This window comes from Dorea sp. AGR2135 (genome assembly GCF_000420885.1).
Taxonomy (GTDB): domain Bacteria; phylum Bacillota; class Clostridia; order Lachnospirales; family Lachnospiraceae; genus Dorea; species Dorea formicigenerans.
Genome location: NZ_ATVU01000011.1, coordinates 57,672 through 101,285, shown reverse-complemented (window position 1 = coordinate 101,285; position 43,614 = coordinate 57,672). Strand labels below are relative to the sequence as shown.

Annotated in this window: 33 protein-coding genes (1 of these 33 cut by a window edge); 31 read left to right on the top strand and 2 right to left on the bottom strand. The window is 42.4% G+C overall.

Going from position 1 to position 43,614, the window contains the following annotated elements; genetic code table 11:
- The 15 genes from G593_RS0108870 to G593_RS0108795 all read left to right on the top strand — a co-directional run.
- Positions 1-208, top strand: a 208-nt coding sequence (locus G593_RS0108870; RefSeq protein WP_029731445.1) for a zinc ribbon domain-containing protein, incomplete at its 5' end; no start/stop codon positions are given.
- A gap of 82 nt (positions 209-290) precedes the next feature.
- Positions 291-575 (top strand): DUF3841 domain-containing protein, encoded by a 285-nt coding sequence (locus tag G593_RS18545; protein WP_029731444.1) that lies wholly within the window; start codon positions 291-293, stop codon positions 573-575.
- A 119-nt stretch (positions 576-694) separates the two neighbouring features.
- Positions 695-1,012 (top strand): DUF3841 domain-containing protein, encoded by a 318-nt coding sequence (locus G593_RS0108860; protein WP_442852371.1) that lies wholly within the window; start codon positions 695-697, stop codon positions 1,010-1,012.
- Between the two features lie 379 nt (positions 1,013-1,391).
- Complete coding sequence (locus G593_RS18540; RefSeq protein ID WP_049946474.1) at positions 1,392-11,258, top strand: type II secretion system protein; 9,867 nt, start codon at positions 1,392-1,394, stop codon at positions 11,256-11,258.
- A gap of 14 nt (positions 11,259-11,272) precedes the next feature.
- Positions 11,273-12,136 (top strand): hypothetical protein, encoded by an 864-nt coding sequence (locus G593_RS0108845; RefSeq protein WP_029731442.1) that lies wholly within the window; start codon positions 11,273-11,275, stop codon positions 12,134-12,136.
- Positions 12,123-12,554 carry a type II secretion system protein gene (locus tag G593_RS0108840; protein ID WP_029731441.1) on the top strand — a complete coding sequence of 144 codons (432 nt, stop codon included), beginning with the start codon at positions 12,123-12,125 and terminating at the stop codon, positions 12,552-12,554. The genes G593_RS0108845 and G593_RS0108840 overlap by 14 nt, the downstream gene beginning before the upstream one ends.
- Positions 12,551-13,348, top strand: a complete 798-nt coding sequence (locus tag G593_RS0108835) for a prepilin-type N-terminal cleavage/methylation domain-containing protein (protein ID WP_029731440.1) — start codon at positions 12,551-12,553, stop codon at positions 13,346-13,348. The genes G593_RS0108840 and G593_RS0108835 overlap by 4 nt, the downstream gene beginning before the upstream one ends.
- 85 nt (positions 13,349-13,433) lie before the next feature.
- On the top strand, positions 13,434-13,847 hold the full coding sequence (locus G593_RS0108830; RefSeq protein WP_005336182.1) for a prepilin-type N-terminal cleavage/methylation domain-containing protein: 414 nt from the start codon (positions 13,434-13,436) through the stop codon (positions 13,845-13,847).
- A gap of 20 nt (positions 13,848-13,867) precedes the next feature.
- A complete protein-coding gene (locus G593_RS0108825; protein ID WP_005336183.1) occupies positions 13,868-14,317 on the top strand; it encodes a hypothetical protein in 450 nt (149 codons plus the stop codon).
- 19 nt (positions 14,318-14,336) lie between these two features.
- Positions 14,337-15,119 carry a prepilin peptidase gene (locus G593_RS0108820; RefSeq protein WP_005336184.1) on the top strand — a complete coding sequence of 261 codons (783 nt, stop codon included), beginning with the start codon at positions 14,337-14,339 and terminating at the stop codon, positions 15,117-15,119.
- A gap of 74 nt (positions 15,120-15,193) precedes the next feature.
- Positions 15,194-16,387, top strand: coding sequence for a type II secretion system F family protein (locus G593_RS0108815; RefSeq protein WP_022278622.1), 1,194 nt, complete (start codon positions 15,194-15,196; stop codon positions 16,385-16,387).
- A 21-nt stretch (positions 16,388-16,408) separates the two neighbouring features.
- Positions 16,409-17,836 (top strand): hypothetical protein, encoded by a 1,428-nt coding sequence (locus G593_RS0108810; RefSeq protein WP_005336186.1) that lies wholly within the window; start codon positions 16,409-16,411, stop codon positions 17,834-17,836.
- A complete protein-coding gene (locus G593_RS0108805; protein WP_005336187.1) occupies positions 17,836-18,567 on the top strand; it encodes a hypothetical protein in 732 nt (243 codons plus the stop codon). Before G593_RS0108810 ends, G593_RS0108805 begins: the two co-directional genes overlap by 1 nt.
- A 2-nt stretch (positions 18,568-18,569) precedes the next feature.
- Entirely contained in the window at positions 18,570-20,246 is a 1,677-nt protein-coding gene (locus G593_RS0108800; RefSeq protein WP_029731438.1) for a GspE/PulE family protein, read from the top strand.
- A gap of 36 nt (positions 20,247-20,282) precedes the next feature.
- On the top strand, positions 20,283-21,353 hold the full coding sequence (locus G593_RS0108795) for a type IV pilus twitching motility protein PilT (RefSeq protein WP_005336192.1): 1,071 nt from the start codon (positions 20,283-20,285) through the stop codon (positions 21,351-21,353).
- A gap of 112 nt (positions 21,354-21,465) precedes the next feature.
- On the opposite strand, the gene G593_RS0108790 is transcribed toward G593_RS0108795, so the two are convergent.
- Together G593_RS0108790 and G593_RS0108785 are read right to left on the bottom strand one after the other, a co-directional pair.
- Positions 21,466-22,275, bottom strand: a complete 810-nt coding sequence (locus G593_RS0108790) for an ABC transporter permease (RefSeq protein WP_005336194.1) — start codon at positions 22,273-22,275, stop codon at positions 21,466-21,468.
- Entirely contained in the window at positions 22,268-23,035 is a 768-nt protein-coding gene (locus tag G593_RS0108785) for an ABC transporter ATP-binding protein (protein ID WP_005332946.1), read from the bottom strand. Before G593_RS0108785 ends, G593_RS0108790 begins: the two co-directional genes overlap by 8 nt.
- Before the next feature lie 204 nt (positions 23,036-23,239).
- On the opposite strand from G593_RS0108785, the gene G593_RS0108780 reads away from it, so the two are divergent.
- The 16 genes from G593_RS0108780 to cmk form a co-directional block, all read left to right on the top strand.
- Positions 23,240-23,848, top strand: a complete 609-nt coding sequence (locus G593_RS0108780) for an epoxyqueuosine reductase QueH (protein ID WP_005336198.1) — start codon at positions 23,240-23,242, stop codon at positions 23,846-23,848.
- A 75-nt stretch (positions 23,849-23,923) separates the two neighbouring features.
- The gene (gene argH / locus G593_RS0108775; RefSeq protein WP_029731437.1) at positions 23,924-25,303 is read left to right on the top strand and encodes an argininosuccinate lyase; all 1,380 of its coding nucleotides are present in this window, start codon (positions 23,924-23,926) and stop codon (positions 25,301-25,303) included.
- Between the two features lie 38 nt (positions 25,304-25,341).
- Positions 25,342-26,427 carry an aspartate-semialdehyde dehydrogenase gene (gene asd / locus G593_RS0108770; RefSeq protein WP_029731435.1) on the top strand — a complete coding sequence of 362 codons (1,086 nt, stop codon included), beginning with the start codon at positions 25,342-25,344 and terminating at the stop codon, positions 26,425-26,427.
- A gap of 112 nt (positions 26,428-26,539) precedes the next feature.
- Positions 26,540-28,645 carry a polyphosphate kinase 1 gene (ppk1, locus tag G593_RS0108765; RefSeq protein WP_022278617.1) on the top strand — a complete coding sequence of 702 codons (2,106 nt, stop codon included), beginning with the start codon at positions 26,540-26,542 and terminating at the stop codon, positions 28,643-28,645.
- 88 nt (positions 28,646-28,733) lie between these two features.
- A complete protein-coding gene (locus G593_RS0108760; protein WP_022278616.1) occupies positions 28,734-30,905 on the top strand; it encodes a DNA topoisomerase in 2,172 nt (723 codons plus the stop codon).
- A 31-nt stretch (positions 30,906-30,936) separates the two neighbouring features.
- Positions 30,937-31,605 (top strand): UDP-N-acetylglucosamine pyrophosphorylase, encoded by a 669-nt coding sequence (locus tag G593_RS0108755; RefSeq protein WP_005332919.1) that lies wholly within the window; start codon positions 30,937-30,939, stop codon positions 31,603-31,605.
- A 259-nt stretch (positions 31,606-31,864) separates the two neighbouring features.
- Positions 31,865-33,454, top strand: a complete 1,590-nt coding sequence (locus G593_RS0108750) for a sodium:solute symporter family protein (RefSeq protein WP_005336219.1) — start codon at positions 31,865-31,867, stop codon at positions 33,452-33,454.
- A gap of 173 nt (positions 33,455-33,627) precedes the next feature.
- Positions 33,628-35,616 carry a 2-isopropylmalate synthase gene (locus tag G593_RS0108745; protein ID WP_005336221.1) on the top strand — a complete coding sequence of 663 codons (1,989 nt, stop codon included), beginning with the start codon at positions 33,628-33,630 and terminating at the stop codon, positions 35,614-35,616.
- A 212-nt stretch (positions 35,617-35,828) separates the two neighbouring features.
- Positions 35,829-37,268, top strand: a complete 1,440-nt coding sequence (locus tag G593_RS0108740) for an acyl-CoA carboxylase subunit beta (RefSeq protein WP_029731434.1) — start codon at positions 35,829-35,831, stop codon at positions 37,266-37,268.
- Between the two features lie 14 nt (positions 37,269-37,282).
- Positions 37,283-38,053: an OadG family transporter subunit gene (locus G593_RS0108735; protein ID WP_005336225.1), complete on the top strand. Its 771-nt coding sequence runs from the start codon at positions 37,283-37,285 to the stop codon at positions 38,051-38,053.
- 23 nt (positions 38,054-38,076) lie between these two features.
- Positions 38,077-38,442, top strand: coding sequence for a biotin/lipoyl-containing protein (locus G593_RS0108730; RefSeq protein WP_029731432.1), 366 nt, complete (start codon positions 38,077-38,079; stop codon positions 38,440-38,442).
- Positions 38,443-38,476: 34 nt separating this feature from the next.
- Positions 38,477-39,628, top strand: coding sequence for a sodium ion-translocating decarboxylase subunit beta (locus G593_RS0108725; protein WP_029731431.1), 1,152 nt, complete (start codon positions 38,477-38,479; stop codon positions 39,626-39,628).
- A gap of 40 nt (positions 39,629-39,668) precedes the next feature.
- Positions 39,669-41,084, top strand: a complete 1,416-nt coding sequence (locus G593_RS0108720) for an oxaloacetate decarboxylase subunit alpha (protein ID WP_005336230.1) — start codon at positions 39,669-39,671, stop codon at positions 41,082-41,084.
- Positions 41,085-41,329: 245 nt separating this feature from the next.
- The gene (locus G593_RS0108715) at positions 41,330-42,232 is read left to right on the top strand and encodes a MurR/RpiR family transcriptional regulator (RefSeq protein ID WP_005336231.1); all 903 of its coding nucleotides are present in this window, start codon (positions 41,330-41,332) and stop codon (positions 42,230-42,232) included.
- Positions 42,233-42,250: 18 nt separating this feature from the next.
- Positions 42,251-43,495, top strand: coding sequence for an NAD(P)/FAD-dependent oxidoreductase (locus tag G593_RS0108710; RefSeq protein ID WP_005336233.1), 1,245 nt, complete (start codon positions 42,251-42,253; stop codon positions 43,493-43,495).
- A gap of 37 nt (positions 43,496-43,532) precedes the next feature.
- On the top strand, positions 43,533-43,614 hold the 5' end (the start) of the coding sequence (cmk, locus tag G593_RS0108705) for a (d)CMP kinase (protein ID WP_005336234.1). 575 nt of this gene lie beyond the right edge of the window; the window shows 82 of its 657 coding nt (coding positions 1-82); it begins with the start codon at positions 43,533-43,535; its stop codon lies beyond the right edge, outside the window.

Below are 43,614 nucleotides of genomic sequence, written 5' to 3'. Positions count from 1 at the left end.
TAAGGCAAAGTGGAATGGCAGGAAATATGTCAAAATAGACACATTCTATGCCAGTAGTCAGCTGTGTTCAGTCTGTGGATACCAAAATACAGAGACAAAAAATCTATCAGTAAGGGAATGGACATGTCCTGTCTGTGGAACAAATCATGACAGGGATATCAACGCAGCAAAAAATATACTGGAAGAAGGATTAAGACAAATAGCATAAAAATAACAATATAGGGCAGGGACTGCCCGAATTAACGCCTGTGGAGATAGTAGGTTACGAGGTCTGCGAAGCAGGAAGCCCATTGGCTTTAGACAATGGGGAGTTCACAGAACAGGCTCCGGTCGTGCTGGAAGCTTATGACTGGCTGGTGAAGCACGGACCGGACAGGGCGAATAAACCGGCAGACGTGGAGTATCCGGTATGGGTGTCATTTACCAACGAAGGAACAATGATGAACAGCGAAAATACAGTAATTTTAGAGTTGTCACTGGATCCTGCAATCATTACATCAGTTAATACGGCGTATGTTATTCAAAAGAAGAGTATGTACGAAAAAAATATAAGGAGTCTGCGAAGGTATTTATAAATGCATATGGCTGGTTTGTAAAGGAGGCGCAGCATATAGTTCCAAAACCAGAAGGAGCCGAGTATCCATACTGGGCATTCACAGATCTTTATAATGTGGATCAGACAGGAGATGGACATGTGCTGACGTTAGACGTGCCAATAGGAGAAGCAATCTTGTTCGATATGTTCGACTGGACGAAGATTATGCAGATGCATTATATCGGTGAAAATGAATCGGAAGAAGCAACATTTTCCGAAAAATTGAAAAATATGGGGATGAATGAATTTCAGATTATGACCAGTAATTTTTATCCGGAGCAGAAAGCAAGAATTCAGGAAAGCTGGAAACGTCTGTTTGGTCATCAGCAAGCAATCGAGGCGGGGGATAACAGTGGTGTTCACAGTGTGCAGGCAGGACTGTGGTGCATCAAAGATGAGTGGATTGTAAAAGAATAATCATTGTGAGTTTTCCAAAAATATGCTATAATTACAAAAAATGTCATAATTTGACAATTAGTGACGTATCGCTATATCATCTGGGAGATGACTCCACCTCTATAGGTGGTGAGAAACAAGCTTGTATCAGTGGGGGAGTCAATCCCCCAGCTGATATAGCCTCCGGCAGGGCGCACATTGTCCGGTGGACAATGGTTTTGCGCCGACCGAAACGGAGTGTAGACTTGCAGAGGTGCGCAGTAGAAGTATGTCATGCAATTGCATGACGCGCACCTCGCAGCAAGAATGCCGAGGCATTCTTGAATTTATGTAAGCAATTACTTAACGGATAAGTATAGAAAAATATTATAGCAATAAATATTGATATTGGATGATGAGTATGACTAATAAAAGGAAAAAAGGATTTACATTAGTAGAGCTGATGGTTGTCCTTGTGATTCTTGGGATTATAGCGGCAATTGCAGTACCATTATTTATAAATTATTGGAAAAAAGCAGAGTTTCGCAAAAACGAAGAAAATGCAAAGACAGTTTATCTGGCAGCAGAGTCAAGACTGACTTACTACAGATCTTCCGGACAGTGGGAACAATTTAAAAAAGAGATTCAGGATGCGGTAAAGGACACAGACAGCGAGATCGCACAGAAAGCTGTGTTCAAAGACAATAAGGATATCAGGCTGAATGGCCGCATTTATACAATTAAGCTGAACAAAAGCGCGGCAGATCAGACAAAAGAGAATAATCTGGTCTTGCGTTTGTTGGACGATTATACATATGATAAAGGATTCTTGGATGCCTCTATTTCGATCGAGATTGATATCGAGTCGGGAGAGGTCTATTCTGCGTTCTATGGATCTAGATGTAAAGGACTGAATTATAAGGCAGATGATGTTGATGGTTATTTGACCATGCAGAAGCGTGACTATGATAGCAGAAGTAAGAGACTGCTTGGTTACTATTCTACAGAAGATACCGTCAATACAGTCAATCTCGAGACGAAGCGTCTTCGTATTACAACGATCAATCTTGTAAACAGTGAAAAGTTATCTCTGGACTGGTCCAGTAACGTGGGTGCAGATCTTGGAGTAGATTATGAAGTGTCATTTTATAAAAATGATGATAATACAAAGTTATTTACCTTGAGAGTTTCACCGTTTGACATGGGACAGCAGGGCTGGAGTACAAATGCAAATTCTACGGCAGGTATGGCAACCTTAGAACTGACAAAAGCAGATGGAACAAAAGACACTTCAAATTGGATGTTCCCGGTGACATATAGTGATAACAAATATTCGGTTGTATTGGATGCTATGATGTCTGCAAAAGTACAGGCAGCTTTAGACGGCCAGACAAATGAAAGTGCAAAATCAGAATTAGAGAAGACCTCCAGTACAAGCATTACACGGCTTTCAACAATCGTAACAGCACTGTCAGAACCACAGAATATATATGCAAAAGTAAAAGCGACAGCTTATACAGGTTCTTCTAATATAAATATAAGCCAGGAGTACCGCGACAGTGAACAAGTATCTTCCAATGTGGCGAATACAATGTTCGGGGATAATACAAAAGGAAGTGACATACAGGTAGCAGCATTCCGCCATCTGTCCAATATGCGTTATTATGAGAAGAATCATGACAGCGCAACATTTACATTGACGAATAAGAATATGGACTGGGCATCTGTTGGAACCGGCCTTTATAATTTTAAAGCGGAAGCACAGCCGGATGGAACAAAAGTTGAGAAGCTTGCATGGCGCGAGAATACGAAGACAGAGACAGCGGGATTCCCGTCTATAAAAGAACTTCCAAAAGCTTATGCACTGACCGGAAAAGGCAGCCAGACACTCGTGTCGAATCTGCATCTGGATGAAGAATCTGTGGCAGACGATACGACAACAACCAATCTGAATGTTTCAAGATCAGAGTTCCTTGGTCTGTTTTGTGAGTTAAAAGGAACTGTGAAAGATGTTGTGTTCCGTGACCCGACGCTTATGATCGGTCAGAAAGGTGAGAATGACAGCGCAGGGAATTGTAAGTCACTCAAAGGAGTCGGAATCCTTGCGGGACGAAGCGAAGGCAAACTGACAGAGATTGCTGTTACAAGAACGAAACAAAACTCGAATACCGTTGAAACGAACGTGAAGGTAGATGTATCAAATGCAAATGTATCTGATAACAAGGACACACTCGGTGTTGGAATGTTAGTTGGAGTTCTGGCAAAATATGAAAACGGTACAATACAGACATTGAGTTCCGGAACTGTATCAAATCTTACAATTGAAGGAAAACTGGAAGCGGTTCTTCCAAGTTCTGTAAAACAGACAGATGCGTATGGAATTGGCGGAATTATCGGATATGCAAATCTGAATAATAAAAAAGGAACAATCCAAATCAACGGATGTACGAATGATGCAGATGTATCTGGCAATGTAAATACCGGAGGAATCGTAGGACGGCTGGATGGAACATTCCGTTATAATAATGGCACGAAGTATACAACATCAAAATTAAAACAGAAAGCAGATATTCTGAACTGCAATGACAATGGCTTAATCCTTTGTGACAATATCAGTACACAAAAAGCAGGTAGTACTATTGAGGGAAACTATTTTGGAGGCATTGTAGGCTACGGAAATCAGGCACTTGTATATAATGCGGTCAGTGCTTTGGGACGTTCTGGAAGTTTCCGCTATAGCAGCGATGATCAGAAAGAACTGCTTCAGGGCAGATATGTAGGCGGAATTGCTGGATATGGGGAACACACACTTCTTTCGAATTGTTCTACAGAGAAGAATGGTTATGTACTTGGAGATGAGTATGTAGGCGGAATTGCCGGCGGACTCGGCGGAGGTGTCCCGGATGCAATTCAGGCATCGACAGAAAGCGGTGCTTCTGTAACGGCCAATGCAAGTTATGTGATCGGTAACGGCTATGTTGGTGGAATCGTAGGAGAAAATTCTACGAATGTTACACTTAAGAATTGCATCAATCAAGGCGTTGCAGCAGGATACAAACAGTATGTCGGAGGAATTGTAGGATATAATCAGGCAGATTCTACAATTGCAGACTGCGCAAGCTATCTTTCTGACTATGATAATTCTGTTTACAATATGATCGTTCATAAATGGAAAGCGACAGCAAGCTTTGCCGGAGGAATTGCAGGATATAACGATGGAGCAATCACATTTTCCGATGAAAGCGAAGCAATTACTGTGAAATCCGTATCCAGTATTGTAGTAGGGCTGAATTATGTAGGAGGAATTGCAGGATTTAATGATGAAAATGCGACCATTGATATCCATTATACACTGATTGGCGGCCGTATCTATGCATACGGAAAATGTGCCGGCGGCGCATTTGGGCTGAATGCCTCTGCAAAAGTATTGAATCAGGAACTTACGATCAAACCACAGAGTATTCAGGGACAATATTTTGTTGGTGGTGTGATCGGTGCAAATGTTGTGAACCTGACACAGGATATGACTATGAGCCAGATGCGCACTGATAATATTCTTGGACGTATAACAGGAGAAGCGTTCTGTGGAGGAATTGTTGGCTATCAGAGAACTTATGCTGCCGGTCAGCTTGGAACAGCAGAGCTGAAAAATGTTGCACTTGAAATACTTCCTGGACTGGACTCTAATGGAGTGCCTGCTTACCCGAGAAATACGTTGGCAGTATCACAGAATCCAAACCAGTTGACCATCACGACGACGAACAATATTCCAATCCGTGCAGGGCTGTATGCCGGAGGAATCGTGGGCTATTGCGAGAAAGACAGCCATCTGCTTCTTAAGAACTGTACGAACAGTGGAGACATAGCACAGACAGCGTCTGTCTGGAAAAATGGTGTCGTATTAGGAAGCTATATTGAAAGTAACGAAATTGGCAGAACAAAATCAGAACTGCCATCTGGCGCAGACGGAGTGGACAGTGTGCGTATGCATTTTGCTGGAGGAATTATCAGCGTCAATCTGGAAAATCAGATTATTGACAGCTGCTTTAATACCGGAAATATGTCTGGATATGCTGGAACCGGTGGAGTAGTAGGATTAAACGCAGGTCTTGTATATCAGTGTCAATTACAGCAGCATTTTGGAAATACAGCGCTGAACTATATTGGTGGGATTGCCGGAATCAATGTTGGGGCAAAGAATCAGACAGAAAAAAGCTATAGTTCAGGATCAAACGTTGTTCAGTACACGGCGGGAACAATTCAGAATTGTACAACTGCACAGAACAAGACCGTATCTGGAAGCTCCAATGTCGGAGGTCTGGTCGGCTGGAATCTGAATGATGGAGTTCTGACAAAAAATACGAGCAATGCTAATATTTCTGCATCTGGGAAAGAAAATGTCGGCGGAATTGCTGGACGTAACAATGGAAATATTATAATTGAAAACAGCAGAAGCGTTATTACGCGAAGTGTATCAGCCGGAAATGCAACAGGTGTTGGCGGTCTGGCAGGTATGAATGAGGCGAACGGAACGATTCGGGTTACCGGAGACGGAGAAACGAATGGAGAAATCACTGCGGTAGACGCAGGTCTGTCTGTCAGTGGGTCTTCAAAAGTTGGAGGAATTGTCGGAATCAATCACGGTGTGGTTGGAGAGAATGGTACGGCAGCGTCACCAAAACACCTGGTATGTAAAGCGAAGAACGTCCGCGCATCACATGGTTTTGCCGGAGGAATTGCCGGAGAGACAAATGGAAATGTAATCTGTGCAGTCAACCGTTCAGCAGAAGTAATCGTTTATGAGGGAACGGCCGGAGGAATTACTGCTGTAAATACGAAAGGCAAGGCCATTCAAAACTGTACGAATTATGGAAAAGTAACAAGTAATCATGGTCATGCTTCCGGAATTGCGACAGAGAATGACGGAATGATCAAAGACTGTACCGTAAAAAGCAGTAAATTAACCGAAACAACAGAAATCTACAGCCGTGGCGGCAATGAAATTGGCGCGATTACTTCATTAAATAAAGAAAACGGAATTGTAGAAAACAGCAAAACAGAACGAAATGTGGTGTTGTCCGGAGATGCTTCTATTATAGGAGGATTGGTCGGAGCTAATGAAGGAATTGTCAGAATGGTTGATAGTTCGATCATTCCAAAGGTAGACAGCAGCAAGAGCAATCTGACAGTTGGCGGTGTGGTAGGAGAGAACCGCGAAAATGCAAATGTGACAGGTATTCAGGTGAAAGTAGGCGTGACAACGGACTCTTCTGCACTGATCGGCTTCAAAGATTACCAGTATCTTGGAGGTATTGTAGGGCAAAACAGCGGAACAGTAAGTGACGCAACATTTTCAGGAACAATTGAAGAAAAAAATGGTTCTGCCGGAAACTGTTATGGTGGAATTGCCGGAATCAATATGTCAGGTGCAGAATTAAAGTATTGCTGTGTTGGTAAGATTACGATGACGATCAACGGTGTCTATACTGCTACAAGTACAAGTACTGCAGCGCAGAAAGAGGCATTGGCAACACATGCCGGAGGAATTGTTGGTAAGAATGAAGAAAATGCGGTAATAGACGGCTGTACACTGGAAAATAATGCTGACAGCAAATTGACAGCAAAATACGGTATGCTTGGTGGAGTTGCCGGATTCAATAAAGGTAAGATAACGATGTCCGGAAGCAGTATCACACCTGATGTAATGAACGGTGCAGATACAACCGATGAGCTGGCGGCAAATGCAATCGGACAGGGCTTGAGTGCAGATGGTACTTATGTAAATACTAGAAGTGCAAGTACAATTGAAAATATGAAATATAATGGCGGGACAACGGTATCTGCCGGAAAATTAGAAATGTACATGCTTCATAACGGTAACATAGGAGGTATTACAGCCTATAACGGAACAGCCGGCCAGTTGAGTGAATGCGTATCCGGAAAATGGTTCTTAAATAACAAATCTGAGGCAATCGGAGTTGGTACTGGTGGAATCATTGGTATGAATGAGTCTCAAAAAGATCTGAGCAAACTGGTAAACGGTGCTTTTGTCGGCAGACAGATCGGAAGTGGAGACACGAACCGTTTTGCCGGAGGAATCATCGGAAATCAGAACAATGCTACCGGCAGCGACTGGCTGATTGAAAAATGTATCAATTATGGTACCATTTATTGCTACAACAGCCATTATTCCGGTGGCATTATGGGACAGTGGACCGGAACCGGAGGAACGATCCAGAATTGCCGTAATTATGGAAACCTTCAGACTACATTTGCCGCAAATTGGGTCGGAGCATCCGGCGGTATTGTAGCTCAGCTATACCATGCAAATGAAAATAACGAATATAACATTATCAGTTGTGAGAATTATGGAAGCATTTATAAGAGTGCGGGTTCAGGCGGAAGCGGAGCGAATGACAGTGCAGGAATTTTAGGAAATATTACGACATATCAGGTAAGTAATGTTTCGAATGCAAACCGCTTTACAGTCAGAATATTGGATTGTATGAACGGACCGGGAGTCAGCATTTATTCAAATTCTATGGCTTCAGGAATTTTCGGATTTCTTTCCTGCGATAATGCAAATAGTAATCCAATTATAAAATCTACACCAAATGTTAAAATGCAGATTGAACGATGCAGAAATTATGCGAGACATTTAATCGGAAACAGCTTCGTTGGAGGCATTTTTGGTGCACGTTATGATGGCTGGAGCAACAACACAATTGTGAATGATTGTTATTCACCTAGCTTTGGAAATCGAGATTATAATAAAACAGGAAATCCTATTTATTCGAATGGAATCGTCAGAGGAAGTCAAAACCCGACGTTCATGAGTGCAGAAAATAGAAAAAACAATTTCTTTTATGATGGAATAGGGGAGCGGACTAACAGAAAGCAAGATGGCTATCTGGGCGCAGATTTCACAATCGGAGTTAAGACTATTGAAGGAACAATTATAAAAGGATCTGATCGATCACAGAATATAGTGAGAGTTTCGGATAATAAGCTCAGTTTTGGCAAGATTATAGAGAATACTCAGATTATGAGAAAAGCAGATGACGGAGCATACGTTGTCACACAAATATACTCAGGAGTGAACTCGATCAACGGAGCAAATTGTTGTATAGATCAGGATGGATACATAAAAGACGGTTCAGGTACAAGAATTGGACAGGTGCTTTATTATGTAGGTAATGAGCAGTATCCAAATCATGATAATATTTATTATATTGGAGCAACCATCACAGATCCTTCCAAGAACTTACTTGCATATAATTCCCGTGAAAGTTATCGCCGTCTGGAAGGTGTAGAAAAGGAGAAAAATGAACTCCTTGCACCGGCTTTTGCTGAAGCAAAAGTGGAAACCGGTAAGATCACTGTAAAAGTCGTACCACAGACAATGGACCATGCACGAAATGGAAGCGAACTGTATGATAGCACGACAGCATGCGATCCATTCATGTATGAAGTGCGGGTGGCAAACGGAACGAATGAAAAGATTTACAAGATTTATTCCGAAAACGAAAGCTTTTCTATTTCAAAAGAAATAACAGGAAAGGTAAAGATTTCTGTTCGCGCAGTCAGTATGTTTGACGATGTGGAGCCTTCGAAGTGGTATGATCTGCCGGAACAAAGTATCAACAAAGTACTTCCGGATCCGGATGTAAGGATTGAACTTATTTCAAAACAGAATGCAGATAACAACCATGTTTACCGGTTTGTACTCAATAATCTGGATGAATACAATGCAACAGATGAAAATGGTAACGCTATTTATCCAAACTGGCAGGTGAAGATCAAGGTTGCAGGAATTGGTAATCTGACGCTGAATGCATCGAATCCGACAGGAACAATGAAAGTGGCACACAGAGAAGATGGGGCTTATACTTACCAGATGACAGCCCAGGCATCTACTACAAGTGGAACAACCATGGCAGAGTCGTCCAAAGAGATTTCCACAGCGACACAGCTCCCAGGATACAGACCGCCAATTACTTTGAAGGAATGGAATCCACAGTTGGTACAGAACGTAACGGTTACAGGAACAACACTGGATGACCTTTCGGTAAAAGTCGAGCTGGATGCCAAAAATCAGAAAATGAATACCCCGCCAATCTACCGTGCAGAGTTGATCGGTACGTGGAATGGTGAAGAAAACGTTGTATTTGCAAAAGAAGATATTCTGACCGTATCGGCCGGAAAAGCTTCTGCAACATTTACAAATCTGCCAGAGTACATAGGGCAGGCAAGTAACTTAAGAGTACGTATCTGGTATGCATCTTCTGGTCTTGGTCCGGTATATACTTATTACGATGTAGATGCCAGCCAGATTACAGAAGCAAATGTAAAAGAACTGACAGATGTGGATGAAAATGGAACTGCACAGTGGACGTACTCACACAGCACGATACTGGAAAACTATGCAGGATATTTTACAAATTATCAAAATGTAACATCTAAGCTTTGGGAGTGGCTTCCGGCACCTGTGCTTGAAGGAGCAGATCTGGATACATATCTGGAGCCGGTCATCGGAACCAATGGTGAGATGTTGTATACATTCACATGGGATTCAGATATAGCAGGCACTTCATCATCGGAATATCAGGTGTCTATGACGGGTGTTGACGTATCTGGCAGAGAAGTGAAGATCAATCTTGGTGATGCTTATACAGGAGGCAAGTCACTGACAGTTGATGGTACAGACTGGAATTACTCCAAGATAAAACTGAAAGTGACGCGTGTTGGAAATAATACGTCTGCAGTAAAACAGATTGGCCTTGCAACAACCGGAACTTACAATGTAAAACAAAGACTGGAACAGCCATCACAGTTGACAGCCGAGAATCCGGATACCAATGAATTGATCTACAGATTATCCTGGTCACAGATTACATCAGAGGAAGGCTGTAACGGATATCAGGCATATATACGTGTATATGATGACAAAGAAAAACTTGGTGAAGAGAAAGAACTGGGTACTCAGGTCACAACTGCGCAGAATGCCAGCGGTACATATAGCGAAGATGTGGATCTGGAAGCATATGCAGGTAAGCGTGTAGTCATTTACCTGAAAGCAAAAGCAGCTGCAGACAGTGCGTACCTTGACAGTGTGGCAGGTATTACAAATGAACTTGAAATACCGACCCGTTTGCCGAAACCGAAGGTTACATGGCAGACAAACTGGACACATCACGCGGACAACTATATTGCAGCAGAAGCATTTACAAATGGAGGAATGACCGTTACTCTTACACCGAATGATAATGCCAGCGTACCGCCGGGAGGCAGTGCATATCTGTTAAAGGCTTATGTCTATGACAGCGCGGCAAAAGCAAAAGCGGCAACACAGACAGACCCGGGAGATTATGTTCAGGCATATCCAATCGAAGGGTCAGTTGCACAGATGGAAGTGGCAGATCATAAGTATTCACATGATATGCAAGGACTGTCAATCCAATACGCCGGAAAATGGATTGTATTTTACGCAAGAATTTCATCTGGCGGCGGAAATATCAGTTCCGAGTGGACGAAGTCAGACAGCTACAGACTTCCGTATGTAAAACTTCAGTCACCACAGGTTGAGTCAAATGAAGCCGATACAGAGCTTACGGCAAATGTTTCAACAACACCGGAGGTTGCGGGAGAAGATAAGGTATGGACAGCGAAGCAGACGGTACTGAGCTGGAACAGTGTAGATTGTGCAGATATATTTACACTGAATCTGAATGGAACCATTAAAGATGCGTCAGCCCAGGGAGGTAAGACACAACTGGACAAAAAGGTCCGTATGATAGAAACTGCGGATGGAGTACAGGTTCAGGTATACCGTCTGGTTGAGGTTCAAAAAGAGATAAACGGTGAAATAAGGACTGTGGAAGAATGGCAGTGGGTAACAATTGACGAGAATGACACTGCAAGTCAGTATCCGGAAGGAACACCGGAGACAGAAATCCACCACGAATTCGACATTACCGACTACAGTGTGAAGATTACATCCGCATACAAAGCGGAAAATGGTTCCACACCGACTTACGAACTTACACTTTCAACAAAGCTTGATGTTGTGAAGAATGCAGATGGTACATACAGTTATACCTTGAAGCTTCCGGATGTGTCAGATGTCAAAGCAGAAGATGGAAATGTAGAACATACGAACTTTCATATTTCTAATAGCATGGTCTTTAAGGCAAATGTGACAGAGAATATTGAGGAAGATCAGATCCTTCAGAAGAGTGAGGCTTATGTGGAGTCTGATGAGACGAAGGTGGAGTGGAAGAACAACTAAAGGAGAAAGAATTTATGAAATGTAAAGGCTGGCAGCAATTGCGGGCAAATGCAAAAAACGGAATATCGATGGCACTTGTGCTTTGCGTATCTGCATTTTTTATTGCATTTGCTGCTGCCATCCTGTACACAGCAGGAATGCTGACTGCCCAGTCGAATCAGAGATTAAAAGAAGAACGATGCTATCAACTGGCAAAAAGTTATTCAGATGTGTTGAAAAATGAGCTGACAAAATATGACAAAAAGTATACAGATGATGGAAGCACGGTTGGAGATGGCACTTTTTATGCATTTGCAAATAAATTCCTTGATGATGAAAAATATCTAGAGTATAATTCTGACTATAAAGATAGCACAAAGTACAATTTTGTCGAAGATGGTTCGAATTTGTCTGATATATCTAGTTCTCCGTTGTCAGATAAAGGTTATGGCAACATTTCCGTGACGTTAAAAAAGGAACAGAACAGTGATGAAAATGTAGATAAAATTTTGAGTGGTGGTGAGATTACCGGCTCTTCAGGAGGAGATTATTCCAGTGCGATCAAGAACATTGAGAATACGACAGTCCGCCAGTACATATTTACGGTAGAAGTGACTGCATATTATGAAGATGCTGCTTACACATATCGTACAGAGTATACGAGAGCGGAGAAATATCCGGTCACATTTACACATAATGACAAAACAATTGTGTGGATAGAGAATGCCGGAGGCGGCGGTATATGGAAAGTCGGCAACAGTAGTGGAGGGGTGTATACAATTGAGGATAATACGCCAATCCATTACATGTATAACCGGACAGCATCGACCTCCTGTCGATTTGAAGAGAACATATATCAGGATAGTCAGGAAGGAGGAGATACAAGTGCGGCCAATTAAGAAATCAAGGGCGAATGCCGGCGAAACGTTGGTGGAAGTAGTAGCCAGTATCTTTATATTTCTGATATTAATGGGAATCTTACAGGGGGCAATTACTTATAGCAGTAATTCCCTGAAGAAAAATAAAGAAATTCGAAGTGACAATGCAAAAATCATGGAAGCATTGCAGAATACAGAAGTGACTTCCGTAGAGAACAATAAGAGTATTGATTTTAACGCGACAAACTCCGATATGTCGATCAAAGGAAATCATGTATTTTCAGTAGCAACGGATTTGAATAAAAAAATTGTGACTTATACGGATTCAAAAGGAGAAGAACAGACAATCACATTCTACCTTTATGGAAGTCCGGATGCAGACGCATCACAGAATGAGGAACAGGTACATACAACACCAGAGGGTGGTGGCAATTCGTGAAATTAACAGATAGAAGACAAGCTGGAAAAAGAAAAGAACAATTGTCACATGCGAAGAACCTTGTAAAAGACCGAAAAGGAACAACGCTTGTTGAGACAATGGTCACATTATTTCTCATCAGCATTCTGATGGCAATGGCGGCAAGCGCCTTAAGCTCCGCCTCCAGAATATTTGTCCGGATCCAGAAGACCCAGTATGCACAGTCTGTTTTAGATACAACTATGACGGAACTTCGGACGATCACAAAGGATGCGGCCGGGTATGTAAAATTATATGAAAGAACAACCGCGATGGAAGATAATTATGGTGGTTCAAAGGGGACAAATACAAAAGGAAATGCAATTGAATTCATGACTCCGGAAGGTTTTGTAGAATTAGTATCTGCTAATGGCTGCCCAGAGACAGAAATCCATATAGGCGATAAAGTCACAGGAACAGCAAATGCAGTTGAGACGGGGCAGTTACTGACCCGGTATTACTTTCGAAACAGTAACACCGGACAATATGCCTTTACTCAGGATGGAAAGCCCGTCGCAAGAGCCGTGGCAAATGTGTTCACAAAAGGCTTTTATATGGGCAATTACGTAGAGGTAGAATATTCGTATCCGGCGAAGGTATCGGATGGAAGCAAGATAAGCAGCATTACAGCAAAAGTGACTGTCTATTCGGAGTATGATAAAGCAACAAAAAGTTTAAAAAATGTGATGGCAACTGATACAGAAGTTCTGGAATTCCGCAATCCGATCACAGTAAAAGGAAATGCAGATTCCGCTATCACAGCAATTCATGAATAGATCATATTAATAATGGTATGAACGCTTGCACCGAGGCGTTTATATAGATTCTCAAAAGAAAAAAGCAATAAAGGAGACGAGAAAAATGTTTAAGAAATTAAAAGAGAAAAAAGGATTCACATTAGTAGAGCTGATCGTAGTATTAGTAATTCTGGCAATCCTTGCTGCACTGTTAATCCCAGCACTGACAAAGTATATTGATAAGGCAAAAGAAAAATCAATCACAGCAGAGACACGTCAGGTTGTAATGGCTGCACAGACACTTGTAGATGAAAAATGGGCTGGAGATCAGAAAACACCAATCACAATTGGTGAAAAGGGAACAGGAATTATTTCATACGATGATGTAAAAGATTTAGCAGAAGTAAAAGATGGAACTATTTCAGACGTAACAATTACAGGTGGAAAAATTACACAATTAATATTTACGCATGCAGGAAAGAAGTGTGTATATAATCCAGATGGATCACCAAAATATGCAGTTTCTGCGGATAAATAATTTTAGAAAGGCATGAACTCATGAGCCAACAACAGCAAGAATCAAAAGTTACTCAAATTAAATATCGTTGGATCAAGAGTTTACTTACGATCTTAATTATTATCCTGCTTGCAATAGTGACAGTGATACCCGGAGCGCTCCGACTTTTACATCGGGCAGACGCTCAAGTGGCTCTGGGGCATGCAAAATCGGTGCGGCTGGCGCTCCAGGTAACTGGACAGGAATGCTATGGCAGGAGTGGTACTTTTTTCGACGCTTCCCAGGAGGGAGGCGTCACTGAGAGTATCCGGACAGAAGTGCTTAACTTAAGCAAAGCACCGGGAGATTTCTGGGTGCTTCAGATGGCAGAGGACGGATATACTGTTGAAAAGTTCGTTTACCGGGAAGGTGATTACACCGTCTGGTACACATTAGATTCAAAATCATATACGGTCTACTATGAAGACTATATGGCTGGCAAAGAAGAATAAGACAGATGAGTAGAATAACATGTTAATTGTATTAGAAAGTATTTTATGGGTGATCCGGTTCTTTTTCGGAGCCTGTATCTTTAGTTTTTTGAATGTGGTGATTGACCGCTTGCCAAGAGGAGAGAGTGTGGTAAACGGAAGAAGTCATTGTACGAATTGTGGCAGAGTATTACATGCATGGGAACTGATCCCGTGTGTCAGCTACATCTTCCTGCGCGGACGATGTGCAGGTTGTAAAAGCCGCATTCCGGGAAGAGATTTCTTTGTGGAAGTGATTGGCGGCGCAGCATTTATTGGCTGTGGGATTCGTTATGGCTGTGGCAGTTTTGGATTGTTATCAATGCGTGGTACAGTCATGTTGATTTATTTTGGAATACTACTTGTGGCAGCCCTTATTGATTGGGATACCCAGATCATTTATGATAGATTTCACATTTTTATTTTGATATTAGCAATTGCAAATATATGGCTCGTTCCGGAGCATGGGCTTATGGACAGGCTGATCGGGGCGCTGATCATCTCTGTTCCGATGCTGCTTCTGGCACTTGTGATCCCGGGAGCATTTGGCGGCGGGGATATCAAATTAATGGCGGTTTCCGGAGCATTTCTTGGGACAGGACCGGTAGTGTGCGCCATGTTTTTCGGGCTGCTGACAGGAGGTGCTTACGGAGCATTTATGCTAAAGAGCAAGAAATTAGGAAAAAAAGATGTATTTGCATTCGGACCATTTCTTGCATTCGGACTGGCGCTGGCGGCATTATATGGAGACCAGATCGTTACATGGTATCTGCATTTTTTATAAAGAGAGTAACGGACAGTTACTAAAGAGATAAAAATCAGGTATAGATAAAATAGAAAGAAAGAGGAAGTTCGCACATGGCACGTTTTAAATACGTCGCAAAGGATATGAGTGGCAAGGTTCATAAGGGCACTGTGGAGGCTGCATCCGAGAATGCGCTGACGCAGCAGTTACGGGAAGAGAACCTCTATCTGGTTGAAGCGAAAGATTTAAATGGAGCAAAAAAGCATAAAAAGTTAAAAGCGAAGCAGCTTGCAGCCTTTTGCCGGGAACTGTCCACACTTCTGGCATCAGGTGTCACGCTTGTAAGAGCGCTCGACATCATTTCCGAGCAGGAAGGAATGAACAAAGACGAGCGGGATATTTATAAGGATGTGTTACAGGATTTAAAACGCGGTATCAGTCTGTCTGATGCCATGGAATCCAAGGAATGCTTTCCAGATCTGATGATCGGGATGATCCGTTCCGGTGAGGGAAGTGGTAACCTGGATCTGGTGACACAGAGATTATCGATTCAGTATGAGAAGGATTATAAGCTGACCCAGCAGGTGAAGTCAGCCATGATTTATCCATGTATTTTGCTGGTGCTCTGTGTTGCAATTGTGATTTTGATCGTAACCTTTATTCTGCCACAGTTTCAGAGTCTGTTTGATCAGATGGAAAGCCTTCCAATGATTACGAATATTTTGATCGCAGTTTCCAACTTTCTTGTTCAGAAATGGTACATTGCATTATTGGCTGTTGCAGTGATTATTGCACTGATTCGTATCATTGTCGGAATTCCGTCAGTGCGAAGAGGCGTAGACTGGCTGAAGGTTCATATGTGGGGCTTTGGTAAGTTGTTCAAAGTTGTTTATACGGCACGTTTTGCCAGAACACTGAGCAGCCTTTACTCCAGTGGTATGCCCCTTGTTTCAGCAGTTGGAGTGGCTGCAAAGACGATTGGAAATGGTTATGTAGAGTCGCAGTTTGACGAAGTTATCACAATGGTCCGCGGCGGGGTTCCGCTTTCACAGGGGCTGCGTGAAGTAGACGGATTGCTAAAAAAACTCTCCAGCACGATTCTGGTCGGAGAAGAAAGCGGACGTCTGGATGTGATGCTGGATTCCATTGCAGAGACATTGGAATCGGATGCAGAACAGGCTACAAAGCGGATGGTCACGCTTCTGGAGCCAATCTTGATTATATTTATGGCGCTGATCGTCGGCTGTATTATGATTGGAGTTATGCTTCCAATCTATCAGTCTTACTCAACGATCGAAAATGCGTAATTACGAAGGAGGAACTTACAGGTGAGCGATACTGTTATTGTTTTACAGGAAGAATGTATTTTGGCTGCAAGTGGAAAAGCAGGACGAAGACCAAAAATCAGCAGGACAGACATGATCCCGACCGAAGTTCATACAGACCCTTTTGAACAGTGGAAAAGGGCGCTTCTTGCATATAAGGCAAAGGAACATCCAGGTTCTGTAAAGCTTGTGCTTCCATCTAATTATTCATCCGCACGAATTTCACAGATTCCGTTTGCGACAGGTAAGCAGCTTGCAAAGATGGCAGAACATGTTGTTTCAGAGTCTGCAGCAGAAGGAATTGTAGATTATGGTATTACATATGCAGATAAAAAGCAGGGCGTGACCGTATGCTGTGCCAGCGTAGAAGAAAATATTTGTAACAGGCTTTTAACAATGTGTGAGGAGATAAATCTTCCGGTGCGTGCAATTACTGTGCCGATGGAAGCATACTTAAGAGGGCTGTCCCAGTTAAAGACTTATGCCAACAAGACGGCTATCTTCTTGTTTTTTGAGGACTCTGGTATGACCAGTATCCTGTATAAGAACGGAGTATATCTGTATTCTACAAGAAGCCGTATCTTCAGCGAGCGCGGGACGCTGGATTTTGGGACAGAGATTGTCCGGAACATTTCCGGTATCGTACAGTTTTACGCAACGACGACGTCTGGAATCCCGATTACAGACATTTATTATGCAGGCTGTATGGAGGATGATTTTGAAGTATGTCTCAATGGAATCCATATGATGAACCTTCAGGCGGCTTTGCTTCAGGTGGATGCGGTTTATGAAGCCCAGGGAAATCCAGAGGACTGGCTTGTGTGTGCCGGAGCATTGGTGGATGATAAGACGAAGCAGGTCAATCTCTATCAGAAATGGAAGAAGTCCGGCGGTATGGACAAAGTGGTGGAGAAAGAAAGCTTTGTAAAACATATCGTCCCACCGGTGATCACATTGGCTGTATGTATGGCGTTATTTGGAGCAGTATCTGTCTGGAATCTGCTTGAGAGGAAGAAGATTGATGACATCAATGACTGGATCAACGACAGTCAGATCCAGCAGCAATATCAAGAGGCAGATGAGGTCATGAAAGAGAGCGAGCGTTTAGTCGAGCAGAAACAGCAGGTGGAGCAGATGAAGCAGAATCTGGCAACTTATCCGGATCTGGATGCAGATATAATAGCCAGAATCGTGGATGTCAGCGGAAGCAACATGAATGTGGAAGTTAAGTCCATGGATGCAGAAACAGGACTTCTTACATTTCATGCGGTGAGCAGTGCAGTCATTGATATTCCGGGATATGTCAATAAACTAACGCAGACAGGATTATTTTCAAGTGTAGATTATAGCGGCTATCAGTATCAGGACGGCGAATACACGCTGGATCTGTCCTGTATACTAAAGGCTGTAGATGCAGGAGGTGACAAGTAATGAAGCTGGAAACAGAATTAAAACCAGGGGATATTGTATTATTAAAAGTGCTTGCCTGCATATTGATCTTATTTTTTACACTTCGCTTTCTTGTATTTCCGGGGTTGGAGAAGAACCAGGATCTGCAGAACGAGAAAGAACAAGTAGAGCAGACGAAGCAGGAGATGCAGGATACAATCAAACAAAAGAGTATTGTTGAGAAGAAAATCGTAAAGCAAAAAGCAGAGCTTGTGGATGCTTCTCAGGGATTTTATGGTCTGCTTGAGAATCAGCAGGTCGATGAACTGGTGACAGGAATTGCGTTAAAGCACAATTTAAAACCAGTGTATCTTAAAATCGAAGGAACCGAAGCAGGAGTACCGGCAGCTTATCAGACTGTCACACAGACGGACGAGTCCGGTGCCCAGACGGCAAAGTCTGCACAGGAGGAACTGGATGAGAACAATCAGGAGTCTTCGTCTGAGACAGATTATGAACCGGAAGTTGTCTTGCAGTATGTAAATACAACGACGGTATCCATGACTTTACAGGGAAATGAGCCGCAGATCCGGGAAATGTTAGATGATATTGCAAAAAATTATCCGGGCGTACAGGTGCGTTCCTTTGATATGAATGAAAATACTTATGTAGATTCCAGTCTGCAGCAGATTTCACAGAATAACTGCGAGTGTGTACTGGCTGTCTATACTTGCGGGCAGCTTGGTACTACTGCATCCGGAGAGGAGAACTAGAAGTGAGAACGAATCTGAGAATTGGAGAAATCCTGGAAGATAAAGGGTATGTCACCGCAGAGCAGATCGGACAGGCTCTTGCGTATCAAAAAGAGCATAGAGATAAACGAGTCGGCCAGATATTGATGGAGTTGGGATTTGTAACCGAGAATCAGGTATTAGAGGCATTGGCAGACAGACTACATCTTGAGATTGTAGATGTGGCGCAAATCCCAGTCAATCTTAAGGCAGTCGGAATGATCAATCGTGAGCTGGCAGAGAAGAATCTGATTCTTCCGGTCAGTGTAAAAGAGCATAGTATGGTTCTTGTGACCAATGATCCACTGAATTATTTTGCCCTGGAAGAAGTCAGACAGCAGACAGGCTGCCACCTTGAAATTCAACTCAGTGAGGAAGCACCATTAAAAAAAGCAGTATCTTATTATTATGCAGAGGTTCATGCAAGAAAAGCAGCAAAGCAGGCAAATGTAGGATTCTCAACAACCGATATAGATGAGCTGGAAATCGAAAATCTGGATAATCCGGATGAAGCACCGATCATTCAGCTTCTTAATAGCCTGATCGAGCGTGCAATTAAAGCGGAAGCCAGTGATATTCATATTGAACCATTTGAGCAGGAGACAAATGTGCGGATGCGTATTGATGGTGTGGTATCGGAATATGTTAAGATACAGAAAAATATTCACGGACCACTGATTGCCCGTATTAAGATTCTGGCAAATCTGGACATTGCAGAAAAGAGAATCCCACAGGATGGACATTTTCGGGTAGCACTTGGAGATGGACAACAAGTCAATATCCGTGTATCGGTACTTCCGACCGTATTTGGTGAGAAGGCAGTATTGCGTATTATGGCAGCAACGTCTCATCTGGATCATGCAGATCATTTTGGAATGGATGAGTACAGTTATAACCTGTTCAGACCGCTTCTGGATTATCCGAATGGAATCATTTATATTACAGGACCGACTGGAAGTGGAAAATCTACGACACTTTATATGATATTAGATTACCTGTCAGGCAGACAAGTGAACATTTCTACTATTGAAGACCCGGTGGAGAAGAATTTGTCTGGAATTAACCAGACACAGGTCAATCCGACAGCAGGACTTACATTTGATGTAGGACTTCGTGCCCTTATGCGTCAGGATCCGGATATTATCATGGTTGGCGAGACCCGTGACGGTGAGACTGCCGGAACGTCTGTCCGCGCTGCTATTACCGGACATATGGTGCTTAGTACACTTCATACTAACGATGCGGTGTCAAGTATTGTGAGACTGGAAGACATGGGAGTTGAGACTTATCTGGTCGCAAACTCTCTCGTAGGTCTGATCGCACAGCGTCTGCTCCGTAAAGTCTGCCAGAACTGTGCAAAAGAAGTAGAGACGACAGAGCAGGAGAGGATTCTTCTGGGAGAAGATGTGCGTACAGTCAAACGTGGTATGGGCTGCTCTCAGTGCAACCATACTGGATACAGGGGACGTATCGCAGTGCATGAGATCCTGGCAATTAACCAGGATATCCGAAGAATGATTATGGAGCATGAATCCGTGGAAAATATCACAAAATATGCAAGAGAATATCAGCATATGCGCACGCTGAAAGAAAGCGGACTGATTCTTGTAAAAGAAGGAGTCACGACACCGGAAGAATTGATGAAGATCAGCTATGAATAAATTGCAGAATAAGAAGATAGGATAGGGGAGAAGAATATGTTAGATCGAAGACAGATTCATACAGTGATCGATACGCTTATCAGGGAGGCAAGGATACGTTCGGTCTCCGATATTCATATTACAGAGGGGATGCATGTGTGGTACAGGATTCACGGGTGCCTGACACAGGCCAGGGACGTATTGAAGGAGTATGATATCCGTGAAGTACTTCTTGGAATGATGAATGAGAAGCAAAGAAAGCAGTTCGAAGATGGTCAGGATGTGGATTTTGCCTGGCAGACCACCGATGGCTGCCGCCAGCGAGTGAATATTTTCTGTGAACAGAAAAAAATCGCAGCAACGATCCGGCTGCTGAATCAACATATTCCGACTCTGGAAGAACTCAAAATTCCAACGACATTGTATCAGCTTTCCGAGGAGCCAAGAGGAATTATCCTTGTTACCGGACCGACAGGAAGTGGTAAATCAACAACTCTTGCAGCGGTCATTGAGGCTATGAATCAGAAGTATGACAGACATATTATTACGATCGAAGATCCAATTGAGTATGTCTACGAGTGCAAGAAATCTCTGATCCATCAAAGAGAGGTGGGTCAGGATGTGACGAATTTTGCTTCCGCACTTCGAAGTGCCCTGCGTGAAGACCCGGATGTGATTCTGGTAGGAGAAATGCGCGATTATGAGACAATCTCAGCAGCACTTCTTGCGGCAGAAACAGGACATCTTGTATTGTCTACACTTCATACGACAGGTGCAGCCCAGACGGTGGAGCGTATCATTGACGCCTGCCCGGCAGAAAGCCAGAACCAGGTGCGTATCCAGCTTGCCGGTACCTTAAAGGGAATCATAAGCCAGTGCCTGATTCCATGTGGAGGGGGTATGACCCGTGTACCTGCAACCGAATTCCTGACAGGTTCTGATGCCATCCTGAACCTGATACGTGAAGGAAAAACGCACCAGATTTCCGCTATGATGCAATCTTCAGCGGCGAGCGGGATGCATACACTGAATATGGATCTTTCCAGATTGATGCAACAGGGATATATTACAAGAGAAGAAGCAATGAAATTTACTAATAATAAAGCGGAGTTAACACAGTATATGTAAGTAAAACAAAAAACACGCTATTATGTATAGGACCGTCACAAGAGGTGATAGGTCCTTTTTTCATATAATAGGAAATTGCACATTCTTTGTTCTACAAAAAAGAATTGAGATATTAGTAATGCTTCCGGCACCAACGCTCAAGTAGATTGATGAGCGAATAGAGAAGTGTTGCCATGAGACAGAGAAGAAGGATACTCATAAGAAGCCAATCCATCTTAAAGACCTGGCTCGCGTAGATGATCAGATATCCAAGCCCTTCTCTGGCAGCCAGAAATTCACCGATGATCACGCCTACGAGGCAGAGTCCGATGTTGACTTTCATGTTACTGATGATTGCCGGAAGAGAAAAAGGAAGTACGACCTTTAGAAGCGCGTGCCTCCGATTTCCACCCAGTGTATAGATGAGTTTCAGTTTTCCTGGATCGACGGTCATAAAACTGGTGTATAAGTTCAGAATGCTTCCAAAGATTGCTACAGACATTCCGGCGACGATAATTGTTGTTTTTGTTGCTCCAAGCCAGACAATAAGAAGTGGTGCCAGTGCAGACTTCGGCAGACTGTTCAGTACTACCAGGTAAGGATCCAGGATCTCTGATAACCGTCTGCTGAACCAAAGAAGAATGGTAACCAGAATGCTGGTGGCAGTGACGAGCAGGAAGCTTAAGATTGTCTCGTATAGTGTGACATTGGTGTGCAGAAAAATGCTTTTATCCAGCACCATGCCCCAGAAACATAGTGCAATCTTTGACGGGCTGCTAAAGATGAAGGAGTCGATGATACCTAAATTTGCAGTGAATTCCCAAAGAAAGAGAAAACTGAAAAGAATCAGAATCCGGGAGATACCGACAATGCATTTGTGCTTCTTTTGCTGTTTCAGATAGTTGATCTGATTTTCAGAAAGTTCATTTAAAAATTCAGTCATCTGTATTCAGCTCCTTCCATATTAAGTTGAAGTAATGTTTGAATTCCGGGGAGTTCCGGCGGTTCAAAGGAGTATCCTGTTCCAAATCAAAAATGAGTGGAACAGTCTGACGTATATTAGCCGGGCGTCCGGAAAGGACAATGATCCGGTCGGCAAGGGAGATGGCTTCTGACAGGTCGTGTGTTACAAGAACGGCTGATTTTCCTTCCTGCCGGATGATCTGACCAATATCGTCCCCGACATTTAAGCGGGTCTGATAGTCCAATGCGGAAAATGGTTCATCCAACAGTAGGAGATCTGGATCCAGAACGAGCGTACGGATCAGGGCGGCCCGCTGGCGCATGCCGCCGGAAAGTTCCGAGGGCCTTGCATTTTCAAACTGTTTCAGCCCATAGATGTCTAAAAGATTATGTGCCTTTTCCCGGGTCCTTGCAGTCAGCATATGCTGAATTTCCAGTCCTAAAATAACATTATTGTAAATGGTCCGCCATTCGAAAAGTTCATCATGTTGTAACATATAGCCTACATTTGTAGTGCTTTCGTGAAGGTATTTCCCATTGATTTTAATGAAGCCTTTTTCCGGTATGAGAAGTCCGGCAATAATAGAAAGAAGCGTTGACTTTCCGCAACCCGAAGGTCCGACGATGGCAACGAATTCTCCTTTATTCAGGATAAAGGAGATGCCATTTATGGCAGGAGTTTCTCCGTCCGGATTGTGGTAAGCATAGTGAATATTCTTAAGTTCCAGTACTTGATCCATGGAAACCTCCGCAAATGATAATCCTATATCTTATCATATGTATCTTGAAAGAAAATGTGTGGTCAGTTTTATATCAAACGAAAAATGTATTTTTTGTGGTCATAAAATGGTTCATAAATGGTTCATAAATATGGATTTTCCCTTGTCATCTTGTTATGAAAAAGTTATAATTGCATGTGAGTACGCAAGATAGGAACGATGAGTATGAATTATCAAAAAGAATTAGACAAGTTATTGGATACGCTGACAAAAGAAGGGCGTGTTCCAAGGCTTCTGTTACACAGTTGCTGTGCTCCATGCAGCAGTTATGTGTTAGAGTATCTGAGCAATTATTTTGAAATCACAGTGTTCTACTATAATCCGAATATTTATCCGGAGACAGAGTATACGAAGCGGATTCTGGAACAACAGAAACTGATCGATGATATGAATTTCAAATATCCGGTCAGCTTTGTAGCGGGAGAATATGAGAAAGAGAAATTTTACGAGATGGCCAGGGGACTTGAGGAGGTCAAAGAAGGCGGCTCCCGGTGCATGAAATGTTATGAGCTGCGTCTCAGAGAGACTGCAGAGATTGCAAAAGCAGGAGAATATGACTATTTTACAACCACGCTTAGCATCAGTCCACTGAAGAATGCAGCAAAGCTCAATGAAATCGGGCAGAGTCTGGCAAAAGAATATGGTGTGGAATATTTGATTTCAGATTTTAAGAAGAAAAATGGTTACAAGCGTTCCACAGAACTGTCAAAAATTTATGGTTTGTACAGACAGGATTACTGTGGTTGTGAATTTTCCCAGAGACAACGAAAGTAAGACACTGTTGACTTTAGATAAAAATATGGTACACTTTTATACAGTACAGTATTAAATGACGGAAAGGAAGAGATTATGGCACAATTATGGGGAGGTCGTTTCACAAAAGAGACTGACCAGTTAGTATATAAGTTCAATGCATCTATCTCATTTGACCAGAGATTTTATGAGCAGGATATCAAAGGAAGTATGGCACATGTTACCATGCTTGCAAAGCAGGGAATCCTGACCGATGCAGAAAAAGAGACAATTATTACAGGACTTCAGGGGATTCTTGATGATGTGAAATCAGGAAAACTTAAGATTACTGATAAATATGAAGATATTCACAGTTTTGTTGAGGCAAACCTGATCGACCGTGTGGGAGATGCGGGTAAGAAGCTTCATACAGGGCGAAGCAGAAATGATCAGGTTGCACTGGATATGAAGCTTTATATCCGTGATGAAGTGCAGGAGACAGATGCACTGATCAAGGAGATGTTAGAGGCGATTCTTGAAATTATGGAGAATAACCTTGAGACATATATGCCGGGATTCACACATTTACAGAAAGCACAGCCAATCACACTGGCTCACCACATGGGTGCGTATTTTGAGATGTTCAAAAGGGATCATGAGCGTATGAAAGACATTTATACAAGAATGAATACATGTCCGCTTGGATCTGGAGCTCTTGCAGGAACGACTTACCCATTAGACCGTGCCTATACAGCAAAGCTTCTTGGATTTGACGGACCAACTATGAACAGTATGGATGGTGTTTCTGACAGAGATTATCTGATTGAGTATTTGTCAGCGCTTTCCATGATTATGATGCATCTGAGCCGTTTCTCAGAGGAAGTGATCATCTGGAATTCTAATGAATATAAGTTTGTTGAGATTGATGATGCTTATAGTACCGGAAGCAGTATTATGCCGCAGAAGAAGAATCCGGATATTGCAGAGCTTGTAAGAGGTAAGACTGGACGTGTCTATGCTGCACTGACCGGACTTCTTGTTACAATGAAAGGAATTCCGCTTGCATACAACAAAGACATGCAGGAAGATAAAGAACTTCCATTTGATGCAATCGATACAACAAAAGGATGCTTACAGTTATTTGCAGGCATGCTTCGTACGATGACATTTAAGAATGACCGCATGGAAGAGAGTGCAAAGCACGGATTTACAAATGCGACAGATGCAGCGGATTATCTTGTGAATCACGGAGTACCATTCAGAGACGCACACGGAATCGTAGGTCAGCTTGTACTTCTCTGCCTGGATAAGAAGATTCCGCTTGACGATCTTCCACTTGAGGAATATAAGAAGATTTCTCCGGTATTCGAGGAGGATATCTATGAGGCAATCAGCCTGAAGACTTGCGTGGAGAAGCGTAACACCACAGGTGCGCCGGGTGTGAAGCCGATGCAGGAAGCAGTAGACAGTTATAAGAAGTATATGGCAGAATATTAAGATACATAATCTGCAGGAAGATAGAAGGGAGAAAAACGATGAATCAGAAATTAAGAGTCGGAATATTAGGAGCAACAGGAATGGTTGGACAGCGCTTTATTGCACTTCTGGAGAACCACCCATGGTTCGAGGTTGTAACAGTTGCAGCCAGCCCGAGATCAGCAGGCAAGACATATGAAGAAGCAATCGGAGACCGCTGGAAAATGGATACACCGATGCCGGAAGGAGTTAAGAAACTGATCGTTGCGAATGTTAATGAAGTCGAGAAAGTAGCTTCTTCTGTAGACTTTGTATTTAGTGCAGTTGATATGACAAAAGACGAGATTCGCGCAATCGAGGAAGCGTATGCGAAGACAGAGACACCGGTTGTCTCCAATAACAGTGCACACCGCTGGACAAAAGATGTTCCGATGGTAGTGCCGGAGATTAACTCAGACCACTTTGAACTGATCAATGATCAGAGAAAACGTCTCGGCACAACTCGCGGATTTATTGCAGTAAAACCAAACTGCTCTATCCAGAGTTACACACCTTGCCTTGCAGCATGGAAAGAGTTCGGACCAAAAGAAGTTGTTGCTACAACATATCAGGCAATTTCCGGAGCAGGTAAAACATTCAAAGAGTGGCCGGAGATGGTAGAGAATATTATTCCATACATCGGTGGAGAGGAAGAAAAGAGCGAGCAGGAGCCGCTTCGTGTTCTTGGAACATATGAGAACGGACAGATCACACTTGCAGATGCTCCGAAGATTACATGCCAGTGTCTGCGTGTGCCGGTTCTGAACGGACATACAGCCGCAGTATTTATCAACTTTGAGAAGAAACCTACAAAAGAGCAGCTTATTGAGAAACTGGAAAGCTTCAAAGGATTTCCGCAGGAGGCAGGACTTCCAAGTGCACCAAAGCAGTTTGTCCGCTACATGGAAGAGGATAACCGTCCACAGGTAAGATTAGACGTAGACTATGAGAACGGAATGGGTGTATCCATCGGACGTCTCAGAGAAGATTCTATGTTCGACTTTAAGTTCGTAGGACTTTCACACAATACAGTCCGCGGAGCAGCAGGCGGAGCTGTACTCTGCGCAGAAGCACTGACGGCAAAAGGATATATTCAGGCAAAATAATTATAAAAACAGAAATGCAGCCAGTTATATAAAACAGAAACTGGCTGTATTTGTTTCTGAAAAATTATAAATATATTATAGAAAGCAGATATGAAAAAGGAGGACGAGGCTGATGAGTAAAGAGTTATTGAATTATACCCAGAACAGGGAGTTATCCTGGCTTAAGTTCAATCAAAGGGTACTGGAAGAGGCACAGGACGAGTCGGTGCCGCTTCTTGAAAGGATGAAATTCGTTGCAATTTTCACCAGCAATCTGGATGAATTCTTTATGATTCGTGTTGGAAGTCTTTATGATATGGTGCACACAGATGCCAAGGCAAAAGACAGCCGGTCCGGCATGACAGCGCAGGAGCAGATCCATGCAATCCTGACAGAAGTTGCACCTTTATATAAAGAGCGCGATAAGACTTATGCTGAGATTAAGAAAGAACTGCATCCGTATGGAGTGTGTGGACTTGATTATAAAGAATTGGAATCCCAGGAGAAGAAGTATGTAAAGTTTTATTTTAAAGATCAGATTCTTCCGATTCTTTCCCCGCAGATTGTGGATGCGAATCATCCATTTCCGCATCTTTTGAATAAAGAATTGTATGTAACGGCAAGTTTGAAGATGGATAACAAAAGTATGATGGGAATTGTTCCGGTTCCACAGTTCGTGTCGGACATTTTGTGCCTTCCGGGACATGATATCCGATACATTCGTATGGAAAAGGTCATCCTGGAGCATCTGAACCTGGTATTTCCGAAGTACGAAGTGTCGGAAGCGAATTATATCTGTGTAACGAGAAATGCTGATGTGTCTCCGGATGACGAGGCTTTGGAAGTGACGGATGATTTCCGGTATCTTATGCAGCAGACTATTCACAAACGCCGCCGTATGGCGGTAGTCAGACTGGAGACTGCAAATAAACTGTCTGAAGAGACACAGAAATATTTCTGTGAGAAGTTTGAGATTGAGCCGAATCAGATTTTTCGAACAAAGATGCCGATGAAATTAGATTACATTTTTGGTATCAGTGGGAATTTACCGGAAGCTATGAAACGCTCTCTGACTTATACGCCATTTTCGCCACAGAACAGTGGACATGTGGCAGCAGGTAATGTGATGCGCCAGATAAAGAAAAAAGATATCCTGTTATTCTATCCGTATGAGAGTATGGATCCGTTTTTGCGCCTTATAAAAGAAGCGTCGGTGAATCCGGATGTTATGACGATCAAGATTACGATTTATCGTCTGGCAAAGAAAGCAAGGCTGGTAGAATATCTGTGTGCGGCAGCAGAAAACGGAAAAGAAGTAACGGTTCTGATCGAACTGCGTGCAAGATTTGATGAGCAGAATAATATTGACTGGTCTGAGCGCCTGGAAGAAGCAGGATGCCGTGTGATCTATGGATTTGACGGTTATAAGGTGCATTCAAAGATCTGTCTTATTACTTATAGAAGCCGCGGAGAAATCCAGTATATTACACAGATTGGAACTGGTAATTACAATGAAAAGACAGCGGCAATGTATACAGATCTGTCGCTCATGACAGCAAATCCGGCAATAGGGAAAGATGCGGCAGAATTCTTTAAAAATATGTCAATTGGTAATCTGGCAGGACAATATGATTATTTGATCGTATCACCGACCAGCCTGAAGCAGAAGATTCTTTATCTGATGGATGAGGAAATCAAAAAAGGTTCTAATGGGCGGATCATTATGAAAATGAATTCTGTTACGGATGTAGATTTTATACAGAAAGTATCAGAAGCATCACGCTCAGGAGTGAAAGTGGATCTGATCGTGCGGGGAATCTGTTGTATTTTGCCGGGCGTAACTGGCTATACGGACAATGTCCGTGTGATGAGTGTTGTCGGAAGATATCTGGAGCATCCGCGTATTTTCAGTTTTGGAAGTGGAAATGATCAGAAGATTTATATTGGATCAGCAGACATGATGACACGTAATACTGAGAAGCGTGTAGAAGTAGCTGCCCCGATACTGGATCAGGATATCCGCAGGCAGATCAATCACTATTTGAAAGTGATGTTAAGTGATAATGTAAAAGCAAGAGTTCTTGGAAGTGACGGAAAATACAGGCGCAAAGAGCAGAAAGAACCGTATATTGATTCACAGAATGTCTTTATGCAAGAGGCATTGCAGGCAAAACCGTCACAGGAAGTACCGGAGAAAATTGGTTTATTGAAGAGAATCGGACGGATATTCAGCAGGTAAAAAATTAATTTGCCAGTATTCTATGAGGATGATAAGAATTCGGATGTAATTAATAAAAAAGGTAAAGTAAGGAGTTAACGTAATAAATATGGGGAAATCACTATATATAGCTGAGAAACCCAGTGTTGCACAGGAGTTTGCGAAGGCATTGAAGCTGAACACCAGAAGGCAGGACGGGTATCTGGAATCAGAGGATTCCATTGTGACCTGGTGTGTAGGACATCTGGTGACTATGAGTTATCCGGAGGAGTATGATCCTGCCTTGAAAAAATGGAGTCTTCAGACGCTGCCGTTTATACCGACAAGATTCAAATATGAAGTTATACCGTCGGTGGCGAAACAGTATAAGATTGTAGCAGGGCTTTTGAACCGGCCGGATGTAGAGACGATCTATGTCTGTACCGATTCAGGACGCGAGGGAGAATATATTTACCGTCTGGTAGAACAACAGGCGCAGGTACATGGAAAAAATAGACGAAGAGTGTGGATTGATTCTCAGACAGAGGAGGAAATACTGCGAGGAATCCGTGAGGCAAAGGATTTAAGTGAGTATGACAATCTGGCAAGTGCTGCTTATCTGCGAGCCAAGGAAGATTATCTCATGGGAATCAATTTTTCAAGATTATTGACATTAAAATATGGAAATAGTATTTCTAATTATCTTGGAACGGATTACTCAGTTGTCTCTGTAGGGCGTGTAATGACTTGTGTTCTTGGAATGGTTGTAAGAAGAGAACGTGAGATCCGTGAGTTCATCGAGACACCGTTTTATCGTATTCTTGCGACAATTGGAGAACAGGGTCAGACATTTGAAGGAGAATGGCGTGCAGTAAAGGGTTCCAAGTGGTTCGAGTCATTTGATCTATATAAGGAAAATGGATTTAAAGAGCGCGAAAAGGCGCAGCAGGTCATAGATTATCTGACGCAGGAACAACCGGTCATAGGTCAGATTGCGTCCATTGAAAAGAAAAAGGAAAAGAAAAATCCACCGTTGTTATTTAACTTGGCGGAGCTGCAGAATGAATGTTCGAAACGCTTTAAAATCAGTCCGGATGAGACACTGAAAATTGCGCAGGAACTTTATGAAAAGAAATTGACGACCTATCCGAGAACCGATGCCCGTGTGCTTTCCACGGCTGTGGCAAAAGAGATACATAAGAATCTCAATGGACTTATGAAATATGAGCCGGCAGTTTTGTTTTTACAGGAGATTGTAGAATTCGGAAGTCATAAAGGTCTGGCGAAGACAAGATATGTCAATGACAAACAGATTACCGATCACTATGCCATTATTCCAACCGGACAAGGCATGAGTGCGCTAAGTGGACTTTCCTGGACGTCACGGGCGGTCTATGATGTAATCGTAAGACGATTTTTAAGTATATTTTATCCGGCGGCGGTTTATCAGAAGGTTGCCATTACAACAAAGGTAAAAGAAGAGTCTTTCTTTGCAAGCTTTAAAGTACTGGCAGAGCCTGGCTACTTAAAAGTTGTTGGAGTTCCGGGAGAAAAGAAGGGAGAATCTGGCAGCGCTGCAGGAGCAGAAGACAGAAATATAAGTGGAAGTGTGACTCCCGCAGAAACAGGTGATGGTTCCGGTGATAACAATTCGGGTGACAATGGTGACGGTAACGAAGATATGGCATCTTCCCAGGCATTTTTTGAAAAAATCCAAAGCCTGAAAAAAGGGATGACTCTCCCGATCCAGGGAATGGAGATTAAGGAAGGAAAGACATCTCCACCGAAACGCTATAATTCCGGTTCCCTGATCCTTGCTATGGAAAATGCAGGACAATTGATTGAAGACGAAGAGCTTCGCGCACAGATTAAAGGAAGTGGAATCGGAACCAGTGCGACCAGAGGTGAAATCCTAAAGAAGCTTTTTAACAATAAATATCTGGCACTCAATAAGAAGACACAGATTGTCACACCGACCATGCTTGGAGAAATGATCTATGATGTGGTTGACCATTCTGTACGGTCGCTTTTGAATCCGGAGCTGACAGCAAGCTGGGAGAAGGGGCTGACCTATGTGGCAGATGGAGATATTACCTCTGATGAATACATGATGAAATTGGACCGTTTTGTATCCAGCCGCACGGAAGGCGTTAAAGGACTGAATAATCAATATCAGCTCCGTGCCTGTTATGACCGGGTCGCACCGTTTTATAAGAATGAGAAGCAGGCGGCGAAGTACACAAAATCCGGGCGCGCAAAGAACAGAACAAAGACCAGTACGAAAAAAGAATATAAAAAATAATAAGTAAACTGTGAACAGGAGGATTTTAGAAATGTTCGAAGAAATGACAGTAGCAAAGATGTATAATCTTAATGAGACAATTGCAAAGGATATCTTTGAAGGAGTGACTTACCCATGGGAAGTACTTCCGAAGATCAGTGATTTCATTGTAAAACTGGGAGAGACACTTCCGGCAGACGAGTATGATAAAGTAGGAGAAAATGTGTGGATTGCAAAATCTGCAAAAGTATTTGAATCAGCATATATCCACGGACCGGCAATCATCGGAAAAGATGCAGAGGTTCGCCACTGCGCATTTATCCGTGGCAATGCAATTGTAGGAGAGGGAGCCGTAGTCGGAAACTCTACAGAACTTAAGAATGTTATACTGTTCAATAAAGTACAGGTTCCACATTACAACTATGTTGGAGATTCCGTACTTGGATACAAAGCACATATGGGAGCAGGATCTATCACTTCCAATGTAAAATCAGACAAGAAACTGGTCGTAGTAAAATCGCCAGAAGGACAGATTGAGACCGGAATCAAGAAATTCGGAGCCATGCTCGGTGATGAAGTAGAAGTTGGCTGCGGAACAGTATTGAATCCGGGAAGTGTAGTCGGAAGCCACAGCAATATCTACCCGCTGTCCAGTGTCAGAGGATTCGTACCTGCAAACAGTATCTACAAAAAGCAGGGTGAAGTAGTAGAGAAATATTAAAAATCCGCATGTATCCAATTATATAAAAACACAGGAGAGGCTGTACACGATTGTACAGCCTTTTTCTGTGTTCTTAGAAATATCTGGCATGCGGAAGGCAGTGCCCCAAAAAACGGAAGAGATGACAGAAAAAATAAGTTCTCTGTATTGACAATATATTTCCCGTATGATATTGTACAGAAAGACTTTAACACTTTAAAGCACAACGGTTTAAAGTAATAAATTTAAACAAAAGACTAGTTATTCGGAGGAATGAGAGATGTCAAAGGAAGTATTATGTATTATCTTGCTTGTCGTGTTCTTTGCGATTATGATCTATGTCGGATTTTATTCCAGAAAGCATGCGACAGATGTGAATGGTTTTGTTCTTGGAGGGCGTGGCGTTGGTCCGTGGCTGACGGCTTTTGCATTTGGAACGTCATATTTTTCAGCTGTTATTTTTGTAGGCTATGCGGGACAGTTTGGATGGAATTTTGGTCTTGCCAGTACGTGGGCAGGACTTGGAAACGCATTTATTGGGTCATTGCTTGCATGGAATGTGCTTGGAAGAAGAACCCGTATTATGACACAGCATGTAGATGCTAAGACGATGCCGGATTTCTTTGGTAAGAGATTTGACAGTGAGCCGCTTAAGGCAACGGCATCGGTCATTGTATTCATTTTCCTGATTCCGTACACGGCGTCCTTATACAATGGACTTTCCAGTCTCTTTGGACTTGTGTTTGATATTCCGTACTGGCTTGTTATTTTAATTATGGCGGTACTGACTGGATTCTATGTTATTTTCGGTGGATACATGGCAACGGCGATCAATGATTTTATTCAGGGAATCATTATGTTGTTTGGAATCTGCGCGGTAATCGGAGCAGTACTTGCCGACAATGGAGGATTTCAGGAGGCAACAAAGGCGTTGGCTTCTGTGACAGGCGATGCGGGCTGGCAGGGAGCATACACCGCGTTTCTTGGACCGGATCCGATGGCGCTTTTATTTGTGGTAATTCTGACTTCCCTTGGAACATGGGGGCTGCCACAGATGGTCGGTAAATTTTATGCCATTAAGAGCGAGAAAGATATACATAAAGGAACGGTTATATCCACAGTGTTTGCCATTATTGTTGCCGGAGGCTGCTATTTCCTTGGAGGATTCGGAAGACTGTATGCAGATAAGGTAACCATCAATCCAGCCACCGGAAAACCGTTGTTTGACACCATTGTGCCGACCATGTTATCCACACTTTCGGCACTTGTCATAGCGGTGGTCATTGTGCTTGTATTATCCGCATCTATGTCCACCCTTTCATCACTGGTGCTGACATCAAGTTCTACATTTACACTGGATGTGATCAAGCCTGCATCTAAGAAAGAAATGTCTGAGAAAAAGCAGGTGTTTGTTATGAGAGTGTTTATTGTATTTTTTATTTTTGTATCGGCAGTGATTGCAATCTTTAAAGATGCACATCCGGAAGTAACATTTATCGCACAGATGATGGGAGTTTCCTGGGGCGCTCTTGCAGGGTCATTTTTGGCACCGTTCTTATATGGATTATACTGGAAAGGCGTGACAAAAGCTTCTGCATTTGTTTGTTTTATATGGGGGTGTGCGGCAGCAGTGATCCAGCTTGTCATTACACTTGGAGGAGTTGATGTGAGCGGCTGGGGACCGATACTTGGATACATTTTCAAATCTTCAATCAATTCCGGTGTGATCGCTATGGTCGGTGGACTTATTCTTGTTCCGGTTGTAAGTCTCTTTACAAAGAAACAGGCGAAGAAAGTAATCGATGATCTGTTTGCATGTTACGAAGAGAAAGTTATGACGACAAGAAAAGAAGCTCTTGAGGATGAGTAAAAAAATGACAGAAAAATTGAGTCTTGAACTCAAAAAAGCATAAGAATATTAAAAAAAATCAAGGAAAGTGATTAAATATGTCACTTTCCTTTTTTTTATTCCTGTGTTAGTATGAGTAAGTCTTAAAAAAAGACAACTAATTTGATGAAAATTAATTTGGAAGGGTGATAGATATGAATAATTTTGAAAAGTACGAAAAGACTTATTTTATGCCACCGGTCGTCACATATGATTGGGTGAAGAAGACAGAGATTGAAAAACCGCCGGTATGGTGTAGTGTTGACCTGCGAGATGGTAACCAGGCGTTGATCGAGCCAATGAGTCTTGAGGAAAAGTTGGAGTTCTTCCAGATGTTAGTAGATATCGGATTTAAGGAGATCGAGGTTGGATTCCCGGCAGCATCCGATACCGAGTACAAGTTCATGAGAACGCTGATTGAGAAGAATATGATCCCAGATGATGTGACCGTTCAGGTACTGACTCAGGCAAGAGAGCATATTATTAAGAAGACATTTGAAGCTGTTAAGGGAGCGCCTCATGCGGTGATCCATCTGTACAACTCCACATCTGTTGCACAGAGAGAGCAGGTATTCAGAAAAAGCAAAGAGCAGATCAAGAAGATTGCAGTCGATGGAGCAGAATTACTTCTGAAGCTGGCAAATGAGACAGATGGTAACTTTACATTTGAATACAGCCCGGAGAGTTTCTCTGGAACAGAGGTTGATTATGCGGTCGAAGTTTGTAATGCAGTCTTGGACGTATGGAAACCAAGTGCGGACAACAAGGCAATCATCAATATTCCGACAACCGTTGAAAATGCGATTCCACATGTATTTGCGTGCCAGTTAGAGTATGTAGATAAAAATCTGAAATACAGAGATAATGTTGTATTAAGCCTTCATCCACACAATGACCGTGGTTGTGGTGTTGCTACTGCGGAACTTGGAATTCTGGCAGGAGCTGACCGTATCGAAGGTACATTATTTGGAAATGGAGAGCGTACCGGTAATGTAGATATTGTGACATTAGGTTTAAATATGTTCTCTCACGGAGTGGATCCAAAGCTTGATTTTACTGATATGCACCATATTCGCGAAACTTATGAGAGACTGACAAGAATGCATGTCTATGAGCGTCAGCCGTATGCAGGAGATCTGGTATTTACAGCATTTTCAGGATCACATCAGGATGCTATTGCAAAAGGAATGGCGTGGAGAGAAGAGAAGAAGTGCGATACATGGACAGTTCCATATCTGCCGATCGATCCACAGGATGTTGGAAGAAAATACGATTCAGATGTTATCCGCATCAACAGCCAGTCTGGTAAAGGTGGTGTGAACTACATTCTGAAACAGAGCCATGGAATCAATCTTCCAAAAGAGATGCGTGAGGAAGTCGGATATCTTGTGAAAGGTATTTCTGACCGTGCACATAAAGAGCTGACTCCGGAACTTGTATATCAGATTTTCTCTGATAACTACATTAATACAAAACCGGTATTCCATATTGATGAGTGTCATTTCAAACAGGTCAATGGAATTACAGCTGAGGTTACGATCAATCATGAGAAAGAGAGCCAGGTCATCACCGCAACGGGTAATGGACGTTTGGATGCGGTCAGCAATGCAATCAAACAGTATTTCAACGTCAGCTATGAACTGAGCTTTTACGAGGAACATTCTCTGACAAAAGGATCATCCTCCAAGGCTGTTGCATATGTTGGTATAATCTGCCAAGGAAAGACATTTTGGGGTGTTGGAATTGACGCCGATATTATCAAGGCATCCATTGAGGCACTCACAGTTGCAGTTAATAAGCTGGAAGAGATTGGAAATTCCAATACATGTAAAGACGCACGTATGATTGAAATTATGAATTATATTCAGGAGAACTATATTGATATTACATTAGATGACCTTGCTGAGAAGTTCTTCTTGTCTAAACCATACATTTCCAAATACATTAAGGAGAAATCCGGCGTCACATTTGGAGAACTGGTAAAGAAAATCCGTATGAAGAAAGCAAGAGCACTTCTTAAGAGCAGCAATATGACAGTGGAAAATATTGCATTATCTGTCGGATATCAGAATGTGGAGCATTTCAATCGATTGTTCAAAAAGGCATATAATATGACTCCAATTCAATTTAGAAATGAAAAATAAACAGAATTTATAGACCTATAAAAGCGGTTTTGAGCTAATTGCCCAAACCGCTTTTTGATTTTTAACAAAAGTCATAAATAATTAACAAAATTTGTCAAATCCTTAACAAATGTATCTTGTAGGCGTTGCCATTTTTCGGTAAAAAAGTTATAATAAATTTGGCGAAATTTTGGTATAACCATATTTTAATAAAGAAAATGGAGGGCTAAATTATGGGCAACATGGCAACAGAAAATGCAGCAGGTAATCGCATTGAACAGTTACTTGATGCAGGCAGCTTTGTTGAAATCGGCGGAGCAGTAACAGCCAGAACAACAGATTTCAACATGCAGGAAAAGAAAACTCCGGCAGACGGTGTCATTACCGGTTATGGAGTGATCGATGGTAATCTGGTATATGTGTACAGCCAGGATGCTTCAGTATTGAAGGGATCAATTGGTGAGATGCATGCCAGAAAGATCGCGAACATTTATGATATGGCAATGAAGATGGGGGCTCCTGTTATTGGACTTGTAGATTGTGCAGGTCTCAGACTCCAGGAGGCAACAGACGCACTTGAGGCATTTGGAACATTGTATTTAAAACAATCACTTGCATCAGGAGTAATTCCACAGATTACAGCAATTTTCGGAACCTGTGGCGGAGGCTTGTCCTTAGTACCAGCTCTTACAGATTTTACATTTATGGAAGAAAAGAATGCGAAGTTATTCGTAAATTCTCCGAATGCGATTCCAGGAAATACAGTAGATAAATGTGATACATCTTCTGCAAAATTCCAAAGTGAAAAGACAGGTCTTGTAGATGGTGTCGGAACAGAAGAAGAGATTCTTTCAGAGATTCGTACATTAGTAAGCATTTTACCATGTAATAATGAGGAAGATGCATCATACACAGAATGTTCAGATGATCTGAATCGTGCATGTTCAGAGATTGAAAATGCAACAGAAGATACAGCAATAGCCCTTGCTGAAATCGCAGATGATCATGTATTCTTTGAGACTCAGAAGAATCATGCAAAAGACATGGTAACAGGCTTTATTCGTTTGAATGGTATGACAGTTGGTACTGTTGCAAACAGATCTAAAGTTTATGATGAGAATGCAGAAGTTGTAGAAGAGTTTGATGGAGCACTTTCTGCAAGAGGCGCAAGAAAAGCAGCCAGATTCGTAGAGTTCTGTGATGCATTTAATATTCCGGTTCTTACACTGACGAATGTATCAGGATTTGCGGCAACTATGTGTGCAGAAAGAAGCCTTGCAAAGGCAGCGGCAAAATTAACTTATGCATTTGCAAATGCAACTGTACCGAAAGTTAACGTTGTAATCGGAAAAGCATTTGGAAGTGCCTATGTGACAATGAACAGTAAATCTCTTGGTGCTGATATGGTCTATGCATGGCCGACAGCAGAAATCGGAATGATGGAAGCAGATCTTGCAGCAAAAATTATGTATGCAGATGCTGATGCTGAGACAATCAACGAGAAAGCAAAAGAATATGCCAAGCTTCAGTCCAGTCCGGTTTCCGCAGCAAGAAGAGGTTATGTAGATACAATTATCCAGCCTGCTGACACTAGAAAATATGTCATCGGAGCATTTGAGATGTTATTTACAAAAAGAGAAGAAAGCCCGATGAAAAAGCATGGAACAGTTTAGAGAGGTGAGGCAAAGTGAAGAAAAAGATTAGCTTATTGCTCTGCCTGATGATGACCGCAATCGTATGCCTGACAGGATGTGGTAAGACACAGACTACTTTGGAATATGATGAGGCAATGATCGAGCAGGAGACAGAGTTTCTGATAAACTACTGCCAGAATGTAGACAGTGATACACTGGCACAGTGGAACGACCAGAACGAATTCAGCAAAGAGTATCAGTTCATGATGTCTGGATTGAAGTTCACACCGGACAGCTTTGATGGCGCAGTTGACAGCTGGCAGGCAGGAATCAAAGAATGCGGTGAGTATGTCGGACATGGAGATTATACATTTGAAGCGAAAGATGATGAGCTGACAGTATCTGTACCGGCACAGTTCAAAGATCGTGATGCTACGATTGAATTTGTGTTTGATAAAGATTTATACCTTGAAAGTATGACAGTCAGTGCGAAGTTCTCACTGGGAGAGATTGTGGAAAAGGCAGGCTTAAATACACTGCTTGGAATGGGAACTGTATTTGCAGTACTGATCTTCATTTCATTCCTGATTTCTTTGTTTAAATACATTCCGGCAATCCAGAATGCATTTGGCGAGAAAAAAGATGAGAAGAAAGAAGAAACGAAAGCGGCCGTAAGTGAGACAGTCGAAGAAGTGGATGAAACGGATGATCTGGAATTGATCGCTGTTATTTCAGCAGCAATTGCAGCAGCAGAAGAGACAACGACAGATGGATTTGTTGTCCGCAGCATTAAGCGCCGTCCGTCAAATAAATGGAATTCATAGTGAGTAATTAGGAGGATATCAGAATGAAAAATTATACAATTACAGTGAATGGTAATGTTTATGATGTAACAGTAGAAGAGACAGGAGCAGGTGCAGCACCTGCACCAACTGCACCGAAAGCAGCACCAAAAGCAGCTCCAAAGACAGCACCGAAAGCGGCAGCAGGAGCAGCCGGATCTATTGAAGTAAAAGCAGGAGCAGCCGGAAAAGTATTCAAACTTGACACTACTGTAGGTCAGGCAGTGAAGAAGGGTGATGCTGTTCTTACAATCGAGGCAATGAAGATGGAAATCCCAGTTGTAGCACCGGAAGATGGAACTGTAGCAAGCATCAACGTAGCTGTTGGTGATGCAATCGAATCCGGAGCAGTATTAGCAACATTGAAATAATACTGCCGACACATATACGACTGGAGGTTAAGAAATGGAATATATAACAACAACATTAGGAAACCTCGTGCATCAGACGGCGTTTTTTAGTCTTACATGGGGCAATGTGGTCATGATTGCGGTGGCTTGTTTCTTCTTGTACCTGGCAATCAGACATGGATTTGAGCCTCTGCTTCTTGTGCCAATTGCATTTGGTATGCTGCTTGTAAATATCTATCCGGATATTATGTTACATGCAGAGGATGCATCAAATGGAACGGGTGGACTTCTCTACTATTTCTATAAGCTGGATGAGTGGTCAATTCTTCCGTCACTGATCTTCCTTGGAGTAGGTGCGATGACAGACTTTGGACCGTTGATCGCGAATCCAAAGAGTTTCCTTCTTGGAGCAGCAGCACAGTTCGGTATTTTTGCTGCATACCTTGGAGCAATGTGCATGGGATTCTCCGACAAAGCAGCGGCAGCAATCTCAATTATTGGAGGAGCAGATGGACCGACATCTATCTTCCTCGCAGGTAAACTGCAGCAGACGGCGATCCTGGGACCAATTGCAGTGGCGGCCTATTCTTATATGTCACTGGTTCCGATTATTCAGCCACCGATTATGAAATTACTTACAACGGAGAAAGAACGTAAGATCAGAATGGAACAGTTAAGACCTGTATCTAAACTCGAGAAGATTCTCTTCCCGATTATTGTTACAATTGTAGTCTGCGTCATTCTTCCAACAACAGCACCACTTGTAGGTATGTTGATGCTTGGTAACCTGTTCCGTGAATCAGGCGTCGTTAGACAGTTGACAGAGACAGCATCCAATGCATTGATGTATATTGTAGTTATCCTGCTTGGTACATCAGTAGGAGCTACAACAAGTGCGGAAGCATTCCTGAACTTTGATACATTGAAAATCGTTGCGTTAGGTCTGATCGCATTTGCATTTGGTACAGCAGCCGGAGTTGTATTTGGTAAAATCATGTGTGCGGTTTCACATGGAAAAGTAAACCCTCTGATTGGTTCAGCAGGAGTTTCTGCGGTTCCTATGGCTGCGCGTGTATCTCAGAAGGTTGGTGCAGAGGCAGATCCAACGAACTTCCTTCTGATGCATGCAATGGGACCGAACGTAGCTGGTGTTATCGGTACTGCCGTAGCTGCAGGTACATTCATGGCAATCTTTGGAGTAATGTAACAGTCAATATTGTAATTGACAATATATGGAGGAAATTATAATGGCAGAAATTGAAAAAAAACCAATTAAGATAACGGAAACAGTTCTGCGTGATGCGCATCAGTCTTTGATCGCTACTCGTATGACTACAGAGCAGATGCTTCCGATTGTGGAAAAAATGGACAAAGTTGGATATCATTCTGTAGAGTGCTGGGGTGGTGCTACATTTGATGCATCTCTTCGTTTCCTGAAAGAAGATCCATGGGACAGACTTCGCAAATTCCGTGATGGATTTAAAAATACAAAATTACAGATGTTATTCCGTGGGCAGAATATCCTTGGATATCGTCCATATGCTGATGATGTGGTAAGATATTTTGTGCAGAAATCTGTTGCAAATGGAATAGATATTATTCGTATTTTTGACTGCCTGAATGATCTTCGCAACCTTCAGACAGCAGTAGATGCAGCGAATGAGGAAAAAGCAGAGGCGCAGGTAGCTCTTTCTTATACACTTGGTGATGCTTATACACTGGATTACTGGGTAGAGACAGCGAAGAGAATTGAGGATATGGGAGCAAGTTCTATCTGTATCAAAGATATGGCCGGACTTCTTGTACCATACAAAGCAACAGAGCTTGTACAGGCATTGAAAGAAGCTGTAGATCTTCCAATTCAGCTTCATACCCACTATACGTCAGGAGAGGCGTCTATGACTTACTTAAAGGCTGTAGAGGCAGGGGTCGATGTAATTGATACTGCAATGTCACCATTTGCACTTGGAACATCACAGCCGGCTACAGAAGTTATGGTTGAGACATTTAAGGGAACTCCTTATGACAGTGGACTGGATCAGAACTTACTGGCAGAGATTGCTGATTACTTCAGACCGATTCGTGATGAGGCTCTTGAGAGTGGACTTCTGAATCCTAAGAACTTAGGGGTTAATATTAAGACACTTCTTTATCAGGTACCGGGAGGAATGTTGTCTAACCTGACTTCCCAGTTAAAAGAACAGGGAGCGGAGGATAGATTCTACGACGTACTTGAGGAGGTCCCAAGAGTTCGTAAAGATCTTGGTGAACCGCCACTTGTAACACCATCTTCACAGATTGTAGGTACACAGGCTGTATTTAATGTGCTGATGGGAGAACGCTACAAAGTTGCAACACAGGAGACAAAAGACATCTTAAGTGGGAAATATGGTAAGACAGCAAAACCATTTAACCCAGATGTCGTAAAGAAAGTTCTTGGAGATAATCCGGAAGTTATCACTTGCCGTCCGGCAGATTTGATTCCGGATGAGCTTGACACACTCAGAAAAGAATGTGCTCAGTGGATCCAGCAGGATGAAGATGTATTATCTTATGCATTGTTCCCACAGGTAGCAACAGAGTTTTTCAAATATCGTCAGGCACAGCAGACAAAGGTCGATCAGACAATTGCTGATACTGAGAATGGAAGTTATCCAGTATAGCAGAATATAAAATAATGAAAACGGGCGGAAAGTCAAAGATGCATTTATGCGGAAGATTTTCCGCCTGTTTTATTATGCTGGCTTAAAAAAGATATCAGAGGTGCGCATTAGAAGTATTTAAGGCAGATTTGAGATAGATTAAGATAGAATTAAGATAGATGATTGAGATAGATAGGATTAAAGGTTGAAGATTTCTCTTTTACATCTTATAATAGAAACGATGTAATAGAAAAGGAAGACGCTATATGGGAACACAAAATGAATTAGTGCAAAGATTAGAAGACGGATATAACAAGTTCAGTAAAGGGCAGAAAAAGCTGGCGGATTTTATCCGTGAAGATTATGATAAAGCAGCATTTATGACGGCTGCAAAAATGGGTGAAGAGGTTGGAGTCAGTGAATCGACAGTTGTAAGATTTGCAACAGCTCTTGGATATGAAGGTTATCCCCAGTTTCAAAGGGCGCTTGGCGAGATGGTCCGTACAAAACTTAATTCCATTCAACGAATGGAAGTGACGTATGGACGGATCAGTCAAGGAGAGATTCTAACATCGGTTCTACAGTCGGATATAGAGAAGATAAAGCTGACAATGGAAGGAATTGACCACGAGGCGTTTGAAATGGCTGTAGACACGATTCTGAATGCAAGGCGAGTATATGTAGTCGGAATACGAAGCTGTGCACCACTTGCAAGCTTTCTGTCTTTCTATCTCAATTTGATTTGTGATAATGTGACAGCGGTTCATACGAACAGTTCCAGTGAAATCTTCGAGCAATTGCTGCGAATTGATGAAGAAGATGTGATCATTGGAATCAGTTTTCCGAGATATTCTATGAGAACGCTTAAAGCATTGGAATTTGCAAGTAACAGAAAGGCTAAGGTAATCACGATTACGGATAGTGTACATTCGCCGATGAACCTATATTCTTCCTGTAATTTGATTGCAAGAAGTGATATGGCTTCGATCGTAGATTCTCTTGTAGCACCACTTAGCGTGCTCAATGCTCTTGTGGTGGCACTCTGCATGAAGAAGCAGAAAGAAGTAATCACTACACTGGAGGCGCTGGAAGATATCTGGGATGAGTATCAGGTCTACAGTGGAGATGAACTGAATATGGTAGGCGATACAGTCAAAATGAATGACTAGAATAAGAGGATAATATAAATGAGTCATGTTATTGTAGTAGGTGGCGGAGCAGCGGGAATGTTTGCGGCAATTGCAGCGGCAAAAAACGGACATCAAGTCACGCTGTATGAAAAAAATGAAAAACTAGGAAAGAAAATATTTATTACTGGAAAAGGAAGATGTAATATTACAAATGCCGCAGATATGGAAGAATTGTTTGATGCAGTTGTGACGAATTCTAAATTTTTGTATAGCAGCTTTTATGGTTATACGAATCAGAATGTGATAGATTTCTTTGAAGATGCAGGGGTGCCAGTGAAGATAGAGAGAGGAAATCGAGTGTTTCCGATCTCAGATCATTCGTCTGATGTTATCCGCGCATTGGAACGGGAAATGAAAAAAGTGGGCGTGAAAGTCTGCTTAAATACAGAAGTGAAAAGTGTAGAAGCTGAAAAAGGCAAGTTTAACAAGGTGGTATTAAAAGACACTACTACACAAGCCGCAGATGCATGTATTGTTGCAACAGGTGGATTGTCTTACCGTTCCACAGGATCTACAGGTGATGGATTCCGATTTGCCGAAAACGTTGGGCATAAAGTAACACAATGCTTTCCGTCTCTTGTGCCGATGGAGACAAAAGAACCATGGATCTGTGAATTGCAGGGGCTTTCGCTTCGCAATGTAGAAGCAAAGATATTGGATGGAAAGAAAGAATTATATAAAGATTTTGGAGAAATGCTGTTTACACATTTTGGTGTCAGTGGTCCATTGATTATCAGTGCCAGCAGTTATGTGGGCAAAAAATTCATGGATAAAAATGGACAGAAAAAGGAACTGACATTGGAAATTGATTTGAAACCGGCTCTTACAGAAGAACAACTGGATCAGAGAGTGCTGAGAGATTTTGAAGAGAATCATAACCGGCAATTTAAAAATGCAATCACAAAGCTGTTTCCAACTAAATTAATTCCGGTCATGCTGGAACTTGGCGGGATTGATCCGGAGAAAAAGGTTAACAGTATAGAGAAAGAAGAACGGAAACAGTTTGTTCATTTGATCAAGCATTTTCGTATGACGCTTACCGGACTTCGCGGCTATCTGGAAGCGATTATTACAAAAGGCGGAGTTAATGTGAAAGAAATTGATCCTGGAACGATGGAATCAAAGCTTGTAAAAGGGTTATATTTTGCGGGAGAAGTACTGGATCTGGATGCATTGACCGGAGGCTTTAATCTGCAGATTGCCTGGTCGACTGGATATGCGGCAGGAAATGCAATCCAGTAATTAAAAGAAATATAAAGCAGATTGAGAAGGAGAAAATATGGGTTATAATGTTGCGATTGATGGCCCGGCTGGTGCAGGAAAAAGTACGATTGCCAAACGGGTTGCGAAAGAAAAAGGAT

Excerpts from the sequence above, each read along its gene's own strand:
- G593_RS18540 (WP_049946474.1), top strand. The coding sequence starts at position 1,392 with ATGACTAATAAAAGGAAAAAAGGATTTACATTAGTAGAGCTGATGGTT.
- G593_RS0108845 (WP_029731442.1), top strand. The coding sequence starts at position 11,273 with ATGAAATGTAAAGGCTGGCAGCAATTGCGGGCAAATGCAAAAAACGGA.
- G593_RS0108830 (WP_005336182.1), top strand. The coding sequence starts at position 13,434 with ATGTTTAAGAAATTAAAAGAGAAAAAAGGATTCACATTAGTAGAGCTG.
- G593_RS0108825 (WP_005336183.1), top strand. The coding sequence starts at position 13,868 with ATGAGCCAACAACAGCAAGAATCAAAAGTTACTCAAATTAAATATCGT.
- G593_RS0108820 (WP_005336184.1), top strand. The coding sequence starts at position 14,337 with ATGTTAATTGTATTAGAAAGTATTTTATGGGTGATCCGGTTCTTTTTC.
- G593_RS0108815 (WP_022278622.1), top strand. The coding sequence starts at position 15,194 with ATGGCACGTTTTAAATACGTCGCAAAGGATATGAGTGGCAAGGTTCAT.
- G593_RS0108805 (WP_005336187.1), top strand. The coding sequence starts at position 17,836 with ATGAAGCTGGAAACAGAATTAAAACCAGGGGATATTGTATTATTAAAA.
- G593_RS0108795 (WP_005336192.1), top strand. The coding sequence starts at position 20,283 with ATGTTAGATCGAAGACAGATTCATACAGTGATCGATACGCTTATCAGG.
- G593_RS0108790 (WP_005336194.1), bottom strand. The coding sequence starts at position 22,275 with ATGACTGAATTTTTAAATGAACTTTCTGAAAATCAGATCAACTATCTG.
- G593_RS0108785 (WP_005332946.1), bottom strand. The coding sequence starts at position 23,035 with ATGGATCAAGTACTGGAACTTAAGAATATTCACTATGCTTACCACAAT.
- G593_RS0108780 (WP_005336198.1), top strand. The coding sequence starts at position 23,240 with ATGAATTATCAAAAAGAATTAGACAAGTTATTGGATACGCTGACAAAA.
- argH (WP_029731437.1), top strand. The coding sequence starts at position 23,924 with ATGGCACAATTATGGGGAGGTCGTTTCACAAAAGAGACTGACCAGTTA.
- asd (WP_029731435.1), top strand. The coding sequence starts at position 25,342 with ATGAATCAGAAATTAAGAGTCGGAATATTAGGAGCAACAGGAATGGTT.
- ppk1 (WP_022278617.1), top strand. The coding sequence starts at position 26,540 with ATGAGTAAAGAGTTATTGAATTATACCCAGAACAGGGAGTTATCCTGG.
- G593_RS0108760 (WP_022278616.1), top strand. The coding sequence starts at position 28,734 with ATGGGGAAATCACTATATATAGCTGAGAAACCCAGTGTTGCACAGGAG.
- G593_RS0108755 (WP_005332919.1), top strand. The coding sequence starts at position 30,937 with ATGTTCGAAGAAATGACAGTAGCAAAGATGTATAATCTTAATGAGACA.
- G593_RS0108750 (WP_005336219.1), top strand. The coding sequence starts at position 31,865 with ATGTCAAAGGAAGTATTATGTATTATCTTGCTTGTCGTGTTCTTTGCG.
- G593_RS0108745 (WP_005336221.1), top strand. The coding sequence starts at position 33,628 with ATGAATAATTTTGAAAAGTACGAAAAGACTTATTTTATGCCACCGGTC.
- G593_RS0108740 (WP_029731434.1), top strand. The coding sequence starts at position 35,829 with ATGGGCAACATGGCAACAGAAAATGCAGCAGGTAATCGCATTGAACAG.
- G593_RS0108730 (WP_029731432.1), top strand. The coding sequence starts at position 38,077 with ATGAAAAATTATACAATTACAGTGAATGGTAATGTTTATGATGTAACA.
- G593_RS0108725 (WP_029731431.1), top strand. The coding sequence starts at position 38,477 with ATGGAATATATAACAACAACATTAGGAAACCTCGTGCATCAGACGGCG.
- G593_RS0108720 (WP_005336230.1), top strand. The coding sequence starts at position 39,669 with ATGGCAGAAATTGAAAAAAAACCAATTAAGATAACGGAAACAGTTCTG.
- G593_RS0108715 (WP_005336231.1), top strand. The coding sequence starts at position 41,330 with ATGGGAACACAAAATGAATTAGTGCAAAGATTAGAAGACGGATATAAC.
- G593_RS0108710 (WP_005336233.1), top strand. The coding sequence starts at position 42,251 with ATGAGTCATGTTATTGTAGTAGGTGGCGGAGCAGCGGGAATGTTTGCG.